We start from the raw sequence: 57,671 nt of genomic DNA, 5'->3' as shown, positions 1-57,671 counted from the left end.
TCCGGCAGGAACGTCGCCGATCTTGATCCAAGGCACGCCCCGCGGGTCATCGGTGAGAAACTTCTGAATCGGGCGCGGGGATGCGCCACGAACGATCCTCGCGATATCGCCAAACTTCACGCGCGGAACATCACCATCGACTGAGAGCAGTTGGGCAGCGTAGTAATCATACTGGCAGCGTCGAGCCTCGAGCTCCGCTTCCAGCTCCGCTTCCAGCTGAGTGAACTGATCCAATATTCGCACGATCTCCCGCTGCACCTCGAGAGGCGGCACAGGGACTTCCAGGTTCAGATAGTCCTCGCGTTGTAGTCGCTTGTGGCTATTTGTGCTGCCTGTTACGGTTCCAGCAAGCCAGGACATCTTGCTCAAAATGAGGTAGTATAGGAATCCGATCTCTAGCGATGTCGCGTCAGGCTCGATCGGATAAAATTCTGGCGAGCAAAACGCCCTCTCTGGAATGACCTCCAGCCTCCAAACGCGGGGAATGTGCGGGTTCAGTTTCGCAGCAAGAACGACAGGCTTGGAGAGCCTTGTCTTCGCGGACCCAACTTCTGTGCCTGTCAGAACCTCCGGCGTCATACCGTGATCGAAAGACGGCAAACTAAAGATAGTCACCGGGGCATCGCCCATCGCTGAAGGTTGGACATTCCGTCCCGCAATCTGCGCAACATCTCCGAGCTTCTTGAACTGGACTCCTTGCGGAGCGAGCTTTGCGATCAGTTCGTCGACGCGGCTCACTTGGTGCCCTCCAGGTCGGCGACGATTTCGTCGATTGAGGCGCGGAGTTCTTGTTGTCGGGCGACGATGCGGGCGATCTCGGCGTTCAGTTCGGTGATGTCGATGACCTCGCGGGTGTCTTCTTGTTCGACGTAGGAGGAGACGGCGATGTTGTAGTCGTTGGCGGCGATGTCTTCGTTCGGCACGAGCTTGGCGACATGGTCGACGCTTTCCCGGGCTGTGAAGGTGTCGAGGATGTGTTGCTGGTTGGCTTCGGTGAGTTTGTTCTTGTTGCCGGTGCGTTTGAACTGGTCGGATGCGTCGATGAAGAGTACGGCGTTGTCGGTCTTGGATTTCTTGAGCACGATGATGCAGGTTGCGATCGTGGTGCCGAAGAACAGGTCCGGTGGGAGCTGGATGACGGCGTCGACGTAGTTGTTGTCGATGAGGTACTTGCGGATCTTCCGTTCCGCGCCGCCTCGGTAGAGCACGCCGGGGAACTCGACGATGGCCGCGGTGCCGTTGACGGCGAGCCACGAGAGGATGTGCATCGTGAAGGCAAGGTCGGCCTTCGACTTTGGTGCGAGCACGCCGGCGGGCGCGAAACGTGGGTCGTTGATCAGGAGCGGGTTGGCGTCGCCATCCCATTTGATCGAGTACGGCGGGTTGGAGACGATCGCTTCGAACGGCTCATCGTCCCAATGGGCGGGGTCGGTGAGGGTGTCGCCGTGGGCGAGATTGAACTTCTCGTAGTTGATGTCGTGCAGGAACATGTTGATCCTGGCGAGGTTGTAGGTGGTCAGGTTGATCTCCTGACCAAAGAAGCCCTGTCGCACATTTTCTTTGCCGAGGACTTTCGCGAACTTCAGCAGGAGCGATCCGGATCCGACGGCGGGGTCATAGACCTTGTTCACCTGTGTCTTACCGACCACGGTGATGCGGGCGAGAAGCTCGGACACTTCCTGGGGTGTGTAGTACTCGCCACCGGATTTACCTGCGCTTGAGGCGTACATCTGCATGAGGTACTCGTAGGCGTCACCGAACAGGTCGATCGAGTTGTCCTCAAAGTTCCCCAGCGGCAGGTCACCGATCGCATCCAGCAGCTTGACGAGTTTCTCGTTGCGTTTGGCGACGGTGCCCCCGAGTTTGGAGCTGTTGACGTCGAGGTCGTCGAACAGGCCTTTGAGGTCGTCTTCGGCGTCGGTGCCGACAGCAGATCCTTCGATGTTCTTGAACACGCGGGCGAGGGTCTCGTTCAGGTTGGGGTCGCTCGCGGCGCGCTTGCGGACGTTCTGGAAGAGTTCGGAGGGGAGGATGTAGAAGCCCTTTTCCTCGACCGTTTCCTTGCGTCCGAACTCTGCCTGGGCGTCACCGAGCAAGGCGTAGTCGAAGCTCGGGTCGCCTGCTTCGCGTTCGCTCTTGTTGATGTAGGCGGTGAGGTTCTCGGAGATAAACCGATAGAAGAGCATGCCGAGAACGTAGGACTTGAAGTCCCAGCCGTCGACGGAGCCGCGAAGGTCGTTCGCGATGCGCCAGATCGTCTTGTGCAGCTCGGCGCGCTGTCCTTCTTTGGTGGTCGGTGCCATGTGGTTCATCTCCTGCGCCCGAGGCGCGTCTTTAGTTATAGTTGCGGGTCAATCTCACCGTAGCGCGAGGCACTGACATCGGCCGTGAGCCGCATGCTTGGTGAGCCTTGGTGGGTGATGCAGCCGGGAGCTGGTGTCGCGTCGACCGGGCGCTGCGATCTACCTGTGATTATCTCATAACAGGCCGTTTTCGAGAAGACCTTGCCGCCTCGGTCAGGCGTCCCAGCTCCAGGCGATGCCGCTATGCAATCCTCCGTAGAGGTCGCTGAACTCCGTGCGCACCGTGCGCTGACCGTCGATGCTGAGGGCGGTGTCGCGGGTTGGCTCGCCGGGTGTGGCGATCCCTGTGAGTCGGTTGACCCGCCAGATCATCTTGGGCTTGTCGCCGATGAAGGAGACGGTGAAGGTGGCGAACCGGGTGGGTTCGTGGAAGGCCATGTGCTCGGCGGTCAGGACGGCTTCCTCACCTCTGTGGGGGTTGCGGATGAAGTAGCGGAGGTCGTAAGTCTTGCCGTGTCGCATGGGTTCGTCGGGCCAGAACTGGTGTTGGTAGCCGTAGTCGTAGAACTTCATCTGCAGGGAGAAATCTTCACTGACCAGGCGTGGCACGTTGGGGCTCGGGGTGTCGACGCCGAAGTAGTCGACCCCGTCGGCGAGTCCGACGAGCTGGAACCGGTAGCGGGTCTCTTCGTGGCGTCGGTCGCGGACGATGGTGTGGACGCTCATGGCATAGATCGCCACACCGCTGTGGGATTCAGCGATCCGGGTCGGGATCGGCGACTTGGGGTAGCGGCCACTGACGAGTACGGCGACCAGGTGGTCGATCGCTGTCTCTGCGCGGTCGGCAACGGCTTCCCAGCCGATCACGGGATCTTGGAGCGACCCGTGGAGGGTGCGTCGTTCTTTGAGGGTCTTGAGGTTCCACGCCCGCTCCGTCAGACGCAGTGAGTCGCCGAGAATCTCGGCGGTCGGTCCGCCGATGGAGTTGATCGCTGCGACGAACCGTTCGGTGAGTATGTCCGGGTGCGTGCCGGGTTCGCCGAGAACTGCGACGAGGGCTTGTCGGGTGGCGAGGCGGTCGGCGTTAAATCCCTGGCCTTTGCAGAGGAAAGTGATCGCTTCGCGGACGCCAGCAGGTGTTGACTCCAACTCTGCCTCCTCCTGACTCCAAGTCCTTGCCGCTTGATTTTCATCTCAGTCGGTCGTCCCTAACGTGATTCACGAGCCCAAATCGGGCCGGAGATTCAAGGCTAGAGGAGGCCGGATCATGAGTAGTGAACTGGAGCGCTGGGCGAGCCCCAGCCGGGGGCTTGTCCCGTCGCGGGAGGAGCGCACCCACCGGAAGGCCGTCGATCGGCTGGTGAACGAGACCAAGTTCGCGGGCCTCAAGGTCGACGCGGAAGCGGCCCTGACGGGTCGGATCATGGAGCGAGCTGTCGATCTGGACAACTACCGCAAGAGTCTGGCGAACGGCGACCCGGTGCTGGATGCGGTACTGACTCGGATCGAGGTCGGTTTCGTCGACAAAGCGCAGCGGGTGCAGCGCAGCTTCGGGTCGGAGTTCCCATCATGATGTGGGCCGTCGGGTATGTCGCAGCCCTTGCTGTCGGCACTGCCGGTGGCGCTGCGGCGATGTACCTGGTGCTGCGTGAGCGTCTCTGCGGCGACGTCGATGCCCACGAGCTGACCGATGAGGATCGCAGCGAGATCACCGAGCAGTTCAAGGAGCACACTCGCGCGGTCCGTGAGCAGGTCAGCAGCTTCGCGGACACGCTGGCCGGTGGCGACCCGCAACTGCGTGAGCGGCTGCGGTTGTTCGAGAGCGGTGATAGGTGATGGAGCCGATTGGCCTGACGCTGCTACTCCTGGGCGGGCTGGGCGCCGCCAGCGCCATCGCGCGACGTGAACGCAAACGAACCGAGCAGCGCAGAGCAGACCAGCTGCGCCGGGATCTCCGCGTGGCGGACCTGCGCGTGCAGTCGGACTTTCACCGTGCGCGTCGTGCCATGAACGACGCCGCTGGGCAGTCCTGGCGCAACCTCGCCGGATAGAGCGGGTTGTTGCAAACACCACAACACCGGCTATCGCAGCCACCTCTGCCCTCTCGAGGGCACCTGTCGGCCTCTGACGAGGTCACCTCTCAGGGGCCGACAGGTCGGTGCACGAAGCCAATCTCGGGGGTCTTTACCCCTCGAACGAATGAGCGCATAACTGGGGCAGACGCCGCGGACAACCGCAGCGATATCAGCCCATTGAAAGGAGGCAACCGCCATGAACGTCGACACATCAACCACCAATCTTGAGCCGGAAAAGTACTCGGTCATTTACGCCGATCCGCCGTGGATGCCCGGCCAGACCGGCAAGCGTGGCGCATCGGAGAAGTACGGCCTGATGAGGACCGGGGCGATCTGCAAGATGCCGGTCGCCAATCTGGCTGCCGACAACGCGGTGCTGCTTTTGTGGGTCGTGAACAACGGCCTCCAAGATGGCCTCGACGTCATAAAGGCCTGGGGTTTCCGGTACGTCACGAACGCAGTGTGGGACAAGTACTACATGGGGCTGGGCAACCACTTCCGTGGCAGCCACGAGATCCTCCTGCTCGGGGTCAAGGGGTCGGTGAAGCCGAAGTTCCGCGGCCAGAAGTCGGTCTTCCAAGAACCCCGGCTGGCGCACTCATCCAAACCGCAGGAGGTGATCCAGAAGACCGTCCGGATGTACGACGGCCCGTACCTGGAGCTCTTCGCCCGAGAGCGTCCCAACTGCCGCGAGGCATGGGCGGTATGGGGTGATCAGATCCCCAGCGACGTGCACCTCCCCGGCTATCCCGTGCCCAAGTACACCGAGCGGGGGCTCGCCCACAAGGCGCTCGTGGAGGGTCGTGATGCGTGATGGCCGATACTCCGAACTCCCTGCTTTCGCGAGCATGGGGCGCCGTCATATCTCTGCTTGGGATCGCCGTCACGCTGGCGTTCATCGTCAGCATCATCCAGAGCATCTGGCTGTGGCTGGCCGCCATCGCCGTCATCGTGATCGTGATGGCCGTCGGGGTCTTGCTGATTCGTCGCTGGTGGGAGCGCCGACGCTGGTAACGCTGGAGATGCGGCCATGACTGGTGAAGCGAAGCGCAGACGAGGGCGACCGCGGTCGTCGAAGAACTTCCGCCTCGTTCCGGTCCCCCACACAAAACCCGAGCATCGAAAGATCGGCCAAGCGCTGCTCGCACTGGCGATCCACCAGCAGGAGCAGGCCGACGACGGGAAGGAGGCGCGCGATGAATAGCCGACACATCCACTGGGAGTGGCGGCAGGTGTGGTGTCCGAGCCACTTCGATCCGGATCTGGGGTTGGAGTTGCTGGACCGGATCTGCGCCGACCACAACCTCGGCCCCGTCGTGTTCGAGGCCCGCTCCCACAACACGACGGTCAACTACTTCGTCGGCGTACACCGCAGCCATGTCAAGAAGATCGACGGCCTCATCGGCTCCCTCGTGCCCGGCATGCGGCTGGCCGACGCGAAGCTGAAGGCCCGCCAGCCGGTCGAATTCGCCGGGCATCTGAAGGTGTCGCACAGCTCACTGGCCCTGAACGTCGACCGGGTCACCGCAGTCACCCGCTCCGTGCTCGCCGGGCTAGCGACCACCCAAGGCACCAGCGAGGATCTCGTCCTCCAGATAGTTCTCGGTGGAAGGTTGGCTCCGCACTTCGTGAGCCCTGACGCCAAGCAGCCGACCGATACGTGGTTCGACCTCGCATGGCGTGGTCAGCGCACCGCCAGTGCCGAGACGCGTGCCAGCTTGAAGACCCGAGCCTCGATGCATGGAGCGAAGGCCACCATCCGGGTCGGCGCGAACGCCGCGACCCCCGGTCGCATCAAGAACCTGATCACCCACACCCTCGGCGGTCTTCGGGTGGCGCAGGCTGCGGGCGTGCGGATCAACTTCATCCGCGAATCCGCCGACCACCTGAACCGGACATCGCTGCCGTGGCGCTACCCGCTGGCGATCTCCTCCAAGGAACTCATCGCGCTGATGGGCTGGCCACTGGACAAATCCGGCGAAGCGGCGCTGCCCGGGCAACCCGCCAAACACCCCCAACTACTCGCCCCCAAGACCACGGTGGCGGCGTCACGACGCCCGTTCGCCGAGACCACGGCACCGGGGCTCACGACCCAGGTCGGCATCGGCGCGCAGGACTCGCTGCACCACACGCTGCTGCTGGGGCCGACCGGTTCCGGCAAGTCGACCGCCATGCTCGCGATGATCATGGACGCAATCCGGGACGGCCGCAGCGTTCTCGTGATCGATCCGAAGGCCGACCTCGTCAACGACATCCTGTCCCGCATCCCCGAGGAGCGCGCCTCCGAGGTCGTGGTAACCGACCCGACCAGCCCGCGGCCAGTCGGCTCGAACCCACTGCGTAGATCGGGACGGCATGCCGCGCTGACGGCCGACTCGATGCTGGCGGTGTTCAAGGAGCCGAGCGGTGAGTCGTGGGGGCCGCGCACCGCCGACGTCCTCACCAGCGCCTTAATGACACTGGCGCATCACAAAGGCACCACGCTCACGATGCTGCCCGCACTGCTGACCGACACCAAGTTCCGGCACCGGATGCTCAAGGACATCGACGACCACCTCGGGCTCTCGAGCTTCTGGACGGCCTACGACGCGATGAGCCCGCACCAACGCGCCCAGGTCATCGCACCCGCCATGACCCGACTACGCCAGTTCCTGCTGCGCCCGCAGCTGCGTGCCGTGCTCGGCCAGGCCGACCCGGCCTTCGACCTGTCCGACCTGTTCACCAAGCGCCGCATCGTGCTCGTCAGCCTCAACAAAGGCCTCATCGGCGCCGAGGGCGCACGGCTGCTCGGCTCGCTGATCGTGGGCCAGTTGTGGCCATTGATCCTCGCTCAGGGAAGCAAGCCGCCCGAGCGGCGCCGGATCGTAAACCTATTCATCGACGAGGTGCAGGACTACATCGCGCTGCCCACGAACCTCGAGGACGCGCTCGCCCAGAGCCGAGGCCTCGGTGTGGCGTGGACGATCGCGCACCAGTACCGGCGCCAGCTCCCACCAGACCTCCGGGCAGGCGTGGACACCAACACGGCGAACAAGGTGATCTTTGGTCTCAACGCTGAGGACGCTGGCGAGCTCGCCAAGCAGGCACCGGAGCTCGAGGCCGCCGACTTCATGTATCTGCCCCGGTACAGCGTCTACTGCAGGCTCCTCCACAACGGCGAGTCGACGGGCTGGTTCTCCGCCCGCACCCTGCCGCCGGAAGCAGCGATCCGCACGCCCGCCGAACTGCGTGCCCGCTCCGAGTCCATCTACGGGCGCGACGCTGCTGAGGTCGAGCGCGAAATCATGAAAGCGATCGGCATAAACACCCACCAGAAGCCTCGCAAGGACGACCTGGACGGGCCGATCGGTCGGCGCCGCAACAGTGGAGGTCGGTCATGAGTCCGGTTCAGATCGCCCTTCAGGTCGGGTCGAGCCGCCAGGCCGCATTTGGGCAGGTCAGCGCCCTTCGTGCGTCCGTGCTGGAGGGGACTGTGCGTGCATTCCTGCCCGAACTCCGCAGCCGCACGGCGACCCTCACCCTTGGAGGCTCGTCATGATCCGCCCCGATGTCAGCAGCCGGTTGTCGGAGCGGGATTGGCAGATCCTCGGCACGGTGCGAGCCTTCAGGTTCCTCACCACTCGCCAGCTCGCTCGCCAGCACTTCGACCTGAGTGACCCGACGGCGGTGATCCCCCGCAGCGCCAATAGCGCGCTCCAGCGGCTCCGCGACCTGGGCCTGCTGGTCAACCTCCAGCGGCGCATCGGCGGAGTCCGCGCGGGCTCTGGTGGACACGTATGGCAGATCACCGACCTCGCCAACCGGCTCCTCGTCGAGCACCTCGGCGAAGAGACCGGGCCTCGACTCAGGCCGTCAGAACCATCGACCACGTTCCTCGACCACACGCTCGCCGTCGCCGAGCTCGTCATCACCCTGCAAAGCACCAACCACCACGGTGTCGAGATCGAGCGGCTCCAGCTCGAGCCGGACTGCTGGCGCACCTACCTCGGTGCCGCTGGTGAGACCCGAACACTCAAGCCCGACTTGGCATCCACGAGCCAGACCGACGGGTTCACCGACTTCTACTTCTGGGAGGTCGACCGGGCAACCGAGGCACCAAACCGGGTCCTGAAGAAGTCGTTGCAATACCAGCAGTACCGCAACACCGGCGCCGAGCAACGAGCCCACGGCCTGTTCCCGGCCGTGGTGTGGGTGGTGCCGCACAAGCGTCGACGCGACCAGCTCGTGCGCAGGCTCGCGGACGAGCCCGCGATCGACCAGCGACTGTTCACTGTCATCGAGCTCAACCAGGTCGCCCAGCTCGTGCAACTGGGCGCCGACGAATTCAGGAAACGAACGGGTGGGCAAGAAGGAGGAGACCCCTCATGAATCACGAACAACCCAAGCACCCCAGCGAGCGAGAGCCGCTGATCGGTGACCACTTCATCAACCACCTGATCGCCGCCGCGCCGAACACCGAGGCAGCCGAGCGGATCCGCGACGCCTACGACTACCACGGCACCGCGATGGCCGCGTTCCTCGGACTCGACGACATCAACCCGTACGGCGAGCACATCGCGCTGGACTTCCTCAACTGCTACCACGGCGAATACGCCCGCATGAGCGACCTGGTCGATGAGCTCATCGAGGAGCGCGGCTGGCTCCTTGCCCTCGAACAGGTCTACGAGGAACACCCCGAACTGGAGTTCCTGCTCACCTTCGACCGCGAAGGTGTAACCGATCTGCTCGAGATGCGCTACGACATCGTCGACCTTGGTGAACTGTATGTCTTCGAGAAGTAGCCACGACATCGGCGACCCGCCGGACGACTTGTCCACAGGCTCACCCCCGATGGCTGGCGGCGACGCTCATTTCGCTCTGGACTCGTCCGGCGAAACGAGCGTCAATGGAAGCAGTAATCAAGGAGAGGAACCAATGAACCCAGCCACCGTCGCCAACCCCATCAACGCCTTCGCCGAGGCACTCACCCCCAAGGTCGCCGTCAGCTACCTGCGCGTGTCGACCACCGGGCAGGCCCGACGCGGAGGTGGCGACGACGAAGGGTTCTCCATCCCCGCGCAGCGCGACGCCAACAAGCGCAAGGCCGCGATCATGGGCTCGATCATCGTCAAGGAATTCGTCGACCGAGGGGCATCGGCCAGGTCCGCCAACCGCCCCGAGCTCCAACGGATGCTCGAGTACGTCAACGACCACGACGTCGACTACGTCATCGTCCACAAGCTCGACCGCCTCGCCCGCAACCGCAGCGACGACGTCGAGATCGTTCGCGCACTCGAAGCCGCCAACGTCCAACTCGTCTCCACCACCGAAGCGATCGACCAGACCCCGAGCGGCATGCTCCTGCACGGCATCATGAGCTCGATCGCCGAGTTCTACTCACGCAACCTCGCCGCCGAGGTCACCAAAGGACTCACCACCAAGGCGCAGCGCGGTGGCACCGTCAGCAAAGCCCCGATCGGCTACCTGAACCACCGCACCGTCGACGACCAAGGCCGCGAGCTCCGCACCGTCATCATCGACGAAGAACGCGCCCAGTTCGTCAAGGACGCCTACGGCCTCTACGCCACCGGCGCATGGACCGTCGCCGCACTCGCAAACTGGCTCGCCGAACGTGGCTTCACCACCGTGCCGACGCCGAAGGTGCCATCCAAGCCGATGAACGAGAAGTACCTCCACCGCGTACTGACCAACCCGTACTACCGCGGCATCGTCACCTACAAGGGCATCCAGTACGACGGTCGCCACGAACGGCTCGTCAGCGACGAAACCTGGCTCAAGGTCCAAGGCATCCTCGACAGCCACTACAACGGCGACCGCGTCCGCAAGCACAACCACTACCTGAAGAACAGCCTGTGGTGCGGACAGTGCGGCGAACGGATGCTCGTCACCCACTCCCGGTCGGCCAGCGGCGACATCTACCCCTACTTCTACTGCGCCGGACGCCACTCCAAACGCACCAACTGCACCCAGAGCTCCGTGCTGATCTACGAGATCGAACGCAAGGTCGAAGACCTCTACCTGCGCGTCCAGCTCAACGCCACCTTCCGCGGCCACGTCGAGGCGCAGATGCGCGCCGAACTCAACGACGCCCGGAGCGAGGTCGAGCGGCGCCGCGTCGAGCTCAAGAAGAAGCAAGAGCAGTTGAACCGGGAGCGCGGCAAGCTCATGGAGGCCCACTACGCCGGCGCCATCCCCGTCGACCTCCTCGGACAAGAGCAAGACCGCATCAGCAAGGCACTCGCCAGCATCAAGACCGAGCTCGACGCCACCAACGAGAAGTGGGAGCTCATCGAACGCAACCTTGGCCTCGCCCTCGACCTCGCGACCGACACACACGCCGCCTACCTCAGCGCCCCCGAACACATCCGGCGGCTATTCAACCAAGCCTTCTTCGAAAAGATCCTGATCCTCCCCGACGACAACGACCGCGTCGGCGTACGACTCGAAGCCGAGCTCGCCGAACCGTTCGACACTGTCCTCACAAATGCCAAGAGGCCCGCCGGTCATCCCGGCGAGCCTCGTGACTCTTCTTCAATCCACTCAGTGGCACTTACTCAGTCCATTTGTTTGAGTAAGGACACCGTGGTGGACCTCCGTAGAGAGTTTGAGAACCCCTGCCCACACCTGAAAACCTTGTCTTTGCGCAGGTCACGGGGATTCTACGACCACGACCAGCGCTCCTCTGAGCCTACCGTTTCCGACTCAAGGGGGCGAGTGGTGCGATCACTTGGGATGGCTCAAACCCTCCTTCGCCCGGAGCAGGTCGACGATCTGGTAGCGCAGTACCGCGAGGGCGCAACGCTCGTGGAGCTGGCATCCGTGTTCGGCGTGAACCGCCGCACGGTCGCCACCCACCTCACCCGGCGAGAGGTGACGATCCGCCGTGGACGGTTCGATCCCTCCCGCATCCACGAAGCAGCCGACCTCTACCTCAGCGGGTTGACGCTGGTAGAGGTCGGCATGAAGGTCGGGGCGGGGCCTCAGGCTGTCCGGCGAGCGCTCGCTTCCCACGGCGTCGTGATCCGGCCTGGCGGGCGCTGTGGTTCTCGCATCACGGCATCCACTGCCGTGGGCGGTTGAGCCTAGACACGAAGAGCTGGCTCACGCAGGCTCGCTTCGACGCGCGAGTCGTGGCGCTGGTGACGACGGACCGCAGCCTCGCGCAGGCGCGCGCGGATGAGCAGAGCGACGCTCACGGGTCCCATGATGATGAACTTGAGTGCGTTCCAGCATGCCCAGAGGACAATCAGGTGGAGCCAGCCTGGGCCGCCGTCGGCTGCCGCGCCAGAGCAGATGCTGCCGATCAGGATGTACGGAAGCGCGACCAGCATCGCTGGTATCCCCCACTTGAGTCCGCGGCGGGTGCGGATGGCAGCGAGCAGTCGGTTGCTCGGCATGTAGCGGTGCAGATAGTCGCGGGTGTGAACGCTGAGCGTCCAGATAAGGCGGAACATGACGGGCCTCTCGTCACACGTGTTACTCCGTCGAGGAGGCAGAACGTGTGTGAGTGCCCAAAGGCCGTCCCGGAGGACCCGCAATATGAGGAGAACCTGCCTCACCATCCACTGTACGCCGGGGTCGCCGTTCACGGAACCCTCCGACTCCCGCGTCGCCGCGCGCACCTCTCTGTAGGAGTGAGAGGAGCCGGCGATGACGATCTTGAGCCAGATAGTCCAGGACGAGCGCACAGCACGGATGGTGCTGTCGATGCTCGTCGAACCGGACGATGCCGTCACCGGTCGCCTCCTGGGCGAGCTCGGTGCACAGGAGCTGTTTCGGATCGCCGAGGGTGATGACGCGGTGCCGGGGCTCAGCACCGTTGACGCTCAAGTGTGGCGCGCCCAGTTCCAGCGCCCAGACACTCGGACACTTGAAGAGAACCTCGTCGAAGCCGAGCGCGCCGGTACCGGCACGCTGATTCCCGGAGAGAAAGACTGGCCTTCCGCGCTCGACGATCTTGGCGACCGGCGGCCGTACGTCCTCTGGACTCGTGGCATGACCTCGTTTCTCGCGCGACCGCTCAACGATCTCGTCACGATCACCGGCGCGAGGGCCTCGACATCCTACGGCGAGCAGGTGGCCGGGCAGCTTGCCTCCGACCTCGCCTACGCTGAGCGGATCATCGTGGCCGGAGGTGCCTACGGCATCGAAGGTGCTGCCCATCGCGCGGCGCTCGCGACCGGTGGCGATACCATCACAGTCCTTGCGAACGGAGTTGATCGCGCGTATCCGGCGGGCCACAGCGAGCTGCTCGGTCGTGTCGCTGATGACGGTCTGCTGGTCAGCGAAGTCGCACCCGGCGCAACGCCGACCCGCCATCGGTTCATCGCCCGTGCACGGTTGATGGCCGCACTGTCCACAGCAACGGTCGTGGTTGAGGCCGGCGCGCGATCGGGATCGATGAAGGTCGCGCAGGAAGCGCACCAACTCGGTCGCTCCCTCGGTGCCGTCCCCGGCCCCGTCACCAGCGCGACGAGTGTCGGGCCGCACCGGCTTCTGCACAGTGGGGAGGCCCGGTTGGTGGCCGGCTCGACCGACCTCGAACAGATGATCGGGCAGCCGGTAGGCAGCAGGGGTTCCGTTGCGGCGGTGCGAAGCCGACCTGCTCCCAGCGCCTCGCGTGATGCGCGAAGCGTCGTTGAGATGTGACAGCAAAGCTCTAAACCTGGGCTGCTCCCTCCCCGCGTTGTCGGTGGCCATCCCTACGCTTGTCATATGAGCTTCACTGCCCTCCACCGCGTTCTCGGTCGCGGCCCCGGTCCGTTGACGGACGAACTGCTCGATTCGGCTGTCGCGGCTGGTGCGACGGAGTCCGACGACCTGGACTGGAAGTCGGAGCTTCCACCTCAGAAGGGATTGCCGCAGACCGACTTCCCGAAAGACGTTGCGGCCATGGCGAACAGTGGGGGTGGCGTCATCGTCTTCGGCGTGCACGAGTCACAGAAGGCGGCGACCGGGCGTACCGACGTTGGCGACTTTGACGAGGGGTACGAGCGCTCCCTTCGCAGCGCGGCGATCACCGCGATCACGCCGCCTGTGTTCGGCCTGAACGTGTTTCGGCTGGGCTCGGCGGAAGGCGAGCGTGCCGTCATCGTTGAGGTGCCAGCCAGCGTCGATGGTCCGCATCTGATCTATAGGGGTGACTACTTCGGTGCACCCGTTCGGAACGATGCGGACACGGTGTGGATGAAGGAGCGTCAGATCGAGGCGATGTACCGTGCGCGCTTCGACGAGCGCCGCCACGCCACCGAAGTTCTGGACACGTTGTATGCGGAAGCAGCAGCCGGGCGAGATTCAGAGACGCGCGCCTGGCTGGTAGCAGTTGCCCACCCACGCCTCCCACGCGTCGGAAGTCGACTCACGCGCGATGAAGCCCGTGAGATCCTCGCAAAGGCTGAGAGCCTTGCGCTCTTTTACGCGGGCCGCGGTGGCATTCACCCACTGGAGAGCGTCGACCGTCACAACCCGCGACCAGGCCTTCGTCGATGGGTGGCCGTGAACAGTGCGGCAGGTGAAGGCTCGGCGTGGAAGGAGGCCTGGGCGAGCATTCACCACGATGGATCAGTCACGATCGCAGCGGCCGTTGGGGGCCACCGCATGAGCAGCGACGGCTACTTCGATGGCTGGCAGGTCCAGTCCGCAGCCATCGAATGCGCGATGGCGGACCTCATGGCGCTGGTGCGCAAGACAGCGGAAGCGACAGGCGGCGGTGAGTACGACATCCGCGTCGGGATCGACTTCACTGGCGATCATCCGCTGACCATCTCAACGATCGACAACTTCGGCTATCACTACGACGGAGCCTCAGTCCCACTTCACCTGTACACGCCAGTCGAGTTCACGGTTAACGCGTCCGAGGCAGACTTGGACTTCTACTGGCACGTCCATGGCCTCGCCCAGGACTGCGTGAACCAAGGCGGCATCTCGAACGTGCTGGTGATCCAGCCGCCTGACCGCGATGCGCAGGAGACTGCTTGACGCGCACTGCCCTGTGGCCAGCACCAGTGGTCGAGCCAGACGGTGGTAGAAAACGGGGTCTACGGTCGAATGCGGCCCTGGACGCGCGCGCGTGCGCGTAGCCTGTCACGGACCTCTTCGTGGATGGTGTTGGAGGTCTGCTCCGCGGTCTCGGCGGAGACAACCAGCGCATATCGGATCGTGTTGCCTGCACGGAGTCGCTGGGCGTCGTCCATGCACTCGACATGAATCGGGAAGCTGTCTCCATCAACGAAAGACATGGCGCGAGAGCCCTGCACAATCTCGTGCTGAAGGCTTCCCCTCCGAACCGCGTTGTGCTCTGCATCGGAACGCTCGCCGCCTGCGAGGCTCGTGTCGGGCGTACTGAAGTAGACCTTCGCGCTGCGGTACCGAGTGAGCTGGCCGACCGTCGGAGCCATGAATGCCAGCGTGATGGTGAAGCGGTGCCATTCCGCTTTCGCTCGAAGCGAGGGAGGCAGTGGGAATCCGTAAGTATGGCGCTCGTTCCGTGCGATTTGACCGCCCGCGACGAGGACGGCTCGGTTGGACGCGGCTTCGCCGAGTCTGCTGAGGTCGAGGCGACCGTAGCCGAGCAGAGCCGTCAACTGCCGCCGAGCATCCTGGCCATTGAGACCAAGATCGTTGCGCAGGCTGTTCTCCCAAGCGCCCCAACTGCTTGCATGGGCAAGGAGAGCGCGCACGAGCAGCGGGTGGTATTGCGGATCAGGAAGCGGTGCGTCTTCGGGATCGCGGTTATCAGACTCAAGGAGGTCAAACAGCCTGCTGGCTTCACGGGTGACGAGAGCCGTCGCGTTACTGGTGCCGTTCGTGAACACCGTGCTGTTGGTAGCACCCCCGCGTCCCGGAGCGGCCACCTGCAAGCCGGGTCCCGTCGCGGCGGTGCGAGCCAGGCCGACGGCAACGTCAGTCTGACCGGGCAGCACGATGGGGCGCGTGTAGAGGGCGCGGCCTCCGGAGTGATGAAGGTCCGGCTTGACCGACCGATCGACACCGGGCCCAACCGACCCGTAGTGTGCGGGAGCGTCCGGGTTGGTGATATCCCACACCGTATCTGGAACTGCGATCTCGCCGAGGCCGTCTGAGTGCGTGGCACCGACGGTGAGGGCGTTCAGTGCATCGCCAGGCGGAAGGATGCCGCGTAGCAGCGCCGTCTCGAAGCCGACCCGCATTGCAGCCAGGCGAGCGGCGTCAGTGTCGTGCGCGGCATCGGCGGGGATCGTGAACTCGTCGGTGTGGTTACCCGCACTGACGACGAACAGCAGATTGTACGAGTGGGCGAGCCAGTCCAGCAGGCGCCCAACGGGGCTCATTCGACGCGTGAGTGCTCGTGTCTGTGCGCCTATGGAGAGGTTCACAACCCGGACGCTCGGCGCTGCGGCAGGCTGGTTCCCCTCGCCCTTCACAATCCGTCTGATCGCACGATGAAGGACGTCGGGGAGCAGACGATTCGGGACTACCTGCTCGTGCCCAGGCATGAACTCATGGGGCTGCAGGATCGGGCGCACGTAGAGAGGACGATCAAGCGCGGGACCGCCATCAGTGAGGTCGCCGTGAATGATGAGTGACGCCATGGCGGTTCCGTGGTGGCGAGCCGCGACGGGGTAGTTCTCACCAAGCCCATCAGGGTGATCGATCGAGAGCCGGCCTTGGAGCGTGTCGTGGTTGGTGAACGGCAGCCCGTCGAGCAGCGCGATCCGAGGCTTGCCTTCGACTCTGTCGCTGCGAGCAAGGTTGGTTTGAGTAACTGGCTCAAGAGTCCCTGGTGCAACGCTCATCGGGGTGAAGGGGCTGACGAACATGACGTCATCAGTCGTGAGAAGCCGAATGGCCGAAGCTCCGTTGGTCAACACGGACTGGACCTGCTGGATCGGGAGTTCAGCCAGGAGCGCGTGGTACTCGATCTCTCCGATCTGCGAGCGATCCAAGACTCGACCGGCGCTGGAAGTGATGACTTCCTCGACGTGCGCCTCGGCAGCCGCACGCTGGGCGGCATCACGCCTGTGCCAGAGCTCGACTTCGACGAGGACGGTGCTGACTGACTGACCGACCATGCTGAGAGTCTCTTCCCAGCGCTCTCGTAGACCAGTCTCACGGATGCGGTCCTCAGCGCCCCACCGACGTATCGCTGTCAGTTGCTGGAAGGCCGTCTTGAACTTGCCTAGCCCGTGCTCGAACGACGCGGACGGGTCGGCCTGCCATTGAGCGAAGAGCCGGAGTAGTTCGTCGATCGCCTTGGTGTTGGACATGACCAAGTACAGCGAGTGCGTGACGCGCTTGTCTGTCCGTCCAGCTTCACGCTCCGTCATGTGGAAATCGTCGTCGGGGTCAGATTGATCCCCGAGAAGCTCCGACAGAAACTCCAGGCCATCGATCCGGTTGATTGCGTTGCGGAAGTCCTTGACGCTTCCCGCCAGATCAAATACGACCACGAGTGCGGGGTCAATCTCCTCTGGGGTGTCGGCGCTCAGACGGGCACGTTCGGCTTCGAAAGCTGCGGCCAAGTCCTTGAACTGAGGAGTCAGTCGTTCACCTTGTCGCCCAGCGCCCGGCTTTGCCAGACGTGGAAGATCACGCGGCGTCTGGGTTGGCCGCGCCACAACCTCCGCCGGCCCGAACGCAAGGAGCGGTTTGCGCTCAACCGTCACCCTGCCGCCTGACCTCGGCGGTGTTCAAGCCGTTCTAGCACTATCCGGCGGATGTTGTCATCCGGGAGTTCCAGCACCGCGCGGCGGCGCACATCAAGTGCGAACTCTTCCAACTCGGCGAAGCTCGCCCCGGCCAACTTGTCGGCGAGGGTACGAGGAGCGAAACCGAGGTCGCCTCCGAGGCGTTCAGCAAGACGTTCGAGGAATCTCGTCGCCTGTGCGCGGCTAGGAGGTCCCAACTCCGTCCGAATCTGGAACCGTCGCCATGCCGCCCGATCCAGCAGCTCGCCGTGGTTGGTTGCGCCAACGAAGATCACGTGGGGTGGCAGTCTGTCGATTTGGAGCAGCAGTGTCGAAACCACCCGCTTGATCTCGCCGGTCTCGTGCTCGTCTGCTCGTTCCTTGGCGATGGTGTCCAGTTCGTCGAAGAACAACACGCAACGGCGGGTCCGCGCGAACTCAAACGCGTTGTCCAGCCGTGCGGCCGTTTCGCCGAGGAAACTCGACATGACTCCCTCGTAGCGGATCACGTAGAAGGGAAGCATCAGTTCTGCCGCGATCGCTTCCGCCACGCTCGTCTTGCCGTTTCCAGGCGGGCCAGACAGCAGAAGTCGGTTGCGCGGCTCAATACCGTAACTACGCAGAAGCTCGGCGCGCTTCTGCTCCTCGATCAGTTCGGTCACGACTCGTTGCGGGACCGGCGCAAGTTCGAGTTCATGCAGCCGACGGTTCGGTACGACCTCATGCACGAGATCGCGGATCGCTGCTGCTCGGTCGTCGCGGACGGGTCCCTGTCCCGTCGTCGTGATGAGTTGCGAGAGCCGATCGGCGAGAAGATGATGCTGGTTGGCGCGTTCTTCGGCGATGACGGACTCAACCAGCACCTTGAAGCGTTCCCGATCGCCGCGGCGTTCGGCCTCGACGAGGTCTAGGAGTAGATCAGCGCGCGCCATCGCCCCGCCTCCTTCAGCCGTGTGTCGTCATGTGGGTTTAAGTCTACTGTCGTGTGGCTCTGAGGCTACTTGGCCGCGCCGACATTCGCGGGTCCACACCCCTGGGGTCGACACTGGCACTACATTGTCCGCGACGGCCCACCTCTCGACGGGCTTCGAGCTGCGTGAGCATCATCCACAGTTTCAGCGGCCACTCGCACTCGGTCGAGGGCTGCCCGCGCCCGCGCAGCGTCGATCTTCTGGACCGCCGACTCGGGTGGCGCGCCGAGGGGCGTGTCGTCGGTGACGCGGTAACGATCGCGGTAGGCGGCGATCACGCGCGCGGATTTGCGCCAGGCCGCAGCCCGTCGCGGTTCGGTGGGCCGCGTGCCGAGTGCCTTCGTCCACGGCACGCCCTCGGCCAGCGCGCCGTCGAGTACGGCGTCGGCGCGTGCCGCGATGAGCTCCTCTCGCTCGTCGAGAGCCGCTCGCATCTCAACATCGATGACGCCGTGCGCCTGTGGGATGAGGCCGGCGATAAGTCGCGTTGGCTTGCGGGTCCGGCCCGAGCCTGCGGGGCGGCCGGTGGCCCGCTCGACCCGGTAGTGCAGGACGGCGGCGATGTCGTCGGCGTCATCGAATCCTCGCGCGGCCACGAGGCGCGGCAAGAGCGCATCAAGGTTGTGATGGTTGGCCTCGGCGCGGCGAAGTTCAGCGGCAAGGGAGCCGAACGCCTCGGACTCGATGGCGCTCTCGGCCTGTTCGTCGGAGAGCCCGGAGCAGCGGATGAGGGCAGCCCAGCGGTCATGCTGGGCTGCGGCGGCGATGGTCTCGTACTCGGCGGCGAGCTGGGCGATCGAGCCCCACTGTTCCTGCTCGGCGACGATGGTCTCGTGCGCCGAGAGTTCGGCCCCGCTGTGCTGAAGAACGCCGTACAGCACGCTTCGCGCGGTGGCATGCGGGTCGTCGCCAGGGTGCGGCTGGGCATGGTCGTCGGCGCGGTCGAGAGTCACGTAGGCGTGGTTCGAGTGCCGCCCTCGGGTCATCGCGACGTAGAAGGTCTCCCTCGTCGAGGTCGGTTCGACCAGCACGTGCGCAGTGTCGGTCGTGATGCCTTGGGCGCGGTAGGCGGTGACTGCGTAACCGAGATCGACATGCTCGGCCACGTACGAGGCCGGGAGGACGATGCTGCCGCCGAACCTGCGCCCACGCCTGCGAGCCTTGATGGTTCCGTCGTCGCCGACGGTGGTGCCGGTTCCATAGTCGCGTGCGATGGTGATGGTCCCGTCGTCGCCGACGGCGGTGACGGTCCAGATGTCGCCGTTGCGTACCCAGTCCCGCCCGGCCAGGGTGCGCAGGTTCCGGTTGTTGAGTCGCGTGATGATGGTGTCGCCAACGCCGGCGGCGGTACCGTCGCGCAGCTCGACCTCGCGGTCGGGGTTCAGCGTCTTGTTGAGGATCAGATCGGCACGGGCGCGACCGTTCAGCGCGGTCACGTCCTCATGGGTCTCGGCGATCAGCACCGAGACGAGTCCCGCGTCGCGATCGGCGCGCCAGGCGTTGTAGGCGGCATCGGTCATGGCCTCGCCGTCGCCGTCGGTGATGCGCTGATGGGCGAGGTAGGTGTCGATAGCCGCCGTGCGGCCGTGGCGTAGCTCAAGTGAGGCGGTCTTCTCCCAGACGTGGGTGAAGCGGTGAACGTCGACCAGTTCGGGGGTGTCGGCTCGGTCTCTGGCGATCATCGCGAATGCTCCGCCGGCGTCCACGGATTGCAGTTGCGCGTAGTCGCCGACCAGCAGCACCTTCGCGCCCGCTTCATGGGCGAGGTGGGTGATGCGGTCCAGCGACAGGGCGCCGGCCAGGGATGCTTCGTCGATGATGACGAGCTGTCTCGCCTCGAACGTGGTGCCGTGGATGAGGTGGTTCTGCCACCACTTCGCCGTGTTCTCCGTCGCGATCCCGAGATCGTCCGCCAGCACCTGGGCGGCAACCGCCGACGGTGCCAACCCGACGACCGAACCGGAGCCGTGCTCGGCTTCCCACGCTCGTCGGAGCGCGTTCATGGCGGTGGTCTTGCCCGCCCCAGCAGGACCGACCAGCACGTCAAGCATCCGCCCCGACACCGCGATCCGGGTCAAGGCATCGGCTTGGTCGTCGCCGAGCATTCGACCATCCGCGGCGGGTCTGCGCGTGGTCTTTTCGACCGTCGCGAGCTGCACCGTCGGCCCGGCCAGGTTCGCTGCTCGTTCGAGGAGTCTGTCCTCGGCCGCGAGCTGGGCCTCGGAGGTGAACACCGTCGAGCTCTTCGGTCGGAACACGGAACTGCCGTCGGGCCGACGGAACACGACAGGCGAGGAGGCGAGTTCGGGGGGCGTCAGCCGAAAGGAAACGAGCTCGGCGGCATCGGCAACCATCGCGACGATCGCTTCCCGATCGTGCATGGTGGCGAACCGCCAGCCCATCGTCTGCCGGGATGCCTCGGCCATGAGATTCCACCGCCGCCAGGTCGAACGCTTCTCACCGACCACCTCGACGACCGAACGCCCCAGCTCACCGATGACATCGAGCGGCACGTCGTCGGCATGCAGCAGGAGCGGCTTGTCGTTGTCGGTCACCTCGCGCGCCCACGTCGTCGCATCCCGCCCCAACGCTTTCGTGGCGCGCTCCCGCCATTCGGCGGTGAGGTCAGCCAAGGATCGGACCTGCTTCTCGGGGCGGGTCGCGAGTGTGGCTCGGGCGCGGAGTTTCATGATCGCTGCTGGTGCCGGTCGTCGTCCGTGCGCTGCGACGTACTCAGCGATGAGGCGATCGGTCTCGGCGTCGATGTGACGAGCGCGGGTAGAGAACTCGGCGACCAGTTCCTCGGGCACTCCCGTGATCGCCCATGCCGGGTTGTGGTCGCGGCCCATCTCTCGGGCCTCCCACGAGACGCCGAAGGTGCGCGTCATATGGTCGGCGAACACGGCTTCATGTAGCTCGGAGAGCGCCACCACGGCGGCGTGCATCGGTCTGCCGTCGAGCGAACGCCACTTCCCATCGAGGACGGTCTTGACCTTGTTGCTGATGACCACGTGCGTGTGGAGGTGGGGGTCGCCGGCGCGGGAGTCGAAGTGATCGAACGCGGTCGCGATCAGCCCCGTGACCTCGACCTGTGCAACCGCGCCATCTCCGGCGGTTGCGCCCGTGCGGGTGGCTGCAACCTCGCGCTCCATGAACGCAACCACCTCCGCAACCGCTCGATGATGCGCCTCCCCGATGAGCGCTTGGACCCCGGCGTCCGCGACTGCCCACAGCACGCTCGTGGACTTCGGGATGGAGAAGGTGAAGTCGAAGCCCGCCACAGCACGCCGTGTGCTGCGGGCAGTCTCCTCGGCAACGATCTGCGCGACAGCCTCGCCCTTGGCCCCAGGCGTCAGCGTCTGGCCAAGAGCGGCGATCCGCGCCTCGATCCGCTCGTCCTGGCTCTTGTACTCCGGGAAGCCCAGGCCGAGCTTGTCACCTGTGATCGGATCACATCCCGTGCCCATCAGGAGCTGGAGCTGGTCTTCTGACACTCGGTCGCCCACCTGAATCTCGCCCTTGCCCAGGGCCGCTACGCCAGCGCCGAGCCAGCGACCAGGCGGGGTGCCTTCCTCCATGTAGTAGCGGGTCAGCGGCGTTGAAAGCGGCCGGTTGCCGTCGGCCGCCGCGACGGTCCTGAGCAGGTACTTGTAGCCGTCACCTACCGACATCACGCGCATCGAAACCGTCATTCTCGTCTCCGTTCCTGTCGGGCAGGTAAGCACCCTCACCTGGCGACTTCTGCTGCGGTGACGCCTGGCTCTACCTCGACCTGCAAGAGGCGTGACAGCTCTGGAGGGGTGGCTGATGTCGCGCGGAGACAGGCTCGGCGGGTCGGGGTTCGTGGTTCGGAGCCGGCTTAGAGAGCCGCTGTTGGTGCTGCGGAGTGTCGGATCGTGGTGGGTGCTGTGGTCGTGCACCTGGCAGGTGATCGACCCGATGAAGGACGCCGCGAGGAGTCCGGGGATCGGGTTCGCCGACCTGCCGGAGCCCTCATGTACGACATCCCCTCGACCGACGACCGCCCGATCAAGATCGGTTCGCTCTTCTCTGGATACGGAGGCCTCGACCTCGCCGTCGAACACGCCACCGGCGGCCGCACGGTCTGGTTCTCCGAGCTCAACGAGCCCGTCGCCCGCGTCTTCTCCCACCACTGGCCGATACCCCGAACCGCGGCGACATCACCGCCGTCAGCTGGAGCGACGTTCAACCGGTTGACGTGCTGTGTGGTGGTTTCCCTGCCAGGACGTCTCGACCGTCGGCAAGGGAGCCGGCCTCGCACCAGGCACCGCTCCGGACTCTGGTCGTACATGGCAACCGCGAACGAGGCGCTGCAACCCCGCCTCGTGGCGATTGAGAACGTCCGGGGCCTCCTGTCCGCACCCGCAACCCGCCACCAAACGCAAGGAGCAGGCAATGACCGCAACCCCGACCGTGCAACCCCCGTCGCCGCAACCCTTCACGACCTGGAACCCGGAAGCGGGGTGCTGGGAGACGAGCCAGCTCGACCTCTTCGGGCACTCGGAGCCGTACTCGTCGATCTGGCCGACCTCCGGTACGACGCGCAATGGATCGGCCTACCGGCCTCCCTCGTCGGCGCTCCACACCCGCGCCACCGCATCTTCATCGCCGCTCACCGCCAGGGCACTGTTTCGGACACCACTGGCCTCGGACTCCTCACGCGGTGGCGAGACCCTGGACCAGGTCCGAGCTCGACGCGGCACGATCGCACTGAGTCACCGGGTCATCGACCTCGCCCTGAACGGGCCAGCTGGCTCGACCGGCAGGTGGAGCGAATCGGAGACCCTGTTCGCGCTCGTGGAGAACATCTTCGTCGCTGGGGGCGATACGCCGACGCCATCGCCCGATGGGAACACATCACAGGACGAGCCGCCCCCGCTCCCGCGATCCTGAACGAGGAGCGCGGCCCACGCCCCGCGCCGGAGTTCGTCCAGTGGCTGATGGGTCTACCAGAAGGCTGGGTTACCGAGTCCGCTCACGGTCTCACGGCGAACCAGCAGAACACAGCGCTGGGCAACGGGGTCCTGCCACTTCAAGCGCTCCTGGCCATTGATCCACTTGGCTACATCGATCCATCTCGTTAGGAGATGGAGCCATGTCACAGAGCGGGAGGGGCCGATGCCGCTCGGTACGCTCCGGCTGCCCTCCCGTCCTGCGTTCAAGTCAGTTGCAGGGTGGTGATGCAGCTCGGGTCGTCCTCGTCGGTCGTGGAGACCGTCGCGGTGCCGGACTGGCCTTCGTGTTGGATCGTGAGCGTCGCCTCGATGCCGCGGGGCACCCAGATGCCGACGAAGCCGTTGTCGTAGGTCTGCCGTGTTTCGTCGAGGAGCACCTTGCCGTCCTCGCCAGTGAGCGTCAGCTGAACCTCCGTGTTGGGGAGTTCCCCGAGACAGGTCGTCAGGCTGTGGAAGTGGCAGTCGTGGGTCTGCTCCCGGTAGGGGGCGATCGCGGCGCACCTGCTCTGGCCGCGCGAGCAGAAGGACAACGAGGCCGCCCCGACCGGTGTCGCCGCCGCAGAGCCGGTGATCAGTGATCGGGCGGTGCGCGAGGAGACCGAAGCCGCCGAAGGCACCCTCGCGGCGTGCCAGTGCGCCTGCGTGCGCACCGTCTGAACTCCGTTTGACGCGAGGGGCTCATACGTGCTGTCGCGTCACCGGATCAGCCGCGGTTTCAGGGTGGTGCAGGCCGGGCATCAGCTCACGCATAGGGCCGGCGGCATTCACTCCGGTGAGCGCGACCAGCACCTCGTCGAGGTAGTGGGCTGTGATCAGTGGTTCCTCGGAGACGACGCGGGTGCGTGTGCCCAGGGCGGGGTGTCCAACACCGGTGAGGGTGTGGCCGTGGATGCGTGCGGAGAACGTCGAGCTCGGCAGGTACTGGCCGGGGTCGCCGGCGATACCGAGGTCGTGCAGCAGCGTGTTCGCGGCGTGGATGCCCTGGGCGGCGGAGTCGTCCCAGTGATCGATCCGGTAGGAGCCGTGGCCGGGATAGTGATGCACGGCGATGCCGCCGGCGGCGTAGATCCGTTGCCGCGGGGCGTGCATGGAGCGCAGGCGGGAATCTACGGGGATGCCGTCGGGCCCGGTCCATGGTGCGGGGGCGGCGGGCAGAGTGCCGTGCGCGACGATCGCGAGGTCGCCTTCGACCTGGCTGCCGTCGTTGAGGGTGATGCTGATGCGGTCGGTGTGGGTGCGGATCGAGTGCACGGTGCGTTCCAGGTAGGCGGCGTGCTGGGGGCGGTGCAGGTCGCGTAGCCGCCGGGCGACGTGTTCGCCGATGGCGTTCGCTCCTGGGATCGCGGCGCGGGTGATGAGGGCGACGTCGTGGCCGGCGTCGGTGAGCAGCGAGGCGGTCTCGGAGGCGACGAGGCCGCCACCGAGCATGAGCACCCGGGCAGGCTGAGTGGTCGCGAGTAGATCGCGGACGCGGACGGCGTCGGCGGCCGAGTGCAGGGTGGTCAGTCTGCCGCCGCTGATGGCCTGGTCGCGGCCGATCACCTCCTCGTCGAGAGTGCGGGGCCGGCTGCCGGTGGCGATGAGGAGCGCGTCGTAGGCGTGTGTATCGCCGGAGTCCAGCCGCAAGCGCCGAGCCCTGGGGTCGAGGCCGCGCACCGTCTCCGACCGGAGGGCGGCCCCGGTGTCGGGCAGGGCCGCCTGGGCCGGTTCGAGCAGCCCGATCGCAATGCCCTTGTTGACCAACGTCCGGTTGAACGGCACCTCACCGTTCCGGGCGTAGAGGTCGACGTCGACACCGGAAGCGTGCAGGGTTCTTGCGGCTGCGGTGCCAGCGGCGCCGGCCCCGATGATCGCGATGCTGGGCATCCTCATCAGGCTCCTTCCCCAATGGTGGTGGTGCTGGTGGTGGCGGCGAAGGCGGGCAGCAGGATCGCCTCGATGAACCACGGCGCGTCGTCGGCGTCGAGGCGCCCGGCACGCACTTCTTCGGCGGCACCGTTCATCACCACGTGCGTAGTAGTCAGCAGCCAGGACACCGGCAGATCGACCCGGAAGACACCCTCGCGCTGGCCGCGCAGCAGCAGAGCCCGCATCCGCCCCTCGGCCTTCTCGTGCAGCTCGCGGATACGTGCCGCAGGCAGTTCTTTCAGCGCGGCCGCCAGCAGCGCCCGCGACTGGTCGACCAGCACCCAGCTGGAGGCCACCAGTCGCCGGAACGCCTCGCCCGGATCACCATCCAGGGGCACCCCGCTGAGCACGTCTTCGCCGCGTTCGAGGCTGTCAACGAGGGCGGCCTCGATCAGCTCCGCGCGGGTCGGGAAGTGCCCGTAGACGGTCACTCTGCCCATCCCGGCCTCGGCGGCGATGTCGCCGACCGAAGCGTCGGGGTTCTTGCGGATCGCCGTCGCCGTCGCGGCCAGAATCCTTGCCCGGTTGCGCTGCGCATCCGCCCGCTGATTGGCCGCCCGGCCACCGCCGCCTGACGCACCGGTCGTCGTGCCGCGGGGCGTCGTCTTCTTCACCGTCATGATCCACCTCACAAGTCGTACTGGAATGTATGAGATAGTGTAGCTGTTACAACTCGTACACCGATGATCGAGTTCCGGCTCGGAGGGCGAGGCGGGACCGACAGAGAGGAGATGACTACCATGCCCACGACACACATCCCTGGGGGTGCGCGATGAGCGACACCGCCGCGCCGCGTGCCGGCGCCAAGCAGTGGTGGGGGCTTGCCGTTCTGGTGATCCCCTCGACGCTGCTGTTCATGATGCTCACGATCCTGTTTCTCGCCGCCCCGAATCTGGCCGCGGACCTGAATCCGTCGAGCACGCAGCTGCTGTGGATTCTCGACATCTACGGCTTCGTGATGGCCGGGTTCCTCGTCGCGATGGGCGTGCTCGGCGATCGGATCGGCAAGCGCCTGCTCATGGTGATCGGCGCGATCCTGTTCGCCGCCGTCTCGATCGCCGCGGCGCTGACGACGATCCCGGAACTGATGATCGCCTGGCGGGCCATCCTCGGGCTGGCCGCGGCAATGATGGTGCCGGCGACGATCGGGCTGATCTTCGTGCTCTTCGCCGACGCGAAGCAGCGCGGCGTCGCGATCGGGGTGTGGGCCGGCGGAATCTCCGCGGGCGTCGCCCTCGGCCCATTGCTCTCGGGTGTCCTACTGGAGGGCTTTGGCTGGCAGGCAACCTTCCTGGTGGCCGTGCCCATCATGGCACTGGTCGCTATCGCCGCCCCGCTGCTGGTGCCAGAGCACCGCGATCCTTCGGCGAGGATCGACTTGTTCAGTGCTCTGCTGCTGGTTGGCGGCCTGTTGGCGATCATCTATGGCATCAAGCGGTTCGCCGCGCAGGAGCCGGCGGGACCCTCGATCGGATTGCTCGTCGCAGGCCTGCTGATCGGACTGTGGTTCGTGCTTCGCCAGCTGCGTGCCGAGCGGCCGCTGCTGGACGTGCGCCTGTTCGCCAACCGCACTGTCTCAGGAGCGCTGGCGGTGTTCCTGCTCTCGGCTGCAGCGCTCGGTGGCGTGTACTCGCTGTTCACGCAGTACCTCCAGCACGTGCAGGAGCTCTCACCGCTGCAGGCGGGCCTGTCGATCTTGCCGGCCGCGGCGGTGCTGATCGTCGTCTCGACGCTCTCGCCGGTGTTCGCGAGGAAGTTCCGGCCCGGCAACGTGATCGCGATCGGCCTACTCACTCAGGTGGTCGGCTACATCTTGTTCACTCAACTGGATGCCGGCACGGGACTGGCGCTGGTGATCGCGAGCTTCGTCATCACCTACCCCGGCGTGGCCCCATCGATGGCTCTGACCACCGATCTCGTCGTCAGCTCCGTCCCGCCGGAGAAGACCGGCGGCGCTTCAGGACTCGCGACCACAGCTAACGACCTGGGGATCTCCCTCGGTGTCGCAGTGATCGGCAGTGTCGGAATCGCCGCTTACCGCGGCAACATCGAGTCCAGACTCCCCGAGGGGCTGCCACCCGAGGCGGCAGCCGCCGCCTCGGACAGCATCGACGGGGCGCTCGCCTCGGCTGCGGAACTGCCGGGAGCGCTCGGCGAGCAGGTCATCGCTGCCGCGCAAGCCGCATTCACGGGCGGACTCAACACTGCGGCCATCGTCTCGGCGGTCATCGCGGGTGTGGCGGCGATCATCGCCGCTACGCGACTGCGTCACATCCGCCCCACCGGGCAGTCGCAGGACAGTCCGGAGGAAGCATCCACTCATTGACCTATACCCCCTATGGGTATAGTCTCGAATAACTCGTACACAGATGAAGGAGTTCTGAGATGAGCGCAACCACCACCGAGTACCAGGTGACCGGGATGAGCTGCGGACACTGCGAGACCGCCATCCGGTCCGAGGTCTCCGAAATCGCCGGGGTGACCGGCATCGAGGTCAGTGCCCAGACCGGGCGCCTGGCCGTGACCAGTGAGCAGCCCCTCGACGACGCTGCGGTGATCGCGGCGGTCGACGAGGCCGGCTACGCCGCGGTCAGGAGCTGAGATGAAGGCGCCTGCGCGGCTCGGCCTGTACGGCGCGGGGCTGGTGGCCGTGTTCGCCGTGGCGTTCGCCACGGCGAGCGCGGTCGTCCCCGAGAGCGCCGTGCAGGCCTGGACAGAAGACAGCGGTGACCACGCCGCCCACAACAGCGAGGAGGGAGAGGACATGAACGGGCAGGGCGGACACGCCGGCCACGCCGCGGACGCGTCGTCGCTCGGGCTGGGCGTGGCACAGGACGGCTACCAACTGACCGACCTGGGCGCCCCGACCGAGACCGGCGCCGACGGTGAGTTGTCGCTGACGATCACCGGGCCTGACGGCCAGGCGGTGACCGACTTCGAGCTGGAACATGAGAAGGAGCTGCACCTGATCGTCGTGCGCGCCGACGGGCAGCAGTTCCGCCATGTGCACCCCGAGATGGACGCCGACGGCACGTGGTCCATCCCTTGGCGGTGGGACGCGGCCGGAACCTACCGGGTGTTCGCGGACTTCGTGCCCGGCCAGACCGGAGAGGGCATCACGCTCTCGACCACCGTGCAGGTGTCCGGCGGCTACGAGACCGTGGCGGCGGAGCCGACCGCGGAGACCACCGTAGACGGGTTCGACGTCGCGGTGACCGGTGACCTTGTCGCGGGCGAGTCCTCGACGCTGACCATGACCATTACCCGCGACGGGCAGCCGGTCACCGTACTGGAACCGTATCTGGGCGCGTTCGGGCATCTGGTCGCGCTGCGCGATGGGGACCTGGCCTACCTGCACGTCCACCCCCACGGCGAGGCGCCCGACGCGGGGCAGACCTCGGGCCCGGAGATCGTGTTCGAGGCCACTGCACCCACGCCCGGCCGCTACCTGCTGTTCCTGGACTTCCAGGTTGACGGGCAGGTGCACACCGCGTCGCTGGTCATCGACACCACCACTGGCGACGGCGGCGCCGACGCCGGAAGCGGCGGCGGGCACGAGGAGGAAGGAGAAGGCCATGAGCACTGATCAGTCCACCGGGACCAACCTGGCTGGGGTCGAACTGCAGATCGGCGGCATGACCTGTGCGTCGTGCGCGAACCGGATCGAGAAGAAGCTGAACAAGCTCGACGGCATCACCGCGAGCGTGAACTACGCGACCGAGAAGGCCAGCGTCACCGCCCCGGAGGGCTACGACCCGCAGCTGCTGATCGCGGAAGTGGAGAAGACGGGCTACACCGCCGAGCTCCCCGCTCCCAAGGACGCCGCCGCCCCCGGCGGCGAGGATGACGGCGAGTCTCGCGAGGACGCCGAGCTGCGCACCCTGCGTCAGCGGCTCATCGGTTCGGCCGTGCTCGCAGTCCCGGTGATCGCGATGGCGATGATCCCGGCGCTGCAGTTCGACTACTGGGGCTTCGCCTCCCTGGCTCTGGCCGCACCCGTGGTGGTCTGGGCCGGGTGGCCCTTCCACAAGGCCGCCTGGATGAATCTCAAGCACGGTGCCGCCACGATGGACACGCTCATCTCCGTAGGTACGAGTGCGGCGATGATCTGGTCGATCGTCGCGCTGTTCTTCGGCACCGCTGGTGATCGCGGCGTGGTGCACCCGTTCGAGCTCACCATTTCCCGCTCCGATGGCCTCGGGCACATCTACCTGGAGGTCGCCGCCGGGGTGATCACGTTCATCCTGCTGGGCCGCTACTTCGAGAAGCGCTCCAAGCGCCGCGCCGGTGCCGCCCTGCGTGCCCTGCTCGAACTCGGCGCGAAGGAGGTCTCCGTCCTGCGGAACGGCAAAGAAGAGCGGATCTCCATTGAGGAGCTGAGCGTCGGGGACGAGTTCGTGGTCCGGCCCGGCGAGAAGATCGCCACCGATGGCGTCATCGTCTCCGGCAGTTCCGCGATCGACGCGTCGATGCTCACCGGCGAGTCCGTGCCGGTCGAGGTCGGCGAGGGTGACACGGTGACCGGAGCGACCGTGAACGCCGGCGGACGTCTCGTCGTCAAGGCGACCCGGGTCGGTTCGGATACCCAGCTGGCGCAGATGGCCAGGCTTGTTGAGGACGCCCAGTCGGGCAAGGCTGAGATCCAACGCCTCGCCGACCGGGTCTCCGGGGTGTTCGTGCCGATCGCGATCGCCATCGCCGTCGCCACGCTCGGTGCGTGGATCGGCGCAGGATTCCCGCTCTCGGCCGGGTTCACCGCGGCGGTCGCGGTGCTGATCATCGCCTGCCCCTGCGCCCTAGGCCTGGCCACCCCGACGGCGCTGCTGGTCGGCACCGGACGCGGAGCCCAGATGGGCGTGCTCATCAAAGGCCCCGAGGTGCTGGAGTCCACCAAGCGCGTCGACACGATCGTGCTGGACAAGACCGGCACCGTCACCACCGGCAAGATGACCCTCACCGACGTGATCCCCGCCCCAGGCGTGAGCCGTGATGAGCTGCTGCGGATCGCCGGCGGGCTTGAGGACTACTCTGAGCACCCCATCGCCCAGGCCATCGCCGCAGGCGCCACCGCACAGGTCGGTGAACTGCCCACCCCGGAGTCCTTCGACAACATCGAGGGCAAGGGCGTCCAAGGCGTCGTCGACGGTCACGCCGTGGTCGCCGGCCGAGAGGCGCTGCTGGCTGATTGGTCGATGCACCTCGACGAGGAGCTCAAAGCCGCCAAGCAGGCCGCAGAGTCCGAGGGCAAGACAGCGATCGCCGTCGGCTGGGACGGGCAAGCGCGCGGTGTGCTGGTGGTCTCGGACCAGATCAAGCCCACCAGTGCGGAGGCGATCAGCCAGTTCAAGGACCTGGGTCTGACTCCGGTGCTGCTGACCGGGGACAACCAGACCGTGGCCGAGCAGGTCGCCGCCGAGGTCGGCATCACCGAGGTTATCGCCGAAGTGCTGCCGAAGGACAAGGTCGACGTCGTCGCCCGCCTCCAGGGCGAAGGCAAGGTCGTGGCCATGGTCGGCGACGGTGTCAACGACGCCCCCGCCCTGGCCCAGGCCGACCTCGGCCTGGCGATGGGCACCGGCACCGACGTGGCCATCGAAGCCGCTGATATCACCCTGGTCCGCGGTGACCTGCGGGCGGCCGCGGATGCGATCCGGCTCGCGAGGCGCACGCTGCGCACGATCAAGCAGAACCTGTTCTGGGCCTTCGGCTACAACAGCGCCGCCATCCCGATTGCGGCCTTCGGGCTGTTGAATCCGATGCTCGCCGGAGCGGCCATGGCCTTCTCGTCCGTCTCGGTGGTCTCCAACAGCCTGAGGCTGCGCAGGTTCAAGGCCAAGGCCGACAACCAGAACACCCCAGCAGACAGTGCCCCTGTCCCGGCACGCGAGCCGGCGCAGGTCTGAGAAGAACCCGTCATCAAATCAGAAAGGACACCATTCACGATGACTGCACACGATCACCACAACCACGGAAACGATCACGACCACGGCAGCGCCTCTGGCGGCTGCAGCGGCCACGCTCCCAACACCGAGGACCTCGCTAAGGCGAACAGCGACGATGTCACCGAGTGCCTGGTCATGGCCGGCACCCCGGTCATCAAGTCAGACGCTGAGGCCGCCGGGCTCTACCGCGACTACGAGGGTAAGCGGTACTGGTTCTGCTGCGCGGCCTGCGGCCCACTCTTCGACGCCGACCCCGACCGCTACGCGAACGCGGCCTGAGTCGGCTCCGTAACCCGCAGCCGGCTTCGTGCCCCCGAGAACCACTCAGGTGGGCACGAAGCCCGGCGTTCGGCCACGGAGGCTGGCGGGAAGCGATCATGAGGAGGGAAACATCATGAACGGACGCACGACCCGGCGCCGGAACCGACGCCTGGGTGCCGCCGTCGGGGCCGGACTGCTGAGTGCCGCGATCCTGCTCACCGGCTGCGCCGCCGACAACACCGATGAGGACCCGCCGGGAAACAGCCCGGAGGAGCACGGCGAACATGGCGGGATGGAGCACCCGGCCGACGGCGGGCCTGTGCCCGAGGGCATGACCGAGGCCACCGACCCCACCTACCCGGTCGGCACCGAGGTCACCCTGACCGCCGACCACATGGACGGCATGGACGGGGCGACGGCGACGATCGTGGGCGCCTACGACACCTACACCTACTCCGTGGACTACACCCCCACCACCGGCGGCGACCCCATCACCGACCACAAGTGGGTCGTCCAGGAAGAACTCGAAGGCGCCGGCGACGAACGCCTGCCCGACGGCACCGAGGTCACCCTCGCGGCCGCACACATGGACGGCATGGACGGAGCTGCGGCCACCATCGCCTCCTCCACCGAGGAGACCGTCTACGTCGTCGACTACGAAGCCGACGGCATGACCATGACCAACCACAAGTGGGTCGTCGAAAGCGAAATCGAACCCACCAGCTAACCCGCCACAGGACGGACGCGGACCAGGAGCAGTGAGACCGGCATGAACGACAAGCACAGCGAACATCATCACGATCACGGTGGCGGCAACGCGACGCGAGAGCACCACTCCGCGCCCGAGCATGGTCGCGCGCATCACGACCACCAGCACAAGAGCCACTCTGCTCACGGCCACGATGCTGGGCACCACGGTCACGCCGACCATCAGGATCACAGTGGACACGACGTGCACGCGGGTGATTCCGCTCACGAAGGGCACGGGGGTCATGGCGGGCATGGCGATCATGTCGGGCAGTTCCGGCGGCTGTTCTGGATCATGCTCGTCCTCGCCGTCCCTGTGGTCGGCTTCAACGAGATGTTCGCCCACCTGATCGGCTACCATCTGCCCGACGCCGAGTGGGTGTGGTGGGTCTCCCCGATCCTCGGCACGGTCATCTACTTCTGGGGCGGATGGCCGTTCCTGACCGGCGCGATCAGCGAGGTCCGCTCCCGTAAACCCGGCATGATGCTGCTGATCGGGCTGGCGATCACGGTGGCGTTCCTCGCCTCCTGGGGCGCGAGCCTGCACCTGCTGGACCATGAGCTGAACTTCTGGTGGGAGCTGGCGCTGCTGGTGGTCATCATGCTGCTCGGTCACTGGATCGAGATGCGCTCCCTGGCCCAGACCACTTCGGCCCTGGACTCCCTCGCCGCGCTCCTGCCCGACGAAGCCGAGAAGCTCGACGGCGACCAGGTCGTGAAGATCGCACCCGCCGACCTGACCGTCGGCGACGTGGTCATCGTCCGACCCGGCTCCGCGGTCCCCGCCGACGGCCGGATCGTCGACGGGTCGGCGTCGATGGACGAGTCGATGGTCACCGGCGAGTCCAAGACCGTCCGCCGCGAGGTGGGCGATGTCGTGGTCGCCGGGACTGTCGCGACCGACTCCGGGCTGCGGGTGGAGGTGACCGCGACCGGTGAGGACACCGCGCTGGCCGGGATTCAGAAGCTCGTCGCCGATGCTCAGGCGTCGTCGTCTCGCGCGCAGCGGATCGCCGATGTCGCCGCGGCCTGGTTGTTCTGGTTCGCCCTCGGCGCCGCCGCCGTCACCGCGATCGTATGGACACTCGTCGGGATGCCCGATGCCGCGGTGGTGCGCACCATCACGGTGCTGGTGATCGCCTGCCCGCACGCGCTCGGCCTGGCGATCCCGCTGGTGGTCTCCATCGCCACCGAACGCGCCGCCCGCGGCGGCGTGCTGATCAAAGACCGCCTCGCCTTGGAGTCCATGCGCACGGTCGACACGGTGCTGTTCGACAAGACCGGCACGCTCACCAAGGGCGAACCCACCGTCACCGGCATCCACCCGGTCGGCGACCGGACTGACGACGAGGTGCTGGCGTTGGCCGCCGCCGCGGAAGCCGACAGCGAGCACCCCCTGGCCCGGGCCATCACCGGCGCCGCGAAGGACCGCAACCTCGACGTCCCCCAGGCACGTGACTTCTCCTCCTCGCCGGCCGTGGGGGTCAAAGCCATCATCGGAGAGACCACCGTGGAAGTCGGCGGTCCCTACCTACTCGAACAGCACGGACTCACCGAGCTGCCGATAGCCGAGACCTGGCGGGATGAGGGGGCGATCATCCTGCACGTCCTTGCCGACGGGCAGGTCATCGGTGCCCTGCGGCTGGCTGATGAGATCCGCCCCGAGTCCAAGGACGCCGTCGATGCTCTCCATGCTGCCGGGGCGCAGGTCGTGATGATCACCGGCGATGCCCAGGCCGTGGCCGCCACCGTCGCAGGAGAGCTCGGCATCGATCGCGTCTTCGCAGGGGTGCGACCCGAGGACAAGGCCGCCAAGGTCAAAGAGCTGCAGGACGAGGGCAGGAAGGTCGCGATGGTCGGCGACGGCGTTAACGACGCTCCCGCGCTCGCCCAGGCCGATGTGGGCATCGCGATCGGCGCCGGCACCGATGTCGCTATCGGCTCGGCCGGGGTCATTCTGGCCTCCTCCGACCCGCGCTCGGTGCTCTCGGTCATCGATCTCTCTCGCGCGAGCTACCGCAAGATGAAGCAGAACCTGTGGTGGGCCGCCGGCTACAACCTCATCTCTGTGCCCTTGGCCGCGGGCGTGCTGGCGCCCATCGGGTTCGTCCTGCCAATGAGCATCGGCGCGATTCTGATGTCCGCCTCCACCGTCGTCGTGGCCCTCAATGCTCAGCTGTTGCGACGCCTCGATCTCACGCCGGCCGCCAGCACCGCCAAGTTCCTCGACCGCTCACCGACACCATGACCAGTCAGGCCATGGGCGCCGGGCACCGCCATGAGCAGACACGGGAAGGAGCAGCACGATGACGACCACCACCACGCCTCCGATGCGGCAGGGCCCTGCCGGGCACGGCTACATCAACGACAAGGACCGCTATCTGGCCCGCCTCAAGCGCATCGAGGGACAGGCTCGAGGCATCCACCGAATGATCGACGAGGACACCTACTGCATCGACATCCTCACCCAGATCAGCGCGGTCACCGCAGCACTGGAGAATGTCGCGCTCGGGCTGCTCGACGACCACCTCAAGCATTGCGTCACCGCAGCGATCCGCGACGGCGACCTCAGCGCCGAGGCCAAGATCAAAGAGGCCTCCGACGCCATCGCCCGCCTCGTGAAGTCATAGGGGTTCGCCATGCTCGCCCTTCTACGCACGCTCACGCCTTCCATCGTCGTCCGCGATGTCGAAGTGTCTGCCCATCGGTGCTGCCAGGCGATGCGCTGGCTCGTCACGATCCGGTTCGCTCGCGGGGTGGGTGATCGATGAGCGAGCTTCGCAGGAGCCACGCTGACCGATGGAGGGCACGAGGCGAGGAAGGACGCTGCGCGGTCGCGTGCCGCTGACCGTCGCGGAAGCTAGTGCGGCGCGACACGAAGAGGATGCGTGGGCCGATCCTTGCTCGTAGTCAGAGCATCTACGCTCCGGTCCCACCCCTGGCTTATGACTGTGTGAAGTTGATCTTCGTCCGTCACGGGTCGGCAGTCCTGCTCAGCGAGTTCGGCGAGAGACTCGTTGCCGTCGGCGACGTGGTGGTACTCGGCGCGAACACGCTGTGCGGGAGCGAGCCTGAAGGGTCAATCACGGTGACGACGATCTACCTAGACCGTGACTACGTCATCGACCAGGTCTTCTGGCAACACGCGGCCCTGCTGGCTGACCGGCTCGACGCGCAGGACTTCGCCGACGAGCTGTACTCCGAGCCGGCGCAGGTGCTCCGTCTCGGTGAGGACCGCGTGGGGCTGTTGATGCCGTGGCTGGACGAGCTGGTGGCTCTCAGTCTGGACGGCCCATCGCCGGAACGGTTCTACCGGATGCAAGCGTTGCTGTTCGCGGTCCTGGACGTAATCACGCCCTACGTGACGACCACACCGGTGCGCCGGTCGCTGACCCAACGCAGAGCGGCCTACCCCGGTTCGCCACTCCCGCGTCAGCTTGCGCCGCTGCGGGCTGAGGCGCGCGCAGTGGTTGAACTCTTGCGCGGGGCGCCGGCGCAACGGTGGACGCTCGGTGCACTCGCCGACGCGGTGCACCTGTCCCCATCGCAACTCGGAAGGGTGTTCGTCGATGCCTACGGCAAGTCGCCGATGGCGTACCTGATGACCGTGCGCGCCGAACACCTCGCCCGGTTGCTGCGGGAGACCGACCTGCCGATCGAGGCCGCGATGCGCGAGGTCGGTTGGAACAGCCGCGGCCACGCCGCCCGATTGTTCCGCCAGGCGGTCGGAGTCACCCCGGCTCGTTACCGCGAGCTGGTGCGGGAACGCGCTGTGGCCTGATCAGCGGACGATACCGATCGCCGCATCTGAGATACCCACATCCGCATCATCGCCCGCCTCGGCGCCCGGGACCGCTGAGGGGCTGATAGTCCGGTACGGACTCGTCGGGTTCACCACACGCCTGACGGTCACATCGTCCGTTGTCCGTCTCGTCATTGCTGGTGATCCCGGCGCACCTGATGGTCACCGGGGCCCAGTTCGGCCCCGGTGCTCAGGGTATCGGGAGGACACGACGATGGCGACAACACGGGAGCAGACCCAAGCCAGGCGGGAGGCCAAGCTCAACGAGCTGCACGAGCGCCTCAGCGGCGCTGTGGAACGGCTCGTCTCCGGTGAGGATTGGGCGCGGGCGCTCGCGTTCGCGGCACAGTTCAGGACTCGATCGTTCTCCAACACCCTGCTGATCTGGGAGCAGCACCAGGCCGCGTTCGAGGCCGGTCTGGTGCCCGAGCCGTTCCCGTCGTATGTGGCCGGGTATCGGCAGTGGCAGGGCCTGGGCCGGCAGGTGCAGAAGGGCCAGCCGGGGTTTCAGATTCTCGCTCCGGTGACCGGTCGCTTCGCTACCGCTACCCCGGCGGATGCGGAGTCGTGGCGCCGTCTCGGCAAGGGCGAGAAGCCCCGTGCCGGCGAGGTCGTGCGCACGCGGATGGTCGGCGTCCGCCCCGCCTACGTGTGGGACGCCTCCCAGACCGCCGGCGACCCGATCCCCGAACCACCCGCACCGAAGCTGCTGGAAGGCCGGGCCCCGGCCGGGCTGTGGGACGGGCTCACGGCGCAGGTTGAGGCGGCCGGGTTCACGGTGCTGCGGGTGCCGCACGAGGGCATGATCCACGGCGCCAACGGGATGACCGACTACACCGCGAACACCGTCGCGGTCCGGGAGAACATGGACCCGGCCGCGCAGGTCAAGACCCTCGCCCACGAACTCGGCCACGTCCTCCTGCACGGCCCCGACCAGGATGAGGCCCGGCAGCATCGCGGCATCGGAGAGGTCGAAGCCGAGTCCGTCGCGCTGATGATCGGCGCCGCCCACGGGATGGACACGTCCGGTTACACGGTCCCGTACGTCTCGACCTGGGCGGCCCGCGTCGACGGGAAAGAGCCGGTGGAAGTGGTCAGGGCCACCGGGGAGCGGGTCCGCAAGACCGCGCTGACGATCCTGGACCAGCTCGACACCGCGCAGGTCGGTGACGGCACCCCGCCAGGTCTGGACCGGGACGCCGCCCAGCGCGAGGCACCCGCACAAGCGCAAGCGTCGCCGACAGCGGAGCCGGCATCGCCGCGGCAGGCGACTCCATCGCTTGAACCGGCCACCAGACCCGCACCGGTGTCGCCGTTCGAGGGGCGGGGACTGTGATGACCAAGCACGGCGCCGTCTCCTCGGTGCTGCTGCGGATGAACGCGGCGTGGCCGCTCTCGGCCGCCTCGCGTGAGTTCGCATCCGCGGGGGTGCCGGTCTTCCCCTGCGCACCGTGGGGGAAGCGGCCGGCCACCGGACACGGCTTCCATGACGCCACCACGGACTTGGACCAGGTCGAGGAGTGGTGGCGGCAGTCGCCCGGCGCGAACATCGGTGTCCCGACCGGCACCGCCTCGGGCGCGGTCGTGGTGGACGTGGACGTGCACGGCCCGGTAGATGGCCGGACCAGTTTCGACCGCGCCGCTCGCGCCGGGCTGGTGGAGGGGTGGGAGCTGCTGGTGCGCACACCCACCGGCGGGATGCACGCCTACTACCCGGCCACACCCGGCACAGAGCAGCGGTCGTGGCAGGCGGCGCGTGCGGGGATCGACTTCCGCGGTGATGGCGGCTACATCATCGTCCCGCCCTCGGCCCGCTCCATCGACGGCACCACGGTCAGCTACCAGGTCGAGGAGGTCAATACAGGCCCCGCCAGCACGCTGGCCGCGGGACGGCTGCGGGACTTCCTCGACCCCCGCCCCACACCCCGAGCCACGCCCGCGGGTCTGGACCGAGGTGTCGATGTGTCGCGGCTGGCGGCGTGGGTCGCTGCCCGTGGCGAGGGTGAGCGGAACCGTGGCCTGTTCTGGGCAGCGTGCCGGCTCGCGGAGAACGGGCTCCCGGCCTCGGATGCCCTCGATGTGCTCACCGTGGCCGCCGGGGACGCCGGGCTCGCTGAGCGCGAGATCACCGCCACGGTCCGCTCCGCCTACCGGACCGTCCGTCCCGCGCCTGCCGGGCGCGGCACCTCGTCGCCGGGGCGGGGTGCCTCGCCGGTGGCCGCGGACGGCTGGTTCGACCGCAACACCAGCACCCGCCCGCCGATGTCGTCGAGGGTGCGGGGGCTGTGATGACCACCCCAATCATCAGCAGCAGGGTCGTGAGCAGGACCGCCGGGCGCCGGTGGGCGGTGGTGACGGCGGTATCCGGGACGGTGTTCATCGCCGCCGGCGCCTTCTGGCTGTCTTTCACCGCGCTGGCAGACCTCGCGGCCCGAAGCGGTGTCGGTGCCGGGCAGGCGTGGGCGTGGCCGCTGATCGTGGACGGCATCATCGTCGTGGCCACCGTCGCCGTCGTCGCCCTCGCAGGCCAAAGGTCGGCGTGGTATCCGTGGGCGCTGCTGATCGGCGGCGCCGCGGTCTCGGTGACCGCCAACGCCCTCCATGCCGTGGTCGCCGCCGATGCCGATGTGCCTGGGGTGCTGGCCGCCGCCGTGGCGGCGGTGCCGCCGGTGGTGCTGCTGGCGATCACCCACCTGACCGTCATCCTCACCCGACCACTCCCACCAGCCACCGACCCCCTGACTGACACGTGCATGGTCGCCCGTGACCGGGTCGCGCCGGTGGAGCATCAGATGCAGTCGTCCGTGCCCGTCGAAGCGCCTGAACCGAGTCTGCTCCCGGCGACGCCAGCGCCGGTGGAGGACGCCGCTGATGGGGACAGCGCGCCAGATGCCCCACCGCCGGTGGTCGAAACTACCCGGCACACGCGGGCCGGCGGCACGCGCTCGGACCGGCGTGAGCGCGCCGCGAGGTTGCGTGAGCAGGGGTGGTCGAACAAGCGCATCGCCCGCGAACTCGGTGTGCACCCGTCCACGGTCGGCCGCTGGTTCACGCCCGCGCACCTTCCCGACAAGCAGACCGTCGAGGAGGCGAAGACACCATGACCACCCCCACCGACCACTCCCGTCACCGGTACGAGCGCCGGCAGAACCCACCCGAGCCGACCAAGGACCACTCGGTCCGGGAGGAGCCGGAGAAGGCGGGGACGCCGGAGGCGGTGCAGGCCGCAAAGGTCGCCGCGTGCAACCGCGGGATGAACACGAAGAGCGTGGACGATGCGCGGCGGGCGCGGGGTGTGGAGTGGGTGCGCCCCACCGATCTGCTCGCCCGGCAATCCGCGATAGCCGCGGGGCGGGGTATCGACTTCGAGGTCGAACTCGCTCGCCGCACCCGCAACCTCACCGGCCACATCACGCAGACCAGCGGCCGCGGTCTCGGTAAGGCCGCGCAGGCGATCAGTGAGCGGGCGCGGCGGCTGCCGGATGTCTCGGAGTTCGGCCGCGGCAGCCGGCACCAGTCGTGGGTGAGCCGTTCGGGGATCGGGTTGGGGTGACCTGACATGCGCACCCCCATCATCACGTCGCCGTCGCCGTCCCTGACGGTGGTGTGGGGACGCGCGTGCACCTACCTGTCAGGAGGTGCCAGACCATGACCACGACAACACCCACCCACTCGCACATCGCTGACGGCGAGGGTGCTGAGGACTTCACTACCAGCGACGGGTTGCGGACGCTGCTGCACCGGCTCCACGCCGCGGGAGCGGGCTCGTGGAGCCATGATCCGGTGGCCGCGGAGCTGATGGCCCACACCGCGGCCAAGTACGAACCCCTCGCCCGCAAGCACGGCCTGGACCCGTGGGAGGCCGCGTCGGCGGCGTTCAAGGTGATGATCACCCGCGCCGCCCGTGAGGCACGCGACCCGTGGGCGGTGATCACGCACGCGGTGCGGATCACCTGCATTTTCGAAGAACGCGCCCAAGGACTGCTCTGCTCGGTCCACCAAGCGAGGCGCCCGCACGTCTCGGCGTTTCATGACCCGGAGCGGTTCTCCGACCGGGAGAACGCGCTGACCGACTATCACCCGGCTTTCCACATCACCGACACCCACAACCACGACGACGGCGCCGACGCGGAGACGGACGCTGCCGGATCAGGCTCCGATGGTGGTGGGCGCGGGTCGGATCGGGCATGCATGTCCGCGGGGTCGGCGGCCGAGGACGCCATCGCGCTGTTCACGCTGTTGGGCTGGGACCCGGCCACCGCCCGGGCCGGGGTGGAGCATGTCTGCGGGGCGCTGACAAAGACCGGCACCCGCCAGGCCGCCTACGAGGCGCTGCGGCGGGACAAGCACGCCCGCGCGCTGCTGGGCATCCCACGTTCTTCGTGGACCGCGCTGCTGCGCGCCTTGTTGGGCAACCCGCACCCCGCCTACGCCGCCACGACCGCGGGGCGGGGTGTGCTGCTGCGACTGCTGATCGGCGAGACCCTGCCGGTGCTGCTGCGCGATGACGACCTCATCCTGACCATCTCCCTGGCCGCACCCGGCACCCATGAGGACCGCGACGATTCTGGTGGTGATCGGTCGTGACCGCACCGGCCGGGTACATCGAGCTGGAGCGCACCGTCGACTCCATCCGGGTCGGGCGCCGGCACCGGACCGCGTTCGGCAACATCGACGAACTCGCCGCCTCGATCGAGCGGGACGGGCTGTTGCAGCCCATCACCATCACCCCCGACGGGGCGCTGGTGTGCGGGGCCAGGAGGTTGGCGGCGATCAAGAAGCTCGGCTGGCGCAAGGTCAACGTCTGGGTCCGCTCCGGCATATCGGACCGCCTTGGCCACCTGTTGGCCGAGCAGGACGACAACGTGCTCCACAAGCCGCTGACCCAGACCGAGGCCGCCGCCCTCTACCGCGAGCTGAAGACCCTCATGCACGAGGACGCAGCCCGGCGGAAAGCCGCGACGCAGTTCAGCGCCGACAACCAGCCTGGATCGGACGGTCCTGCAAAATTTGCAGGACCGTCGCCCGGCCCCTCGGGTATCGCCCGCGAGCAGGCGGCAGCGATGATCCCCGGTGGTGCCTCGCACACGACGCTGGAGAAGATCGGCTACCTCCAGAAGATCGCCGAAGACCCCGCCCAACCCGCCGAACTCCGAGCACAAGCAAGTGCTGCGCTGGAGCGCATCGACGCCGGCGCCCCGGTGCATCCGATCTTTGAGGCGATCCGCGCCGCCGCCCAGAGCGCGCAGGCAGAACGTGAGACCGACCTGCATCAGCTCGCCGCCGACGCCCTCGCACGCGCCAAGGACGCCAAGAAGACCCGCACGCCCCGTCCCCGGCCGGTCACCGACAATGACGGTGAGCCCGCCCAGTACCCGGTGCGGGCATTCGTGCTCACCTGGGGCGAGCTGGACCAGTGGTGGACCCACTATGACGCCCAGCACCTCGCCGCCGAGCTGAGCGATGAACAGATCGACCTGTTCTTCGCCACGGTCGAGGGCACCAGCCGCTTCGCCGAGGAACTGCGCACCCTGCGCGACCGCGACACCGCCGGCGATGAGCCGGTGCCGGCTCGCGCGCATCTGCGCGCCCTCTGACAACCAGCCTCCCTCTGGCCCGGTGGGTGGCGGGCGTGCACCTGGTGGGTATGAAGACTCCCGACCTCTCCGAACCCCGGACCCGCCGCCGACTTATCGCTGCCCTGATCGCGGCGGTCGTAGTCGTGTTGGCCGGTGTGGGCGTCTACGGCCTGATCACCGGCCCACCCAGCCACGACAACGACGAAGGCGAGACTCCTGGCCCAGTGGTGACCGCACCGTCCGATCCGGCCCCCACCACGACACCGCGGCTGCCGGTCGTGCGGACCTCGGATGATCCGCAGACCTTCGCCCGCAACGTCGCCACCGTGCTGTTCGAGTGGGACACCGCGAGCGGGTTCATGCCCCTGGACTACACCAGCGTGGTCCTCGACGTCGGCGACCCCACCGGCCAAGAGCAAGCGGGGCTCGCCTCGGACATCGCCGCCTACCTCCCATCCCGGGACGCCTGGCTGGAGCTGAGGCAGTACGCCACCGCCCAGCACCTCACCATCGACAACACCTTCATCCCCGACTCGTGGACGACCGCGGTCGAGCAGGCCCAGCCCGGTCAGCTCGCCGAGGGCACGGTCGCGGTCACGATCGAGGGCACCCGCCACCGCAAGGGACTCTGGAACGACGAACCGGTGACCTCCGAACATGCGGTGGCGTTCACGGTGTTCGTGGTCTGCGGCCCGACCTACGAGACCTGTCATCTGCTGCGGCTGTCCCAACTCGACAACCCCCTCCAGTAGGACGGTGACATGTCGTGTTGAAGAAGCTCGTCGTCGCCGCCCTCGCCCTGGCCTTCCTCGCACCCTCGCTGGTGCTGATCGGGATCGGCGTGGTGATGAACCCCGCCCTGAGCGCCACCGGCTCCTGCACCATCCCCGGCGGCTCGACCGTCACGATCGGCGACGTCCCCGACGAACTGACCGTGACGACCGCGAACGGTGAGACGTTCACGCTAAACCGGACCCAGCTCACCCACGCGGCGACGATCATCGAGACCGGCAACAGCATCGACGGCATCACCCGCGACGGCCTGGTCATCGCGCTCATGGCGGCGCTCACCGAGAGCACACTGCGGATGCTCTCTAACACCAGCGCCTACCCGGAATCCGGTGACTATCCGAACGACGGCGACGGCTTCGACCACGACTCCCTGGGCCTGTTTCAGATGCGGCCGCAGTCAGGTTGGGGCACAGTCGCCGAGCTGATGGACCCCGTCTATCAGGCGCAGGCGTTCTTCGGCGGACCCACCGGACCCAACCACCCCTCACCACGGGGACTCTTGGACATTCCCGGATGGGAACAGATGGACAAGGGCGAAGCCGCCCAAGCCGTTGAGGTCAGCGCGTATCCGGACCGGTACCGGAACTACGAGCCCGTCGCCGAATCCATCCTGACCACCCTCACCACTACAACAACGGCCGGCACGGACGCGTCTGGCGGCGATGCTGTGGTCCCGGCTGCGCAGACGACAACGGCGGGCACGTCGCGGGTGGTGTTCCCGATGCCCGAAGGCACCTGGGTGCTCACCAGCGAGTACGGGCCGCGGGTGCATCCGATCACTGGTGAGGACTCCTTCCACACCGGCACCGACTTCGCCGCCCCCGACGGCACACCCCTCCTCGCCGCAGCGGACGGCACGGTGACGGTGGCGGAGTTCTCCGGCGGCTACGGGGGCCTCATCGTCATCGAGCACACCATCAACGGGCAGACGGTCGCGACGGCGTATGCGCACATGTGGGAGCACGGCGTCCACGTCCAGGTCGGCGACCAGGTGACGGCCGGGCAGCACATCGGCGACACCGGCTCCTCGGGCAACTCGACCGGGCCGCATCTGCATTTCGAGGTCCGCCTCGGCGGCACGAACGGTGAGCACACCGACCCCGCTGTCTGGCTGAATGCCCACAACGCCGCCGACCTACCCGAGCCCGAGACCGGCGCACCCGGCGGCGACTGCGACCCCGATTCCGGGACTCCTGGTGGTGAGCCGGACCCCGTCGATGGCGACCCCGACCGCATGGTCGATGACCCGACCTCGGATGGGCAGATCACCGCACGGATGCTGCACCTCTACACCCAGACGATCGCCGCTTTCCCCGACACCTCCTGGGCCTGCTACTCACCCCGCCCCGGCACCGTCTCCGAACACCCGCTCGGGCGAGCCTGTGACGGGACGTTCGGCAACGCCATCGGCGGGGCGGCGACCGGACCAGCACTGGACCTCGGCTGGCAGGTCACGAACTGGATGCGGGAGCACGCTGACACCCTCGGCATCGACTACCTCATCTGGCAGAACCAGATCTGGTCGACTGCCCGAGCAGATGAGGGCTGGCGGCCTTACGAACGTGGCACCGACGTCACCACCCGGCACGACGACCACCTGCACGTTACCGTCCGGGCTGGGAGTTGATCGGGCATGGACGTGTTCCCCGACTTCGACGGCCTCGAAGGGATCGGTGACCTGCGCGAGGTCATCGGTGCCCTGCTGACCTTCGTGCTCATCATCGCCGTGCTGATGCTGATCGTCTGCGCCATCGTGTGGGCGCTGTCGACCGCGAACGGTCACCACGCCGCCGCCACCAGGGCAAGGATCGGCGCCTGGACCGCCCTGGGTGCCGCGGTCCTGGCCGGTAGCGGGGTGGCGTGGCTGAACTGGCTGATCGACCTCGGCCAACAACTCTGAACGCACCCCACCAGCCGACCCCTCATCGGCTCCGCCCGTGTGGGGCGGGCGGTGCACCTGATCGACGAGAACCCCCTGTCTCGCCGACGCCCCGAAGGAGCACCCCCGTCATGACCATCCTGAGCCTGATCACCGAAACCACCACCGCCGCGCTGCCGGTGGTGTTGCCGGCCAACATCGACATCAACCCGAATGATTCCGGCCTGCCGGGCATCGCCCAGCTGCGCACCATCGTCGGCGCCGTCATGACGATCGGCCTCATCCTCTCCGTCCTCGCGCTGATCGTCAGCGCGATCGTGTGGGGCTTCGGCGCCAACTCCTCCAACCCCAACCTGGCCGGCCGGGGGAAGATCGGCGTCCTCGTGAGCTGCGGCGCCGCCGTGATCTGCGGGGCGTCGGTGACGCTCATCGACTTCTTCTGGGACGTCGGCCAGCAGGTCTGACCCCACCCACTCGACTCTGCTTCCTGAAGGAGTGATCCGCGGTGGGTGTGTGCGATATCCCCCTCGTCTCGACCGTCTGCGACACCGCCGGCGAAGCCGCCGCCAGCCTGGTCTCCGCCCCGTTCGACTGGCTCGCCGGAGCGATGGGCGCCGCCGCCGGCTGGCTGTTCGAGGCCGTCTGGTCAGTCTTCGACACCACCACCCTCGTCGACGTCACCAGCGACGAGTACGTGGCGGTCTACAACATTCTCTTCGGCATCGCGATCTTCGTGATGCTGCTGTTCTTCTGCCTCCAACTCATCACCGGACTCATCCGCCGCGACCCCACCGCACTCAGCCGTGCCGCCCTCGGGCTCGCCAAGAGCGTCCTCGGCAGCTTCGTCGTGATCACGTTGACGGCGTTGTTGTTGGAGATCGTCGATCAACTCTGCATTGGCATCATCCAAGCCGCAGGCGAGACCACCGAGTCGATGGGCGACAAGATCACCCTGCTCGCCGCCGGGCTGGTCGGGATCAACATCGCCGCCCCCGGCGTCGGCGCGATCATCACCATCTTCCTCGCCGGGCTCGCGATCAGCGCAGCCGCCATCGTCTGGCTCAGCCTCCTGGTCAGGAAGGCGCTGCTGCTGGTCGCGATCGTCCTCGCACCGCTCGCGTTCTCCGGCGCCTCATGGGATGCCACCAAGGGGTGGATCAGCAAGTGGGCGATGTTCGTCATCGCCCTCATCGTCTCCAAACTCGTCCTGGTCGTCATGTTCCTCGTCGCCATCACCCAAGTCTCCGCGCCCATTGATGGTGACCTGGCATCGGTGGCCGACCCGATCGCCGGGATCGTCCTCATGGCGATGGCCGCCTTCGCCCCCTACATGACCTACAAGTTCCTGAACTTCGTGGGCTTCGACATGTACCACGCCATCGGCTCCGAACAGGACGCCAAGAACGCCCTCAACCGGCCCGTCCCCACCCCCTCGAAGCCGCAAGGCGGCGCGGAGCCGAAGAAGATCCTCGACGACAGCGGCGGAAGCAAGAGTGACAACGGCGGTGGTGGTGGAAAGAAGCCGCCGGAGCCGAAGAACCCGAAGCCGCAGGCATCCAGCGGCACTGCTGGCTCGACGGGGGCCGGTGGTGGGAAGGCGGCCGCGAGCAGCGGCGCCGGGGCAAGCGGTGGAGCAGGCGCCGGCGCTGGTGCCGCGGCGGCTGGTCCCGCAGCCGCGGCCGTGGTCGCGGCGAAGGTCGCCAAGGACGCCGCGACCGCTGGACCCAAGGCCGGCACGGCCCTGGGCAACCAGGGCGAGGCCGCCGCCGACTCCGCCGGCCAGACCGGCAGCACCCCACCGGCCGCGCAGGCGCCACCGCCATCAACGCCGGCACCGAAGACACCCACCGGCGGGTCGTCGGGTGTGGAGGTGCGTCCTCCGAAGCAGCCTCCGCCGCCTGCACCGAAGCCGACCGGGAAGGAGTGAACCCTCGTGCCTACCAAGCAGAACGAGAGTGCTGTGGCCTCGGCGGAGTTGGTGCCGGTGAAGTTCTCCCGTCTCACCCGCCGCGGGGTGTTGTTGGGGTTGTCCCTGTCGCAGCTCATCACCCTCGCCACCGGCGTCCTGTCCATCGTCGGAGCCCTCTACGCCGGGGGTGGCATCCTGCTCGCCTACACCGCACCCATCTGGGTGATCGCCGCCGCGCTGACGTGGGCCCCGATCGCCGGACGTCCGGCGGTGGAGTGGTTGCCGGTGGCGTTCTGGTGGCTCTGGCGTTCGACCGGCGGTCAGTTCCTCTATCGCCGGCGGGTCGTCACACCCCGCCCTGTGGGCACCCTCGCCCTGCCCGGTGACCAGGCGCGGCTGCGCGAGTACACCGACCCCGAGACGCAGGCGGGGATGATCCATGACCCCCATCAGCAGACGTTGACCGTGGTCTGCGAAGTGACCCATCCGGCGTTCGTGCTCCTCGATCCCGGCGAGCAGGAACGGCGCGTGACCTCCTGGGGCCGCGTCCTGGCCACCGTCTGCCGCTCCGGACGTATCGCCACGCTGCAGGTTCTCGAACGGACGCTGCCGGACTCGGGCACCGGGCTGGCCGAATGGTGGAAAGCCCACGGCACCGACGACGACACCTGGGCCGCGACCACCTACGCGGAGCTGATCGACCGCGCCGGACCCGCCGGCGAACGCCACGCCACCACCCTGTCGCTGTCGCTGGACATGAGAACCGCGGCACGGCATATCAGAACGGCTGGTGGTGGTATCCGGGGTGCGGCCGCTGTCCTGCGCCAAGAGATGTCCACTCTGGTCGCCGCGCTCCGGTCCGCTGACCTCACCCCGTCGGGATGGCTGAGCCCGGGTGAGATCGCTGTCATCCTCCGCTCGGCCTATGACCCGGCGATCGCGGCGACTTTGGAACGTCATGGCGAACTCGGCCAGTCCCTCGCCACCGCCGGCCCGGTCGCGGTCAACGAGTCCTGGACTCGGCTGCGGACCGACTCTGCCCATCACGCCGTGCTGTGGGTCTCCGAGTGGCCGCGGTCGCTGGTGTATCCGGGGTTCTTGTCGCCGGTGCTGTTGTCGACCGGGATCCAGCGGTCGTTCTCGCTGATCTGCACGCCGATCCGCTCCGATCAGGCTGCCAGGGATATTCGCAAGAAGAAGGTCGAGCACATCTCCGACGCCGCGCAGCGGGCGAAGATCGGGCAGATCGAAGACGCCGCCCAGACCGCGGAGTACCAGGACGTGCTCCAGCAGGAAGCCGACCTGACCGCCGGCCACGGCATTCTGCGCTACACCGGCCTCATCTCGGTGTCCGCGCCCACGGTCGAGGAACTCGAGGCCGGGGTCGCGGCGATCGAGCAGGCTGCCATCCAAGCCTCCTGTGAGACCCGGCTCCTGGTGGGCCAGCAGGCTGCGGCGTTCACCGCCGCCGCGCTGCCGCTGTGTCGCCGCGTCTGATCGCGCACAGTCGCCGGCCCCCAGCCCAGTGATGGCGGTGGCGTGGTGCGTGCACCTGAGGGGTGAGCCCGAACCACGGGCTCGCCCCTCTCTGTTCGCCCACCGTCTTGGAGGCTGTGATGCCTACGTTCCACGACCCGCTCGCCGATGCGGCCGAAGCCTCCGAGGCGCTGCGCGGCCTGGCCCACGCCTCCCGCGTGTTCGAGGACCCGGCCGATACCTACCGAGTGTTCGGTGACCTCGTCGCGGGGGTGCGGTCGCTGCGCCAAGTCCTCGACCAGCTCGCCACCACCCACCTGGACGCGCGGGATCGGGCGTTCGACGATGACGGCAGCGCCGCCGCGGGTGCGGCGTCCGCGCTGGCAGCGGCCGATGAGCTGCACCAGGCCGGCACGCTGCTGGATCAGGCCTACGGCCGGCTCGACGCCGCGTTCTCGCACTCCGGGCGGATCGCCTGGCACTCCGAACCGGTCGTCGACCGAGACGCCCAGCGGGAACGCCTGGCCGCACGGCTCGACGGCGACCCCACCAGTAGGACCGTGCGGGCCGGTTCGCTCGCGTTGGCGGTGTGGCCCGATGCCCCGGTGGGTGAGCATCAGCGCTACGCCTACCGGATCACCGACACCACCACCGGCCAGGCGGTGGAGGGCCGGGACCTGTTCGCCGGCGCCGGCGCCCCCGTCGACCCCGACCGCGCGCTCCGTGACCTCGCGAGCTTTCTGAGCGCGGCGGGTGAGGCTCGCCAGTACGCGCTCGACCAGCCCGGCAGCAGCCCGGAGCACGAGGGCCTGTTCCCGGTGTGGGTGTCCGAGGCCGCCCGCACCAACACCGACGCCCTGGCCGAGCTGAGCGAGCGCGAGTCCACCGAGCGCGTCGCCGGACCCGCGCAGGTGGGGCGGCGGTGGTTCAACGTGGCCTTCCTCCAGGGCGAGGAGGCCGATGCGGTACTCGATCTGATCGACCGCGACGGCACCGAAGCCGCCATCGCGCATCTGAGCGGGTACGACTATGGCGAGGAGACCACCCAGGCGGCCTTGGAGAACGGGTACGTCTACGACGACCAGCCACCCACCGGCAGCACCGACCGAACCGTCCAAGACGGCGGGTACGCGCTGACCTACAACCACGCGCTCGGGCATGTGGGGCTGTACCGGGAGTTCGACACCCCACCCGACCCCGCACTGCACGAGGCCGAGCAGCCGCCCTCGGCGGTCGTCAACGAGCAGTCACACCACGCGCCCGCACCGGATCGGGATGCGTCGGTTGCCCGGCGCGCTGCCCTCGGCGCGGACCGCGACTGGTACGCCCACCCTGCTGGCACCGCCGGCCAGTCCGGGCGAGGGCTGTCACTGTGAGCGGCGAGGGAGGCGAGCGGGAGCGGCTGCACACCTCGGTTCTCGTCGCCCCCGCCAAAGAGCGCCGCCGGCTGCGCAAGCAGCGCCGGAAGGCCGCGGCGAGGCTCCAAGCCGAACAGCACGCCGCCGAGAAGACCGCCGCCCGCGCGAAGGCCGAGACTGAGCGCGCCGAACGCCGCGCCACCACCTACCTGCCCGCCGCCGGTGAACCCGGCCCTGCCGCGCTACGCACACCGGGCCGGTTCCGCCTCCCGCGCCACCAGGACACCTCAGCGACCCTCGCCGGGGCGTATCCGTTCGTCGCCGAAGGCGGACTCGGCTCCGACGGAGTGTTCGTCGGCCAAGACCTCTACTCCGGCGGCAGCTTCGTCTACGACCCCTGGGTGCTCTACGCCCGCGGCATCATTACCGCACCCAACGTGGTGCTCGCGGGGATCGTCGGCTCCGGAAAGTCCTCCCTCGCCAAGTCCCTCTACACCCGGTCCCTGCCGTTCGGGCGCCGCGTCTACGTCCCCGGCGACCCCAAAGGCGAACACACCGCCGTCGCGAACGCGGTCGGCGGACGCGCGATCGTCCTCGGCCACGGGCTGAACACTCGCCTCAACCCCCTCGACGAAGGCCACCGTCCCGGTGGGCTGACCGATGAGCAGTGGAAGACGACCGTGGCTTCGCGGCGTCGGGACCTGATCGGCGCTCTGGCCGAGACCGTCCTGGCGCGAGGGTTGACGCCGTTGGAGCACACCGCCATCGACCTTGCCCTCACTACCACGGTGCGGGAGAACGACGTGCCGATCCTGCCCACGGTTGTCGACCACATCCTCACCCCGAGCAGCTCAGAGACGGACGCCGACGGCCGGCTGGCCGAGGACGGTCGTCTCGTCGGCCACGCCCTGCGCCGCCTGGTCGCCGGTGACCTTCAAGGCCTCTTCGACGGTCCCTCGACGGTGGCGTTCGACCCGTCACTGCCGATGATCAGCCTCGACCTGTCGCGGGTCACCGAGAACAGCACGCTCATCTCGGTGCTGATGACGTGCTCGTCGGCGTGGATGGAGTCGGCCCTGCTCGACCCCAACGGCGGGCAGCGATGGGTCATCTACGACGAGGCATGGCGACTCATGTCCCACCCCGCCCTGTTGAAGCGGATGGATGCGCACTGGCGGCTGGCCAGGCATTACGGGATCGCGAACATGCTGATCTTCCACAAGCTCTCCGACCTGGACAACGTCGGCGACGTCGGCTCAGCCATGCGCTCCCTCGCCAACTCCCTGTTGGCGAACGCAGAAACCAGGATCGTGTACCGGCAGGAATCCGACCAGCTCGGCCCCACCGCAACCGCGCTCGGACTCACCGGCACCGAACAGAAACTCCTCCCGTCGCTGGGCGTGGGTCAGGGGCTGTGGCGGATCAAGGCCAGGAGCTTCGTGACTCAGCACCAGTTGCACCCGGCCGAGCTGGAACTCTTCCGGACCGACCAGCGCTACACCGCCTCACAGGTTCAGAAATCCTGAAGCCTGATTCGTGGGAACCTGCGGATGGGGGGCCGCTTTTCAGGGTTGTGAGGGTGCGTGCTCGTGGAACATGCGCCCTCATCATTGGGCCGCAGGCTGCCGACGGCCGCTGTGGTTAGACGGCGTCGACGGGCGCGGAACTCTACGCCAGGTGAGAGCGGTGAAGAGCGCACCGAGGATACCGATTGCGACGAGCACAAGCGCGATGGCGTCGAGACCGATCGTGGCACCGAGAACACCGGCGAGAGGGTAGGTGATGAGGAAACAGGCGTGGGAGAGGGAGAACTGGGCGGCGAAGACGGCGGGTCGGGTCTGCTCAGTGCTGCCTCGACGCAGGAGCCTGGCCGATGGGGTGAGGATCGTGGAGGTCGCAGATCCCAGCAGCGCCCAGATGGCCAGCAGCGCGATCCACTGGGATGGGCCCTCCATCCAGGCGATACTCCCGGCCGTGGCGAGGAGCAAAGTGGGGAGCGCGATCCCTCCGGTGAGCATGACCGGTCTGTCTGGCAGTGTCTCCAACAGTTTCGGCATGAGGAGAGCGACGACCATCGAGCCGCCTCCGTAGGCAGCGAGTAAGAGAGCGGCGTCTGATTGAGGTCGCCCTAGCTCGCCGAGAACGAGCACGGTGGAGTTGACGATGACCATAGCGGTGGTGGTCGCGACGACGAGGTTCAGGCCCATCAGCCCGCGCAGCTCTCTATCGACCCAGAAGGCCTGTGCGCCGCGGGTAAGGCGGTTGAGGAACGGTGTCGGTGGCGGCGTCTCGATTCGCGGAAAACGAGAAGCGATGACGAGCGCTGCGGAGATGAGGAATCCGATCACAGTGCCGACAAAGAGGTTGTGGTAGCTGATCACGGTCAGCAAGGCGGCGGCGAGCGTCGGGCTCAGCAGCGATTCGAGGTCGTAGGCCAGCCGTGACAGTGACAATGCCCGGGTGTAGTCGTTCTCGTCAGGCAAGACCGAGGGGATGACGGCTTGGAATGTGGGGGTGAAGGTCGCCGAGGCGGACTGGAGCAGGAAGATCAGAAGGTAGATCTGCCACTCCTCGGTCACAAACGGCAACGAGACGGCGACTCCAGCGCGGATCAGATCGGCGCCGATGAGTACCGGCTTGCGGGGCAGACGTGCGAGTAGGGCGGTGGTCACCGGAGCGACGGCGACGTAGGCGACCATCTTGATGCTCATCGCGACGCCCATGACGATCCCGGCATTTCCGCCAGCGATGTCGAAGGCGAGCAGGCCGAGTGCGACCGTGAGCAGTCCGGTACCCAGCAGTGCGATGGCCTGCGCGGTGAACAGCTTCGCGTAGGTCGGATTCCTAAGGACGGTGAGCATGAGGTCGGGCCGATCAGATCGAGAACAAAAGGGGGGCGGCAGGCGCTACTGAGGTGTGTGGTGGTGCGGTGGTGTCTGCCCGTTGGCGATTGCGTGCTCTGCCTGCTTGATCGCCTCGACGACGACAGCGAGGGCGTGTTCGTCAGTGAGCTTGTAGAGCACGCTTGTGCCCTCCTGCCTCGTTGTGACCATCCGCGCCATCCGCAGCCGGGCGAGATGCTGGGAGACCCCGGGAGGTTTCTTGTCGACGATCTCTGCCAGTGCCTTGACCGGCAGTTCTTCGGCGCGCCGCAGTGCGAGCACGATCCTGATCCGAGTCGGATCGGACAGGATGCCCAGCACCTCCGCAGCCAGGTCGACGTATTCCGATGCCGGGTCCATCCCGCATAACTGCTTATCTGCGTTCATACGCATATACTAACACTCCTGTGAAGGCCGAGCACCGGTGAAGTGTGTTGCGCCCTGACCGCAGACGGTTCCCGGTCCTCTCTGCGGGCGTACTGGTGCACCTGGCCGGTATGGGTTCCAACGCCGATCTTCCTTCTCGCCGTAGCCGCCGCAACACGCCGCCCGATGGGCCGCCGGTGGTGTTGCCGCACGTGATCATCACCGCCGCCGAGACCGGTGCCCTGGATGTCACCATCGATGGTGCCGCCTTCCCGCCACCGGCTGAGGGGCAGGCGTGGACGCGGGGCACCTTCGGCGCCCTGCTGGACGCCATCACCGAGGACCGCACGGTCGCGGTGCGGATCGAGGTCCGCGAGAGCGACGGGACCGTGTTCACCGACCTCATCCACGTCCGCAAACCCACACCGCCACGACCCGCAGAGACCGAGCCGAGTCAACCGCGCAGCAAGCACACCAAGGCGAAGCCGGCACCGGAGCTGGTGGAGGTCACTGGTGAGGGGTTTGTGCCCGGTGAGGACATCGCCGTCGCCCTGATTGTCGCGCACACGGACGCCGCCGGCACCGGTCACGCCCGCGCCCTGCTCGATGCCAGTCGCCTCGCTGGGCTGCTCGACGATGGCGTCGGAGAGGTCGTGCTGCTGGGCCGGGTCTCGGGCACGGTCCGGGTGCGGCGGCTGCCATGACCGGCCCGGCGCCGGGCCGGCAGACCGGGAGCCTGGGCGACGAGCTGACCAACGCCGCCATCATCGCCCTGATCGGCGCGTTCGGTGTCGCACTCGTCCTGCGCGCCGCCGGCAGTGTGGCGGCGTTCCTGACCGGCACACCCCAACCCGCCGCCGGACCTGCATCCGGGCTCGGGGTGCTGTTCAACCCCACCGACCCCGCCACCGCGCTCGATGCCGAAGGGCTGAGCCCGGTCGCCTACTGGATCGTCACCGCGATCTTGCTCGGTGGCCTCGTGACGGCTGGTGGGTGGGTGTGGGTGAGGCTGCGTCGCCACTCGCGCAGGGTCGAGACCGACCCGCGACGCCTGGCCGGCACGGCCACGGCACATGAGGTCACCCAGACCGCCTCTTCGAAGGCATTGCTACGCCGAGCCACGACACTGCGCCCGTCACTCGATGAGCCGACGCCCTCCGATGTGGGATACCTGCTGGGCCGTTCACGAGGGAAGCAGGTGTGGGCCTCGGTGGAGGACTCGATCCTGCTCATCGGTCCACCCCGCTCCGGCAAAGGCCTGCATGTGGTCATCAACGCCATCCTCGACGCACCCGGAGCCGTCGTCACCACCTCCACGCGTCCGGACAACCTCACCGCGACCCTCCGCGCCCGCCAACGCGAGGGACGGCCGGTGGCGGTGTTCGACCCCCAGCACCTGGCCGAAGGCATCCCTGCCGGGATGCGCTGGTCACCGATTCGCGGCTGCCACGACCCACTCACGGCGATGATCCGCGCCACCGGCCTCGCCTCCGCCACCGGCCTGTCTGCGGGCGGGGTGGAGTCCGGCGGGTTCTGGGAAGGCAAGACCCGCACCGCCCTCCAAGCCTTGCTGCACGCCGCCGCCCTCGACGGACGGCCACCCTCAGAGTTGTTCCGCTGGACCCTCGACCCCACGGCCGCCGCCGAAGCCGTCGCCATCCTCACCAACAGCACCCAGGCGGCGACGGGGTGGGCGGACTCGCTTGGGGCGATGATCGATTCGGACCCCAAGACCCGCGACTCCATCTGGCAGGGCGTGGCGCTGGCCCTCGGTGCCCTGGCTGACCCGCGGGTGCTCGACGCGGTGTCGCCGGGGCCGGGTGAGGACTTCGACCCCGAGACCTTCATCCAAGCCCGCGGCACCCTCTATCTGCTGGCCACCGGGGCGGGGGCCGGCGCATCCGCCGCTCTGGTGGCGGCGTTCGTGGAAGACCTCATCGAAACCGCGCGCCGGATCGCGGCCCGCTCACCCGGCGCCCGTCTCGACCCACCACTGCTGCTGGCACTCGATGAGATCGGCAACCTCGCCCCATTGCCGAGCCTCCCGACGCTGATGGCCGAGGGCGGTGGCACCGGCATCACGACGCTGCCCGTGTTGCAGTCGCTCGCTCAGGCGCGGGAGAAGTGGTCCGACAATGCCGCCGGGGCGATCTGGGACGCCTCCATTGTCAAGGTGATTCTCGGTGGTGCCTCCAACTCCCGCGACCTCCAAGACCTCTCCACCCTCATCGGCGAACGTGACGAGTACACCGACTCGGTGACCCTGGGTGACCACGGCAGCCGATCCAACCAACGCTCGGTCCGCCGAGTCCCGATCCTGCCGCCAGACCGGATCAGGACGCTCCCGTTCGGCACCGGCGTCACGCTCCTACGCAGTGCCCCGCCGATCGTCACCGACCTACGACCCTGGCCCTCTCGTCCTGACGCGGCCGAGTTGACGGCCGACCGGGCAGAGGTCGAGGCACTGCTGCGTGGACCCGGCTCGTAACCGGGGCGGGCGTGGTGCGGCCTGTGCACCTGCCTGACATCAGCGGCTCCGATCGGCGGGGTCGCGTGAGTGTCAGAGGAGAGTCAAATGGCTATCCGCACCCAGGAATCGTTCTCGGGGTTCATCGCCTCAGACCCCCAGCTCAGCCAGACCTCGAAGGGTGATCCTCGGTTCTACGCCCGGGTCGGCAAGGAGCACTTCCGTCGCGAGGACGATGGGTCTTTCACCCAGACCGAGACGACCTATCACCACATGGTGATGTTCGGCCGGTCGGCCGAGCACGCGCATGACCGGTTCGCCAAGGGCGACAACTTCATCGCCGAGGGCTACACCCGCGAGGTCAACTACGAACGCGACGGCCAGGCGGTCGAGAGCGAGGAGTTCGTGGCCAAGAAGATCGGTCACGACACCGCCCGCACCCGCTACGAGGTCGACCGCACCCCACGCCGCGCAGCAGCGGAGCGGGACGCGGCCGCGTTCGATCCACCGTCCCGGCCCGCCCAGGCACCGCAGTCCACGGCCATCAGCCTGTGAACGCCGGGAGCCGAGCATCATGACCGATCACACGCCTGAGACCGATCCACCCGGCACCGACCCGACCAACGGTGAGGTGCCGGAGCTGGATGAGCCGGATGTGTTCGACGGTCCGCCGCGCGTCAGCGACGCCGATGTGCCCGAGACGCCGCACCCGGTGAACTGGAACCTGCTGTCCGCGCATGACCTGGAAACCGAATGGCTCGCGCTGAACCGGTGGGTGGACTGGCTGCGCCGCACCTACGGGCTCCCCGCCAGCGTGCTGCCGCCGTTCTGGCACCACCACCCCGAACTGGTCTGGGAACTCTCCGCGCTGCACCTGCACTGGCTGGGTGCCTACGACCCCGAGCAGAACGCTTCCGCGGCGATCGGCTGGCACCGCGACTTCGCCGACGCCCGCGCCCGCCTCCGGGACTGGGTGGCCGCCTCGGGCACCCGGATCGATCGTGACCGGCCCACCCGGCAGACCACCTGGCCCGGCGAAGAACCCGGACCGCCGGTGGAGGATGTGGTGATCGCCGACCGCGACGCCGAGTTCGTGGAATTCGTCCACGCCCAGGTCCGCAGACGTCAGGAGGCCGAGGACGAGTTCTACGCAAGCCTCGACGACGACCTCGATGTTGACCCGGTCACCGGGGAGGTGCGGGAGTGATGGGCGGCTACGTGAAGAAGACCGACCGGCGCCGCTACGAAGACCGCTCCTTCTCCGTCCGGGCCGTGCACCGGGACCCGGCCGATCTGCACAAGCTCGCCGAGGTGCTGATCCGGTTGACCTTGCAGGAGACCGGCCGCAGCCGCGCCGACCGCCGCGCCGCCGAACCACCTGAGACCTACCGCGACCCAGCCGCAGCCCTCCGCTCAGCGGCGAGTGTCGCAGGCCCGTTGGTAGAATGACACCAGCAAGCCTCGCGTACGCGGGGTGTTGTGGTCCCAAACCTCACCCGCACGGGTGGGCAACACGCACCGTGACCCGGCCGGGTCTTGTCCTACAGCCACACCGATGGCTGCTCTCACGATCAACACTCCTCCCAGGCGTCTGGGAGCGCGAGGGTCGAATCGCGTGAGAGGCAAGGACCCGATGACCACCACAACGACTGCTACCGATCCAGCCGGCAGCCTGATCGACCCGCCCATCAGCACCGCGGTCGCGATCTCCTACCTGCGGGTCTCCACCCGTGAACAGGCATCCAAGGGTGGTACCGACGAAGGCTTCTCCATCCCTGCCCAACGCGACGCGGTGCGCCGCAAAGCAGACCAGCTCGGCGCGGCGATCGTGGAGGAGTTCGTCGACGCCGGAGCCTCGGCCAAGTCCGCCGACCGGCCCGACCTGATGCGGATGATCCAATACGTCAAGACCAACAAGGTCGCCTACTGCATCGTCCACAAGGTCGACCGCCTCGCCCGCAACCGCGCCGACGACGTGACCATCCACCTCGCCCTCCAACAGGCCGGAGTCATGCTCGTCTCCGCGACGGAGAACATCGACGAGACCCCCTCGGGGATGCTGCTACACGGCATCATGTCCACCATCGCCGAGTTCTACTCCCGCAACCTCGCCACCGAGGTCACCAAGGGCATGACCCAGAAGGCCATCAGCGGTGGCACCCTCGGCAAGGCCCCAATCGGCTACCTCAACGTCCGCACCCGCGACGACCAAAGCCGCGAGGTCCGCACCGTCGAACTCGACCCCGAGCGAGCGCCCCTGATCGAGTGGGCGTTCAAGGCCTACGCCTCGGGGAACTGGACCGTCAGCCAGCTCCACGACGAACTCACCTCCCGCGGACTGGTCAGCCTGCCCACCCCGAAGCGGCCATCGAAGCCGCTGGCGGTCTCCTCGGTACATCGCCTGCTGACCAACCCCTACTACAAGGGCGATGTCGTCTACCGCGGCACCCGCTACAAGGGCACCCACCCCGCCCTCGTCCCACCCGAGGTCTGGTACCAGGTCCAGTCCGTGCTCACCGCTCACAAGACCGCCGCCGAAGCCACCCAGGTCCACGACCACTACCTCAAAGGCACCATCCACTGCGGACAATGCGGGTCCCGGCTGATCGTCTCCAACGCCAAGAACCGACACGGCAACGTCTACTGCTACTTCGTGTGCTCCGGCCGGCACTCCAAACGCACCGACTGCACCCGCGGAGCGATCCTGATCGAAGACGTCGAGAAGCTGATCGAGGACTACTACACCCGCGTACAGATCAGCCCCGCCCAGCGCGACGCCCTCTCCGGGATGCTCCACCACGAGTTCGACCGACTCATGGCCGCCGAGACCGACGAACTCGAACGCCTCACCACTCACCGAGACCGGCTCGAACACGAACAAGACCGGCTCATGCAAGCCCACTACGCCGACGCCATCCCGCTGCCCGTCCTCAAACGAGAACAAGACCGCATCCTCGGCGAACTCGATCGCCTCAACCGGCGTATCGACGCCCACCACGGCGACTACGCCGACGCCCGCGCCCACCTCGACGACGCCCTCGGACTCCTGGCCAACTGCGCCGACATCTACCAACGGTGCGACGACGCCAACCGGCGCCTGTGCAACCAAGCCTTCTTCACCAAGGTCTACATCGACGAAGACAACGAACTCCGCGTCGAGAACAACCGGCCCTTCGAGATGCTCCTCGACCCCGAGGTCAACGCCAACGCCCTCAACTGGACCCAGAACGGCGACAAGGCCCGAACCCCAGCCAACGATTCCATTGGCAAGGGTTCGAGCCTTGTGCACAGGGTGGACCTCCGTAGAGACTTT

At 67.2% G+C, this 57,671-nt stretch carries 53 protein-coding genes (1 of these 53 running past the window's edge); 41 read left to right on the top strand and 12 right to left on the bottom strand.

The annotated features are described in order from the left end of the window. The 3 genes from BHE97_RS14485 to BHE97_RS14475 form a co-directional block, all read right to left on the bottom strand. Positions 1-738, bottom strand: the 5' portion of a protein-coding gene (locus BHE97_RS14485; RefSeq protein WP_087624742.1) for a restriction endonuclease subunit S. The gene continues 468 nt to the left of window position 1, outside the view; 738 of the gene's 1,206 nt are visible here — the first part of the coding sequence; its start codon is at positions 736-738; its stop codon lies off the left edge, out of view. Further along, on the bottom strand, positions 735-2,303 hold the full coding sequence (locus BHE97_RS14480) for a type I restriction-modification system subunit M (RefSeq protein WP_087624741.1): 1,569 nt from the start codon (positions 2,301-2,303) through the stop codon (positions 735-737). Before BHE97_RS14480 ends, BHE97_RS14485 begins: the two co-directional genes overlap by 4 nt. A 213-nt stretch (positions 2,304-2,516) precedes the next feature. After that, complete coding sequence (locus tag BHE97_RS14475; RefSeq protein ID WP_087624740.1) at positions 2,517-3,452, bottom strand: hypothetical protein; 936 nt, start codon at positions 3,450-3,452, stop codon at positions 2,517-2,519. Between the two features lie 118 nt (positions 3,453-3,570). Between BHE97_RS14475 and BHE97_RS14470 the strand changes: the two genes are divergently transcribed. From BHE97_RS14470 to BHE97_RS14430, 9 genes are all read left to right on the top strand, one after another. Beyond that, on the top strand, positions 3,571-3,876 hold the full coding sequence (locus tag BHE97_RS14470) for a hypothetical protein (protein ID WP_087624739.1): 306 nt from the start codon (positions 3,571-3,573) through the stop codon (positions 3,874-3,876). Further along, a complete protein-coding gene (locus BHE97_RS14465) occupies positions 3,873-4,139 on the top strand; it encodes a hypothetical protein (RefSeq protein WP_087624738.1) in 267 nt (88 codons plus the stop codon). Before BHE97_RS14470 ends, BHE97_RS14465 begins: the two co-directional genes overlap by 4 nt. Continuing rightward, positions 4,139-4,354 (top strand): hypothetical protein, encoded by a 216-nt coding sequence (locus tag BHE97_RS14460; protein ID WP_087624737.1) that lies wholly within the window; start codon positions 4,139-4,141, stop codon positions 4,352-4,354. Before BHE97_RS14465 ends, BHE97_RS14460 begins: the two co-directional genes overlap by 1 nt. A gap of 220 nt (positions 4,355-4,574) precedes the next feature. Continuing rightward, positions 4,575-5,192, top strand: coding sequence for an MT-A70 family methyltransferase (locus BHE97_RS14455; protein WP_087624736.1), 618 nt, complete (start codon positions 4,575-4,577; stop codon positions 5,190-5,192). Further along, on the top strand, positions 5,192-5,392 hold the full coding sequence (locus BHE97_RS14450) for a hypothetical protein (RefSeq protein WP_087624735.1): 201 nt from the start codon (positions 5,192-5,194) through the stop codon (positions 5,390-5,392). Before BHE97_RS14455 ends, BHE97_RS14450 begins: the two co-directional genes overlap by 1 nt. 182 nt (positions 5,393-5,574) lie before the next feature. After that, the gene (locus BHE97_RS14445; protein WP_087624734.1) at positions 5,575-7,758 is read left to right on the top strand and encodes a type IV secretory system conjugative DNA transfer family protein; all 2,184 of its coding nucleotides are present in this window, start codon (positions 5,575-5,577) and stop codon (positions 7,756-7,758) included. 154 nt (positions 7,759-7,912) lie between these two features. After that, entirely contained in the window at positions 7,913-8,746 is an 834-nt protein-coding gene (locus BHE97_RS14440) for a replication-relaxation family protein (RefSeq protein ID WP_087624733.1), read from the top strand. Next, positions 8,743-9,159 carry a hypothetical protein gene (locus BHE97_RS14435; RefSeq protein ID WP_087624732.1) on the top strand — a complete coding sequence of 139 codons (417 nt, stop codon included), beginning with the start codon at positions 8,743-8,745 and terminating at the stop codon, positions 9,157-9,159. The genes BHE97_RS14440 and BHE97_RS14435 overlap by 4 nt, the downstream gene beginning before the upstream one ends. Positions 9,160-9,292: 133 nt before the next feature. Next, positions 9,293-11,458 (top strand): recombinase family protein, encoded by a 2,166-nt coding sequence (locus BHE97_RS14430; RefSeq protein ID WP_170931437.1) that lies wholly within the window; start codon positions 9,293-9,295, stop codon positions 11,456-11,458. A 2-nt stretch (positions 11,459-11,460) separates the two neighbouring features. Here BHE97_RS14430 and BHE97_RS14425 read toward each other — a convergent pair whose 3' ends face one another. After that, positions 11,461-11,832 carry a hypothetical protein gene (locus tag BHE97_RS14425; RefSeq protein WP_054682923.1) on the bottom strand — a complete coding sequence of 124 codons (372 nt, stop codon included), beginning with the start codon at positions 11,830-11,832 and terminating at the stop codon, positions 11,461-11,463. A gap of 196 nt (positions 11,833-12,028) precedes the next feature. On the opposite strand from BHE97_RS14425, the gene BHE97_RS14420 reads away from it, so the two are divergent. Both BHE97_RS14420 and BHE97_RS14415 read left to right on the top strand, forming a co-directional pair. After that, positions 12,029-13,027: a DNA-processing protein DprA gene (locus BHE97_RS14420; protein ID WP_087624730.1), complete on the top strand. Its 999-nt coding sequence runs from the start codon at positions 12,029-12,031 to the stop codon at positions 13,025-13,027. Positions 13,028-13,093: 66 nt separating this feature from the next. Then, entirely contained in the window at positions 13,094-14,356 is a 1,263-nt protein-coding gene (locus BHE97_RS14415; RefSeq protein WP_087624729.1) for an ATP-binding protein, read from the top strand. Positions 14,357-14,415: 59 nt separating this feature from the next. Here BHE97_RS14415 and BHE97_RS14410 read toward each other — a convergent pair whose 3' ends face one another. The 3 genes from BHE97_RS14410 to mobF all read right to left on the bottom strand — a co-directional run bounded on the left by BHE97_RS14410 (position 14,416) and on the right by mobF (position 21,706). After that, a complete protein-coding gene (locus BHE97_RS14410; RefSeq protein WP_087624728.1) occupies positions 14,416-17,022 on the bottom strand; it encodes a S8 family peptidase in 2,607 nt (868 codons plus the stop codon). Then, entirely contained in the window at positions 17,019-17,975 is a 957-nt protein-coding gene (locus tag BHE97_RS14405) for an ATP-binding protein (RefSeq protein ID WP_054682932.1), read from the bottom strand. Before BHE97_RS14405 ends, BHE97_RS14410 begins: the two co-directional genes overlap by 4 nt. Before the next feature lie 119 nt (positions 17,976-18,094). Next, positions 18,095-21,706, bottom strand: coding sequence for a MobF family relaxase (mobF, locus tag BHE97_RS20755; protein WP_236757707.1), 3,612 nt, complete (start codon positions 21,704-21,706; stop codon positions 18,095-18,097). A 724-nt stretch (positions 21,707-22,430) separates the two neighbouring features. On the opposite strand from mobF, the gene BHE97_RS20750 reads away from it, so the two are divergent. Beyond that, entirely contained in the window at positions 22,431-22,928 is a 498-nt protein-coding gene (locus BHE97_RS20750) for a hypothetical protein (RefSeq protein ID WP_236757706.1), read from the top strand. A 265-nt stretch (positions 22,929-23,193) separates the two neighbouring features. Here the strand turns inward: BHE97_RS20750 and BHE97_RS14390 are convergent, their stop codons facing one another. Genes BHE97_RS14390 through BHE97_RS14380 form a run of 3 tightly spaced genes read right to left on the bottom strand, consistent with a single transcriptional unit; the run spans position 23,194 to position 25,518 of the window. Further along, positions 23,194-23,640, bottom strand: a complete 447-nt coding sequence (locus tag BHE97_RS14390; RefSeq protein ID WP_201791456.1) for a CueP family metal-binding protein — start codon at positions 23,638-23,640, stop codon at positions 23,194-23,196. 28 nt (positions 23,641-23,668) lie between these two features. Then, positions 23,669-24,862 carry an FAD-dependent oxidoreductase gene (locus BHE97_RS14385; protein WP_087624726.1) on the bottom strand — a complete coding sequence of 398 codons (1,194 nt, stop codon included), beginning with the start codon at positions 24,860-24,862 and terminating at the stop codon, positions 23,669-23,671. Next, positions 24,862-25,518 carry a TetR/AcrR family transcriptional regulator gene (locus tag BHE97_RS14380; protein ID WP_087624725.1) on the bottom strand — a complete coding sequence of 219 codons (657 nt, stop codon included), beginning with the start codon at positions 25,516-25,518 and terminating at the stop codon, positions 24,862-24,864. The genes BHE97_RS14385 and BHE97_RS14380 overlap by 1 nt, the downstream gene beginning before the upstream one ends. A gap of 152 nt (positions 25,519-25,670) precedes the next feature. On the opposite strand from BHE97_RS14380, the gene BHE97_RS14375 reads away from it, so the two are divergent. From BHE97_RS14375 to BHE97_RS14265, 23 genes are all read left to right on the top strand, one after another. Next, the gene (locus BHE97_RS14375) at positions 25,671-27,224 is read left to right on the top strand and encodes an MFS transporter (RefSeq protein WP_067162163.1); all 1,554 of its coding nucleotides are present in this window, start codon (positions 25,671-25,673) and stop codon (positions 27,222-27,224) included. 59 nt (positions 27,225-27,283) lie between these two features. Next, complete coding sequence (locus tag BHE97_RS14370; protein ID WP_058859005.1) at positions 27,284-27,499, top strand: heavy-metal-associated domain-containing protein; 216 nt, start codon at positions 27,284-27,286, stop codon at positions 27,497-27,499. A 1-nt stretch (position 27,500) separates the two neighbouring features. Beyond that, the gene (locus tag BHE97_RS14365) at positions 27,501-28,484 is read left to right on the top strand and encodes a heavy metal-binding domain-containing protein (RefSeq protein WP_067162161.1); all 984 of its coding nucleotides are present in this window, start codon (positions 27,501-27,503) and stop codon (positions 28,482-28,484) included. Next, positions 28,474-30,801 (top strand): heavy metal translocating P-type ATPase, encoded by a 2,328-nt coding sequence (locus BHE97_RS14360; RefSeq protein WP_087624724.1) that lies wholly within the window; start codon positions 28,474-28,476, stop codon positions 30,799-30,801. Before BHE97_RS14365 ends, BHE97_RS14360 begins: the two co-directional genes overlap by 11 nt. Positions 30,802-30,840: 39 nt before the next feature. Beyond that, positions 30,841-31,119, top strand: coding sequence for a YHS domain-containing protein (locus tag BHE97_RS14355; RefSeq protein WP_058859008.1), 279 nt, complete (start codon positions 30,841-30,843; stop codon positions 31,117-31,119). A 115-nt stretch (positions 31,120-31,234) separates the two neighbouring features. Beyond that, positions 31,235-31,828 carry a YdhK family protein gene (locus BHE97_RS21010; protein WP_058859009.1) on the top strand — a complete coding sequence of 198 codons (594 nt, stop codon included), beginning with the start codon at positions 31,235-31,237 and terminating at the stop codon, positions 31,826-31,828. Between the two features lie 42 nt (positions 31,829-31,870). Beyond that, positions 31,871-34,096, top strand: a complete 2,226-nt coding sequence (locus BHE97_RS14345; RefSeq protein ID WP_067162156.1) for a heavy metal translocating P-type ATPase — start codon at positions 31,871-31,873, stop codon at positions 34,094-34,096. Positions 34,097-34,154: 58 nt separating this feature from the next. Further along, on the top strand, positions 34,155-34,478 hold the full coding sequence (locus tag BHE97_RS14340; protein ID WP_058859011.1) for a metal-sensitive transcriptional regulator: 324 nt from the start codon (positions 34,155-34,157) through the stop codon (positions 34,476-34,478). 323 nt (positions 34,479-34,801) lie between these two features. Further along, entirely contained in the window at positions 34,802-35,629 is an 828-nt protein-coding gene (locus BHE97_RS14335) for a helix-turn-helix transcriptional regulator (protein WP_236757705.1), read from the top strand. Between the two features lie 235 nt (positions 35,630-35,864). Continuing rightward, entirely contained in the window at positions 35,865-36,986 is a 1,122-nt protein-coding gene (locus BHE97_RS20170) for an ArdC-like ssDNA-binding domain-containing protein (RefSeq protein ID WP_058859012.1), read from the top strand. Further along, on the top strand, positions 36,986-37,939 hold the full coding sequence (locus BHE97_RS14325) for a bifunctional DNA primase/polymerase (protein ID WP_058859013.1): 954 nt from the start codon (positions 36,986-36,988) through the stop codon (positions 37,937-37,939). The genes BHE97_RS20170 and BHE97_RS14325 overlap by 1 nt, the downstream gene beginning before the upstream one ends. Next, on the top strand, positions 37,939-38,754 hold the full coding sequence (locus BHE97_RS14320) for a DUF2637 domain-containing protein (protein ID WP_218867388.1): 816 nt from the start codon (positions 37,939-37,941) through the stop codon (positions 38,752-38,754). Before BHE97_RS14325 ends, BHE97_RS14320 begins: the two co-directional genes overlap by 1 nt. After that, positions 38,751-39,203, top strand: a complete 453-nt coding sequence (locus tag BHE97_RS14315) for a hypothetical protein (RefSeq protein WP_087624723.1) — start codon at positions 38,751-38,753, stop codon at positions 39,201-39,203. Before BHE97_RS14320 ends, BHE97_RS14315 begins: the two co-directional genes overlap by 4 nt. 95 nt (positions 39,204-39,298) lie before the next feature. Further along, the gene (locus BHE97_RS14310) at positions 39,299-40,237 is read left to right on the top strand and encodes a hypothetical protein (protein WP_058859015.1); all 939 of its coding nucleotides are present in this window, start codon (positions 39,299-39,301) and stop codon (positions 40,235-40,237) included. Continuing rightward, complete coding sequence (locus BHE97_RS14305) at positions 40,234-41,247, top strand: ParB N-terminal domain-containing protein (RefSeq protein WP_067162143.1); 1,014 nt, start codon at positions 40,234-40,236, stop codon at positions 41,245-41,247. Before BHE97_RS14310 ends, BHE97_RS14305 begins: the two co-directional genes overlap by 4 nt. Before the next feature lie 50 nt (positions 41,248-41,297). Further along, the gene (locus tag BHE97_RS14300; RefSeq protein ID WP_058859903.1) at positions 41,298-41,981 is read left to right on the top strand and encodes a hypothetical protein; all 684 of its coding nucleotides are present in this window, start codon (positions 41,298-41,300) and stop codon (positions 41,979-41,981) included. 14 nt (positions 41,982-41,995) lie between these two features. Beyond that, entirely contained in the window at positions 41,996-43,648 is a 1,653-nt protein-coding gene (locus BHE97_RS14295) for a M23 family metallopeptidase (RefSeq protein WP_058859017.1), read from the top strand. A 6-nt stretch (positions 43,649-43,654) separates the two neighbouring features. Then, positions 43,655-43,921: a DUF6112 family protein gene (locus BHE97_RS14290; RefSeq protein ID WP_058859018.1), complete on the top strand. Its 267-nt coding sequence runs from the start codon at positions 43,655-43,657 to the stop codon at positions 43,919-43,921. Between the two features lie 110 nt (positions 43,922-44,031). Then, entirely contained in the window at positions 44,032-44,364 is a 333-nt protein-coding gene (locus BHE97_RS14285) for a DUF6112 family protein (RefSeq protein ID WP_087624722.1), read from the top strand. A gap of 41 nt (positions 44,365-44,405) precedes the next feature. Then, entirely contained in the window at positions 44,406-45,827 is a 1,422-nt protein-coding gene (locus BHE97_RS14280) for a hypothetical protein (RefSeq protein ID WP_058859020.1), read from the top strand. 6 nt (positions 45,828-45,833) lie between these two features. Then, positions 45,834-47,306, top strand: a complete 1,473-nt coding sequence (locus BHE97_RS14275; protein WP_058859021.1) for an SCO6880 family protein — start codon at positions 45,834-45,836, stop codon at positions 47,304-47,306. Positions 47,307-47,425: 119 nt separating this feature from the next. Continuing rightward, a complete protein-coding gene (locus tag BHE97_RS20435) occupies positions 47,426-48,661 on the top strand; it encodes a hypothetical protein (RefSeq protein WP_201791455.1) in 1,236 nt (411 codons plus the stop codon). Then, on the top strand, positions 48,658-50,169 hold the full coding sequence (locus tag BHE97_RS14265; RefSeq protein WP_087624721.1) for an ATP-binding protein: 1,512 nt from the start codon (positions 48,658-48,660) through the stop codon (positions 50,167-50,169). The genes BHE97_RS20435 and BHE97_RS14265 overlap by 4 nt, the downstream gene beginning before the upstream one ends. An 81-nt stretch (positions 50,170-50,250) precedes the next feature. Here BHE97_RS14265 and BHE97_RS14260 read toward each other — a convergent pair whose 3' ends face one another. Then, positions 50,251-51,504 carry an MFS transporter gene (locus BHE97_RS14260; RefSeq protein ID WP_058859023.1) on the bottom strand — a complete coding sequence of 418 codons (1,254 nt, stop codon included), beginning with the start codon at positions 51,502-51,504 and terminating at the stop codon, positions 50,251-50,253. Positions 51,505-51,549: 45 nt separating this feature from the next. Next, positions 51,550-51,912: a metalloregulator ArsR/SmtB family transcription factor gene (locus BHE97_RS14255; protein WP_197464291.1), complete on the bottom strand. Its 363-nt coding sequence runs from the start codon at positions 51,910-51,912 to the stop codon at positions 51,550-51,552. 110 nt (positions 51,913-52,022) lie between these two features. Here BHE97_RS14255 and BHE97_RS14250 point away from each other — a divergent pair, with 110 nt between their 5' ends. The 6 genes from BHE97_RS14250 to BHE97_RS14225 form a co-directional block, all read left to right on the top strand. Continuing rightward, a complete protein-coding gene (locus BHE97_RS14250) occupies positions 52,023-52,595 on the top strand; it encodes a hypothetical protein (RefSeq protein WP_231902676.1) in 573 nt (190 codons plus the stop codon). Then, on the top strand, positions 52,592-54,379 hold the full coding sequence (locus tag BHE97_RS14245; RefSeq protein WP_058859024.1) for a TraM recognition domain-containing protein: 1,788 nt from the start codon (positions 52,592-52,594) through the stop codon (positions 54,377-54,379). The genes BHE97_RS14250 and BHE97_RS14245 overlap by 4 nt, the downstream gene beginning before the upstream one ends. An 87-nt stretch (positions 54,380-54,466) precedes the next feature. Beyond that, complete coding sequence (locus tag BHE97_RS14240) at positions 54,467-54,913, top strand: single-stranded DNA-binding protein (RefSeq protein ID WP_087624720.1); 447 nt, start codon at positions 54,467-54,469, stop codon at positions 54,911-54,913. A gap of 19 nt (positions 54,914-54,932) precedes the next feature. After that, the gene (locus tag BHE97_RS14235; protein ID WP_087624719.1) at positions 54,933-55,565 is read left to right on the top strand and encodes a hypothetical protein; all 633 of its coding nucleotides are present in this window, start codon (positions 54,933-54,935) and stop codon (positions 55,563-55,565) included. Beyond that, positions 55,565-55,807, top strand: a complete 243-nt coding sequence (locus tag BHE97_RS14230; RefSeq protein ID WP_087624718.1) for a hypothetical protein — start codon at positions 55,565-55,567, stop codon at positions 55,805-55,807. Before BHE97_RS14235 ends, BHE97_RS14230 begins: the two co-directional genes overlap by 1 nt. 184 nt (positions 55,808-55,991) lie before the next feature. Beyond that, a partial coding sequence (locus BHE97_RS14225) for a recombinase family protein (RefSeq protein ID WP_140400169.1) occupies positions 55,992-57,671 on the top strand: 1,680 nt, incomplete at its 3' end.

The sequence above is a fragment of the Aeromicrobium sp. PE09-221 genome (assembly GCF_002174305.1).
GTDB lineage: Bacteria > Actinomycetota > Actinomycetes > Propionibacteriales > Nocardioidaceae > Aeromicrobium.
Note: the sequence above shows the minus strand (reverse complement) of the source record. Positions and strands in the feature narration are given on the sequence as shown.

Coding starts and splice junctions, on each gene's coding strand:
- BHE97_RS14480 (WP_087624741.1), bottom strand. CDS start 2,303: ATGGCACCGACCACCAAAGAAGGACAGCGCGCCGAGCTGCACAAGACG.
- BHE97_RS14470 (WP_087624739.1), top strand. CDS start 3,571: ATGAGTAGTGAACTGGAGCGCTGGGCGAGCCCCAGCCGGGGGCTTGTC.
- BHE97_RS14465 (WP_087624738.1), top strand. CDS start 3,873: ATGATGTGGGCCGTCGGGTATGTCGCAGCCCTTGCTGTCGGCACTGCC.
- BHE97_RS14460 (WP_087624737.1), top strand. CDS start 4,139: ATGGAGCCGATTGGCCTGACGCTGCTACTCCTGGGCGGGCTGGGCGCC.
- BHE97_RS14455 (WP_087624736.1), top strand. CDS start 4,575: ATGAACGTCGACACATCAACCACCAATCTTGAGCCGGAAAAGTACTCG.
- BHE97_RS14450 (WP_087624735.1), top strand. CDS start 5,192: ATGGCCGATACTCCGAACTCCCTGCTTTCGCGAGCATGGGGCGCCGTC.
- BHE97_RS14445 (WP_087624734.1), top strand. CDS start 5,575: ATGAATAGCCGACACATCCACTGGGAGTGGCGGCAGGTGTGGTGTCCG.
- BHE97_RS14440 (WP_087624733.1), top strand. CDS start 7,913: ATGATCCGCCCCGATGTCAGCAGCCGGTTGTCGGAGCGGGATTGGCAG.
- BHE97_RS14435 (WP_087624732.1), top strand. CDS start 8,743: ATGAATCACGAACAACCCAAGCACCCCAGCGAGCGAGAGCCGCTGATC.
- BHE97_RS14430 (WP_170931437.1), top strand. CDS start 9,293: ATGAACCCAGCCACCGTCGCCAACCCCATCAACGCCTTCGCCGAGGCA.
- BHE97_RS14425 (WP_054682923.1), bottom strand. CDS start 11,832: ATGTTCCGCCTTATCTGGACGCTCAGCGTTCACACCCGCGACTATCTG.
- BHE97_RS14420 (WP_087624730.1), top strand. CDS start 12,029: ATGACGATCTTGAGCCAGATAGTCCAGGACGAGCGCACAGCACGGATG.
- BHE97_RS14415 (WP_087624729.1), top strand. CDS start 13,094: ATGAGCTTCACTGCCCTCCACCGCGTTCTCGGTCGCGGCCCCGGTCCG.
- BHE97_RS14405 (WP_054682932.1), bottom strand. CDS start 17,975: ATGGCGCGCGCTGATCTACTCCTAGACCTCGTCGAGGCCGAACGCCGC.
- mobF (WP_236757707.1), bottom strand. CDS start 21,706: ATGACGGTTTCGATGCGCGTGATGTCGGTAGGTGACGGCTACAAGTAC.
- BHE97_RS20750 (WP_236757706.1), top strand. CDS start 22,431: ATGACCGCAACCCCGACCGTGCAACCCCCGTCGCCGCAACCCTTCACG.
- BHE97_RS14385 (WP_087624726.1), bottom strand. CDS start 24,862: ATGAGGATGCCCAGCATCGCGATCATCGGGGCCGGCGCCGCTGGCACC.
- BHE97_RS14380 (WP_087624725.1), bottom strand. CDS start 25,518: ATGACGGTGAAGAAGACGACGCCCCGCGGCACGACGACCGGTGCGTCA.
- BHE97_RS14375 (WP_067162163.1), top strand. CDS start 25,671: ATGAGCGACACCGCCGCGCCGCGTGCCGGCGCCAAGCAGTGGTGGGGG.
- BHE97_RS14370 (WP_058859005.1), top strand. CDS start 27,284: ATGAGCGCAACCACCACCGAGTACCAGGTGACCGGGATGAGCTGCGGA.
- BHE97_RS14365 (WP_067162161.1), top strand. CDS start 27,501: ATGAAGGCGCCTGCGCGGCTCGGCCTGTACGGCGCGGGGCTGGTGGCC.
- BHE97_RS14360 (WP_087624724.1), top strand. CDS start 28,474: ATGAGCACTGATCAGTCCACCGGGACCAACCTGGCTGGGGTCGAACTG.
- BHE97_RS14355 (WP_058859008.1), top strand. CDS start 30,841: ATGACTGCACACGATCACCACAACCACGGAAACGATCACGACCACGGC.
- BHE97_RS21010 (WP_058859009.1), top strand. CDS start 31,235: ATGAACGGACGCACGACCCGGCGCCGGAACCGACGCCTGGGTGCCGCC.
- BHE97_RS14345 (WP_067162156.1), top strand. CDS start 31,871: ATGAACGACAAGCACAGCGAACATCATCACGATCACGGTGGCGGCAAC.
- BHE97_RS14340 (WP_058859011.1), top strand. CDS start 34,155: ATGACGACCACCACCACGCCTCCGATGCGGCAGGGCCCTGCCGGGCAC.
- BHE97_RS20170 (WP_058859012.1), top strand. CDS start 35,865: ATGGCGACAACACGGGAGCAGACCCAAGCCAGGCGGGAGGCCAAGCTC.
- BHE97_RS14325 (WP_058859013.1), top strand. CDS start 36,986: ATGACCAAGCACGGCGCCGTCTCCTCGGTGCTGCTGCGGATGAACGCG.
- BHE97_RS14320 (WP_218867388.1), top strand. CDS start 37,939: ATGACCACCCCAATCATCAGCAGCAGGGTCGTGAGCAGGACCGCCGGG.
- BHE97_RS14315 (WP_087624723.1), top strand. CDS start 38,751: ATGACCACCCCCACCGACCACTCCCGTCACCGGTACGAGCGCCGGCAG.
- BHE97_RS14310 (WP_058859015.1), top strand. CDS start 39,299: ATGACCACGACAACACCCACCCACTCGCACATCGCTGACGGCGAGGGT.
- BHE97_RS14300 (WP_058859903.1), top strand. CDS start 41,298: ATGAAGACTCCCGACCTCTCCGAACCCCGGACCCGCCGCCGACTTATC.
- BHE97_RS14290 (WP_058859018.1), top strand. CDS start 43,655: ATGGACGTGTTCCCCGACTTCGACGGCCTCGAAGGGATCGGTGACCTG.
- BHE97_RS14285 (WP_087624722.1), top strand. CDS start 44,032: ATGACCATCCTGAGCCTGATCACCGAAACCACCACCGCCGCGCTGCCG.
- BHE97_RS20435 (WP_201791455.1), top strand. CDS start 47,426: ATGCCTACGTTCCACGACCCGCTCGCCGATGCGGCCGAAGCCTCCGAG.
- BHE97_RS14260 (WP_058859023.1), bottom strand. CDS start 51,504: ATGCTCACCGTCCTTAGGAATCCGACCTACGCGAAGCTGTTCACCGCG.
- BHE97_RS14255 (WP_197464291.1), bottom strand. CDS start 51,912: ATGAACGCAGATAAGCAGTTATGCGGGATGGACCCGGCATCGGAATAC.
- BHE97_RS14250 (WP_231902676.1), top strand. CDS start 52,023: ATGGGTTCCAACGCCGATCTTCCTTCTCGCCGTAGCCGCCGCAACACG.
- BHE97_RS14245 (WP_058859024.1), top strand. CDS start 52,592: ATGACCGGCCCGGCGCCGGGCCGGCAGACCGGGAGCCTGGGCGACGAG.
- BHE97_RS14240 (WP_087624720.1), top strand. CDS start 54,467: ATGGCTATCCGCACCCAGGAATCGTTCTCGGGGTTCATCGCCTCAGAC.
- BHE97_RS14235 (WP_087624719.1), top strand. CDS start 54,933: ATGACCGATCACACGCCTGAGACCGATCCACCCGGCACCGACCCGACC.
- BHE97_RS14230 (WP_087624718.1), top strand. CDS start 55,565: ATGGGCGGCTACGTGAAGAAGACCGACCGGCGCCGCTACGAAGACCGC.